The 57,671-nt window shown below is 45.4% G+C and carries 56 protein-coding genes, 1 pseudogene and 1 riboswitch (2 of these 58 running past the window's edge); of the genes and pseudogenes, 29 read left to right on the forward strand and 28 right to left on the reverse strand.

Annotated features, from left to right (window positions below; translation table 11 throughout):
• The 4 genes in view from argC to B9T10_RS08475 are tightly spaced (at most 12 nt apart) and all read left to right on the forward strand, a layout consistent with a single transcriptional unit that may run on beyond the window.
• Positions 1-263, forward strand: partial view of an N-acetyl-gamma-glutamyl-phosphate reductase gene (gene argC / locus B9T10_RS08460; protein WP_063503208.1) — the 3' end only. The gene continues 784 nt to the left of window position 1, outside the view; the window shows 263 of its 1,047 coding nt (coding positions 785-1,047); its start codon lies off the left edge, out of view; its stop codon occupies positions 261-263.
• Between the two features lie 12 nt (positions 264-275).
• Positions 276-1,502, forward strand: coding sequence for a bifunctional glutamate N-acetyltransferase/amino-acid acetyltransferase ArgJ (argJ, locus tag B9T10_RS08465; protein ID WP_425528742.1), 1,227 nt, complete (start codon positions 276-278; stop codon positions 1,500-1,502).
• 9 nt (positions 1,503-1,511) lie between these two features.
• Complete coding sequence (gene argB / locus B9T10_RS08470) at positions 1,512-2,408, forward strand: acetylglutamate kinase (protein WP_063455303.1); 897 nt, start codon at positions 1,512-1,514, stop codon at positions 2,406-2,408.
• Positions 2,402-3,574 carry an aspartate aminotransferase family protein gene (locus B9T10_RS08475; protein ID WP_094538265.1) on the forward strand — a complete coding sequence of 391 codons (1,173 nt, stop codon included), beginning with the start codon at positions 2,402-2,404 and terminating at the stop codon, positions 3,572-3,574. Before argB ends, B9T10_RS08475 begins: the two co-directional genes overlap by 7 nt.
• 175 nt (positions 3,575-3,749) lie before the next feature.
• On the opposite strand, the gene B9T10_RS08480 is transcribed toward B9T10_RS08475, so the two are convergent.
• The 7 genes and pseudogenes from B9T10_RS08480 to B9T10_RS08510 all read right to left on the reverse strand — a co-directional run bounded on the left by B9T10_RS08480 (position 3,750) and on the right by B9T10_RS08510 (position 11,241).
• Positions 3,750-4,466: a hypothetical protein gene (locus B9T10_RS08480; protein WP_008315516.1), complete on the reverse strand. Its 717-nt coding sequence runs from the start codon at positions 4,464-4,466 to the stop codon at positions 3,750-3,752.
• An 18-nt stretch (positions 4,467-4,484) separates the two neighbouring features.
• Complete coding sequence (locus B9T10_RS08485) at positions 4,485-5,027, reverse strand: adenylate kinase (RefSeq protein ID WP_008315515.1); 543 nt, start codon at positions 5,025-5,027, stop codon at positions 4,485-4,487.
• Positions 5,028-5,090: 63 nt separating this feature from the next.
• Positions 5,091-6,077 (reverse strand): annotated as a pseudogene (gene guaA / locus B9T10_RS08490) (glutamine-hydrolyzing GMP synthase); the annotation flags it as partial.
• A gap of 361 nt (positions 6,078-6,438) precedes the next feature.
• On the reverse strand, positions 6,439-7,941 hold the full coding sequence (locus tag B9T10_RS08495) for an AbgT family transporter (RefSeq protein WP_094538266.1): 1,503 nt from the start codon (positions 7,939-7,941) through the stop codon (positions 6,439-6,441).
• Positions 7,942-7,959: 18 nt separating this feature from the next.
• Complete coding sequence (locus B9T10_RS08500) at positions 7,960-9,132, reverse strand: amidohydrolase (protein ID WP_094492486.1); 1,173 nt, start codon at positions 9,130-9,132, stop codon at positions 7,960-7,962.
• Between the two features lie 153 nt (positions 9,133-9,285).
• Complete coding sequence (gene aspA, locus B9T10_RS08505; protein WP_094538267.1) at positions 9,286-10,743, reverse strand: aspartate ammonia-lyase; 1,458 nt, start codon at positions 10,741-10,743, stop codon at positions 9,286-9,288.
• 57 nt (positions 10,744-10,800) lie between these two features.
• Complete coding sequence (locus B9T10_RS08510) at positions 10,801-11,241, reverse strand: RrF2 family transcriptional regulator (protein ID WP_008315509.1); 441 nt, start codon at positions 11,239-11,241, stop codon at positions 10,801-10,803.
• Between the two features lie 127 nt (positions 11,242-11,368).
• Here B9T10_RS08510 and cysK point away from each other — a divergent pair, with 127 nt between their 5' ends.
• The 5 genes from cysK to B9T10_RS08535 all read left to right on the forward strand — a co-directional run bounded on the left by cysK (position 11,369) and on the right by B9T10_RS08535 (position 15,358).
• The gene (gene cysK / locus B9T10_RS08515) at positions 11,369-12,304 is read left to right on the forward strand and encodes a cysteine synthase A (RefSeq protein WP_008315507.1); all 936 of its coding nucleotides are present in this window, start codon (positions 11,369-11,371) and stop codon (positions 12,302-12,304) included.
• Between the two features lie 146 nt (positions 12,305-12,450).
• Complete coding sequence (locus B9T10_RS08520; protein WP_008315506.1) at positions 12,451-13,113, forward strand: ABC transporter permease subunit; 663 nt, start codon at positions 12,451-12,453, stop codon at positions 13,111-13,113.
• Positions 13,094-13,774 (forward strand): amino acid ABC transporter permease, encoded by a 681-nt coding sequence (locus tag B9T10_RS08525; protein WP_008315505.1) that lies wholly within the window; start codon positions 13,094-13,096, stop codon positions 13,772-13,774. The genes B9T10_RS08520 and B9T10_RS08525 overlap by 20 nt, the downstream gene beginning before the upstream one ends.
• 1 nt (position 13,775) lies before the next feature.
• Entirely contained in the window at positions 13,776-14,504 is a 729-nt protein-coding gene (locus tag B9T10_RS08530; RefSeq protein WP_094538268.1) for an amino acid ABC transporter ATP-binding protein, read from the forward strand.
• Between the two features lie 23 nt (positions 14,505-14,527).
• Entirely contained in the window at positions 14,528-15,358 is an 831-nt protein-coding gene (locus B9T10_RS08535; protein ID WP_094489074.1) for a transporter substrate-binding domain-containing protein, read from the forward strand.
• A gap of 65 nt (positions 15,359-15,423) precedes the next feature.
• On the opposite strand, the gene B9T10_RS08540 is transcribed toward B9T10_RS08535, so the two are convergent.
• Positions 15,424-15,951, reverse strand: a complete 528-nt coding sequence (locus B9T10_RS08540; protein ID WP_063455294.1) for a hypothetical protein — start codon at positions 15,949-15,951, stop codon at positions 15,424-15,426.
• A gap of 158 nt (positions 15,952-16,109) precedes the next feature.
• On the opposite strand from B9T10_RS08540, the gene B9T10_RS08545 reads away from it, so the two are divergent.
• From B9T10_RS08545 to thiC, 3 genes are all read left to right on the forward strand, one after another.
• Positions 16,110-17,306 carry a BaiN/RdsA family NAD(P)/FAD-dependent oxidoreductase gene (locus B9T10_RS08545; RefSeq protein ID WP_094538269.1) on the forward strand — a complete coding sequence of 399 codons (1,197 nt, stop codon included), beginning with the start codon at positions 16,110-16,112 and terminating at the stop codon, positions 17,304-17,306.
• A gap of 31 nt (positions 17,307-17,337) precedes the next feature.
• Complete coding sequence (gene panD, locus B9T10_RS08550) at positions 17,338-17,727, forward strand: aspartate 1-decarboxylase (RefSeq protein WP_094538270.1); 390 nt, start codon at positions 17,338-17,340, stop codon at positions 17,725-17,727.
• Between the two features lie 36 nt (positions 17,728-17,763).
• Positions 17,764-17,875, forward strand: a riboswitch (TPP riboswitch).
• Between the two features lie 123 nt (positions 17,876-17,998).
• Positions 17,999-19,774 (forward strand): phosphomethylpyrimidine synthase ThiC, encoded by a 1,776-nt coding sequence (gene thiC, locus B9T10_RS08555; RefSeq protein WP_094538271.1) that lies wholly within the window; start codon positions 17,999-18,001, stop codon positions 19,772-19,774.
• A gap of 47 nt (positions 19,775-19,821) precedes the next feature.
• Here thiC and B9T10_RS08560 read toward each other — a convergent pair whose 3' ends face one another.
• Together B9T10_RS08560 and B9T10_RS08565 are read right to left on the reverse strand one after the other, a co-directional pair.
• Positions 19,822-21,213: a hypothetical protein gene (locus B9T10_RS08560; RefSeq protein WP_094538272.1), complete on the reverse strand. Its 1,392-nt coding sequence runs from the start codon at positions 21,211-21,213 to the stop codon at positions 19,822-19,824.
• A 123-nt stretch (positions 21,214-21,336) separates the two neighbouring features.
• Positions 21,337-21,732, reverse strand: coding sequence for a hypothetical protein (locus B9T10_RS08565; protein ID WP_008315496.1), 396 nt, complete (start codon positions 21,730-21,732; stop codon positions 21,337-21,339).
• A 166-nt stretch (positions 21,733-21,898) separates the two neighbouring features.
• Between B9T10_RS08565 and hdeA the strand changes: the two genes are divergently transcribed.
• The 4 genes from hdeA (at position 21,899) to B9T10_RS08585 (ending at position 25,146) form a co-directional block, all read left to right on the forward strand.
• A complete protein-coding gene (gene hdeA, locus B9T10_RS08570; protein WP_008315495.1) occupies positions 21,899-22,264 on the forward strand; it encodes an acid-activated periplasmic chaperone HdeA in 366 nt (121 codons plus the stop codon).
• Positions 22,265-22,405: 141 nt separating this feature from the next.
• Entirely contained in the window at positions 22,406-23,476 is a 1,071-nt protein-coding gene (locus tag B9T10_RS08575; RefSeq protein WP_179220641.1) for a linear amide C-N hydrolase, read from the forward strand.
• Positions 23,469-24,239: a hypothetical protein gene (locus tag B9T10_RS08580; protein WP_008315493.1), complete on the forward strand. Its 771-nt coding sequence runs from the start codon at positions 23,469-23,471 to the stop codon at positions 24,237-24,239. Before B9T10_RS08575 ends, B9T10_RS08580 begins: the two co-directional genes overlap by 8 nt.
• A 43-nt stretch (positions 24,240-24,282) precedes the next feature.
• Positions 24,283-25,146 carry a lytic transglycosylase domain-containing protein gene (locus B9T10_RS08585; protein WP_008315492.1) on the forward strand — a complete coding sequence of 288 codons (864 nt, stop codon included), beginning with the start codon at positions 24,283-24,285 and terminating at the stop codon, positions 25,144-25,146.
• Here the strand turns inward: B9T10_RS08585 and B9T10_RS08590 are convergent.
• The gene (locus tag B9T10_RS08590; RefSeq protein ID WP_039949968.1) at positions 25,055-25,843 is read right to left on the reverse strand and encodes an AraC family transcriptional regulator; all 789 of its coding nucleotides are present in this window, start codon (positions 25,841-25,843) and stop codon (positions 25,055-25,057) included. The genes B9T10_RS08585 and B9T10_RS08590 overlap by 92 nt on opposite strands.
• A 119-nt stretch (positions 25,844-25,962) precedes the next feature.
• Here B9T10_RS08590 and B9T10_RS08595 point away from each other — a divergent pair, with 119 nt between their 5' ends.
• Positions 25,963-26,889 carry a DMT family transporter gene (locus B9T10_RS08595; RefSeq protein ID WP_094538273.1) on the forward strand — a complete coding sequence of 309 codons (927 nt, stop codon included), beginning with the start codon at positions 25,963-25,965 and terminating at the stop codon, positions 26,887-26,889.
• A 36-nt stretch (positions 26,890-26,925) separates the two neighbouring features.
• On the opposite strand, the gene B9T10_RS08600 is transcribed toward B9T10_RS08595, so the two are convergent.
• Entirely contained in the window at positions 26,926-28,020 is a 1,095-nt protein-coding gene (locus B9T10_RS08600) for a YkvI family membrane protein (protein WP_018122758.1), read from the reverse strand.
• Between the two features lie 429 nt (positions 28,021-28,449).
• Here B9T10_RS08600 and B9T10_RS08605 point away from each other — a divergent pair, with 429 nt between their 5' ends.
• From B9T10_RS08605 to B9T10_RS08615, 3 genes are all read left to right on the forward strand, one after another.
• Positions 28,450-29,769, forward strand: coding sequence for an MFS transporter (locus B9T10_RS08605; protein WP_063455288.1), 1,320 nt, complete (start codon positions 28,450-28,452; stop codon positions 29,767-29,769).
• Between the two features lie 175 nt (positions 29,770-29,944).
• Positions 29,945-30,859 (forward strand): LysR substrate-binding domain-containing protein, encoded by a 915-nt coding sequence (locus tag B9T10_RS08610; RefSeq protein ID WP_008315482.1) that lies wholly within the window; start codon positions 29,945-29,947, stop codon positions 30,857-30,859.
• A gap of 104 nt (positions 30,860-30,963) precedes the next feature.
• Positions 30,964-32,520 carry a thiamine pyrophosphate-binding protein gene (locus B9T10_RS08615; protein WP_094538274.1) on the forward strand — a complete coding sequence of 519 codons (1,557 nt, stop codon included), beginning with the start codon at positions 30,964-30,966 and terminating at the stop codon, positions 32,518-32,520.
• Positions 32,521-32,677: 157 nt separating this feature from the next.
• On the opposite strand, the gene amaA is transcribed toward B9T10_RS08615, so the two are convergent.
• The 3 genes from amaA to amaB form a co-directional block, all read right to left on the reverse strand.
• The gene (amaA, locus tag B9T10_RS08620) at positions 32,678-33,976 is read right to left on the reverse strand and encodes an L-pipecolate oxidase (RefSeq protein ID WP_094538275.1); all 1,299 of its coding nucleotides are present in this window, start codon (positions 33,974-33,976) and stop codon (positions 32,678-32,680) included.
• Complete coding sequence (locus B9T10_RS08625; RefSeq protein WP_094538276.1) at positions 33,973-35,007, reverse strand: Ldh family oxidoreductase; 1,035 nt, start codon at positions 35,005-35,007, stop codon at positions 33,973-33,975. Before B9T10_RS08625 ends, amaA begins: the two co-directional genes overlap by 4 nt.
• A 108-nt stretch (positions 35,008-35,115) precedes the next feature.
• The gene (gene amaB, locus B9T10_RS08630) at positions 35,116-36,609 is read right to left on the reverse strand and encodes an L-piperidine-6-carboxylate dehydrogenase (RefSeq protein WP_094538277.1); all 1,494 of its coding nucleotides are present in this window, start codon (positions 36,607-36,609) and stop codon (positions 35,116-35,118) included.
• Positions 36,610-36,950: 341 nt separating this feature from the next.
• Between amaB and B9T10_RS08640 the strand changes: the two genes are divergently transcribed.
• On the forward strand, positions 36,951-38,069 hold the full coding sequence (locus B9T10_RS08640) for a YkvI family membrane protein (protein WP_094538278.1): 1,119 nt from the start codon (positions 36,951-36,953) through the stop codon (positions 38,067-38,069).
• Between the two features lie 67 nt (positions 38,070-38,136).
• On the opposite strand, the gene B9T10_RS08645 is transcribed toward B9T10_RS08640, so the two are convergent.
• The 11 genes from B9T10_RS08645 to B9T10_RS08695 form a co-directional block, all read right to left on the reverse strand.
• Positions 38,137-40,233: an AAA family ATPase gene (locus B9T10_RS08645; protein WP_008315475.1), complete on the reverse strand. Its 2,097-nt coding sequence runs from the start codon at positions 40,231-40,233 to the stop codon at positions 38,137-38,139.
• A gap of 15 nt (positions 40,234-40,248) precedes the next feature.
• On the reverse strand, positions 40,249-40,917 hold the full coding sequence (ccmB, locus tag B9T10_RS08650) for a heme exporter protein CcmB (protein ID WP_094538279.1): 669 nt from the start codon (positions 40,915-40,917) through the stop codon (positions 40,249-40,251).
• A gap of 9 nt (positions 40,918-40,926) precedes the next feature.
• Positions 40,927-41,562, reverse strand: coding sequence for a cytochrome c biogenesis heme-transporting ATPase CcmA (gene ccmA, locus B9T10_RS08655; RefSeq protein WP_018122749.1), 636 nt, complete (start codon positions 41,560-41,562; stop codon positions 40,927-40,929).
• The gene (ccmI, locus tag B9T10_RS08660) at positions 41,562-43,289 is read right to left on the reverse strand and encodes a c-type cytochrome biogenesis protein CcmI (RefSeq protein WP_094538280.1); all 1,728 of its coding nucleotides are present in this window, start codon (positions 43,287-43,289) and stop codon (positions 41,562-41,564) included. Before ccmI ends, ccmA begins: the two co-directional genes overlap by 1 nt.
• Positions 43,286-43,744 carry a cytochrome c-type biogenesis protein gene (locus B9T10_RS08665; RefSeq protein WP_008315468.1) on the reverse strand — a complete coding sequence of 153 codons (459 nt, stop codon included), beginning with the start codon at positions 43,742-43,744 and terminating at the stop codon, positions 43,286-43,288. The genes ccmI and B9T10_RS08665 overlap by 4 nt, the downstream gene beginning before the upstream one ends.
• Positions 43,744-44,295 carry a DsbE family thiol:disulfide interchange protein gene (locus B9T10_RS08670; protein WP_008315467.1) on the reverse strand — a complete coding sequence of 184 codons (552 nt, stop codon included), beginning with the start codon at positions 44,293-44,295 and terminating at the stop codon, positions 43,744-43,746. Before B9T10_RS08670 ends, B9T10_RS08665 begins: the two co-directional genes overlap by 1 nt.
• Positions 44,296-44,304: 9 nt before the next feature.
• Entirely contained in the window at positions 44,305-46,287 is a 1,983-nt protein-coding gene (locus B9T10_RS08675; protein ID WP_094538281.1) for a heme lyase CcmF/NrfE family subunit, read from the reverse strand.
• Positions 46,288-46,289: 2 nt separating this feature from the next.
• A complete protein-coding gene (ccmE, locus tag B9T10_RS08680) occupies positions 46,290-46,760 on the reverse strand; it encodes a cytochrome c maturation protein CcmE (RefSeq protein WP_008315465.1) in 471 nt (156 codons plus the stop codon).
• Positions 46,757-46,930 carry a heme exporter protein CcmD gene (gene ccmD, locus B9T10_RS08685; RefSeq protein WP_008315464.1) on the reverse strand — a complete coding sequence of 58 codons (174 nt, stop codon included), beginning with the start codon at positions 46,928-46,930 and terminating at the stop codon, positions 46,757-46,759. The genes ccmE and ccmD overlap by 4 nt, the downstream gene beginning before the upstream one ends.
• A 14-nt stretch (positions 46,931-46,944) precedes the next feature.
• Positions 46,945-47,685 carry a heme ABC transporter permease CcmC gene (gene ccmC, locus B9T10_RS08690; RefSeq protein ID WP_008315463.1) on the reverse strand — a complete coding sequence of 247 codons (741 nt, stop codon included), beginning with the start codon at positions 47,683-47,685 and terminating at the stop codon, positions 46,945-46,947.
• A gap of 102 nt (positions 47,686-47,787) precedes the next feature.
• Positions 47,788-48,306 carry a dihydrofolate reductase gene (locus B9T10_RS08695; protein WP_094491775.1) on the reverse strand — a complete coding sequence of 173 codons (519 nt, stop codon included), beginning with the start codon at positions 48,304-48,306 and terminating at the stop codon, positions 47,788-47,790.
• A 197-nt stretch (positions 48,307-48,503) separates the two neighbouring features.
• On the opposite strand from B9T10_RS08695, the gene aas reads away from it, so the two are divergent.
• The 5 genes from aas to B9T10_RS08720 are packed head-to-tail and all read left to right on the forward strand — an operon-like array spanning position 48,504 to position 53,375.
• Entirely contained in the window at positions 48,504-50,633 is a 2,130-nt protein-coding gene (aas, locus tag B9T10_RS08700; RefSeq protein ID WP_094538282.1) for a bifunctional acyl-ACP--phospholipid O-acyltransferase/long-chain-fatty-acid--ACP ligase, read from the forward strand.
• Positions 50,630-51,814 (forward strand): lysophospholipid transporter LplT, encoded by a 1,185-nt coding sequence (gene lplT / locus B9T10_RS08705; protein WP_094538283.1) that lies wholly within the window; start codon positions 50,630-50,632, stop codon positions 51,812-51,814. Before aas ends, lplT begins: the two co-directional genes overlap by 4 nt.
• Positions 51,811-52,425 (forward strand): DUF922 domain-containing protein, encoded by a 615-nt coding sequence (locus B9T10_RS08710; RefSeq protein WP_094538284.1) that lies wholly within the window; start codon positions 51,811-51,813, stop codon positions 52,423-52,425. Before lplT ends, B9T10_RS08710 begins: the two co-directional genes overlap by 4 nt.
• A 48-nt stretch (positions 52,426-52,473) precedes the next feature.
• Positions 52,474-52,848, forward strand: a complete 375-nt coding sequence (locus tag B9T10_RS08715; RefSeq protein WP_246781929.1) for a type IV pilus modification PilV family protein — start codon at positions 52,474-52,476, stop codon at positions 52,846-52,848.
• A complete protein-coding gene (locus B9T10_RS08720) occupies positions 52,848-53,375 on the forward strand; it encodes a hypothetical protein (RefSeq protein WP_094538285.1) in 528 nt (175 codons plus the stop codon). Before B9T10_RS08715 ends, B9T10_RS08720 begins: the two co-directional genes overlap by 1 nt.
• 39 nt (positions 53,376-53,414) lie before the next feature.
• On the opposite strand, the gene B9T10_RS08725 is transcribed toward B9T10_RS08720, so the two are convergent.
• Entirely contained in the window at positions 53,415-53,717 is a 303-nt protein-coding gene (locus B9T10_RS08725; RefSeq protein WP_008315455.1) for a YhbY family RNA-binding protein, read from the reverse strand.
• A 261-nt stretch (positions 53,718-53,978) separates the two neighbouring features.
• Here B9T10_RS08725 and B9T10_RS08735 point away from each other — a divergent pair, with 261 nt between their 5' ends.
• From B9T10_RS08735 to ftsH, 3 genes are all read left to right on the forward strand, one after another.
• A complete protein-coding gene (locus B9T10_RS08735) occupies positions 53,979-54,689 on the forward strand; it encodes a 16S rRNA pseudouridine(516) synthase (RefSeq protein ID WP_246782186.1) in 711 nt (236 codons plus the stop codon).
• A gap of 11 nt (positions 54,690-54,700) precedes the next feature.
• Positions 54,701-55,336: a 23S rRNA (uridine(2552)-2'-O)-methyltransferase RlmE gene (gene rlmE, locus B9T10_RS08740; protein ID WP_008315452.1), complete on the forward strand. Its 636-nt coding sequence runs from the start codon at positions 54,701-54,703 to the stop codon at positions 55,334-55,336.
• Positions 55,337-55,501: 165 nt separating this feature from the next.
• Complete coding sequence (ftsH, locus tag B9T10_RS08745) at positions 55,502-57,349, forward strand: ATP-dependent zinc metalloprotease FtsH (protein ID WP_246781931.1); 1,848 nt, start codon at positions 55,502-55,504, stop codon at positions 57,347-57,349.
• 41 nt (positions 57,350-57,390) lie between these two features.
• Here ftsH and B9T10_RS08750 read toward each other — a convergent pair whose 3' ends face one another.
• On the reverse strand, positions 57,391-57,671 hold the 3' portion of the coding sequence (locus B9T10_RS08750; RefSeq protein WP_008315449.1) for an Lrp/AsnC family transcriptional regulator. The gene runs 187 nt beyond the window's last position; 281 of the gene's 468 nt are visible here — the last part of the coding sequence; its start codon lies off the right edge, out of view; the stop codon is at positions 57,391-57,393.

Here is a 57,671-nt window from a genome sequence, read left to right on the forward strand (position 1 = left end):
AGGTGTATCAGCAGTACATTGCCATGTATAAAGATGAGCCGTTTGTGCGCGTTGTGAATCAGTTGCCACAAATTTCTCACGTGAAAAATAGTAACTTATGCGAAGTCGGTTTACGCGTCGATGAAGCACGCCAAAAAGTGATTGTGGTGTCCGCGATTGATAACCTCATCAAAGGGGCGAGCGGGCAAGCGGTGCAATGCATGAATTTGATGTTTGGCATTAAAGAAACCACCGGCATTCATCAATTATCGATGTACATCTAACATAACAATGGAATAACAATTATGAAAATCATTCAAGAGGGGGGCGTCACATCTGCACTCGGCTATGTGGCTGCAGGTGTGAAGGCAGGCATTAAGGCAAGCGGTAAGCTTGATATGGCTGTGATCTATTCACAGGCGCCCGCAGTGGCTGCTGGCGCATTTACGCGCAACGCAGTGCGTGCAGCGCCGGTACAAGTGTCTGAAGCGCATTTGAAAGATTGTAAAGTGCGCGCGGTTGTCATCAATAGCGGCAATGCCAATGCCTGTACAGGAGAAGCCGGCATTCATAATGCACGCACCATGTGTGAAGTGGTGGCCAATGGTTTAGATTTAGCCACCGATGAAGTGGCAGTTGCCTCAACGGGCATCATTGGCGTTCCATTGCCGATGGATAAAATCATTGCAGGAGCGACAGCAGCGCTTGATCAACTCTCGCGTGATGGCGACAATGCCACGCAAGCCATCATGACGACAGATTTGACGAAAAAACACATTGCTGTGGAAGTGATGATCAACGGGCACATTGTCACCATTGGCGGCATTGCTAAAGGTTCGGGCATGATTCATCCGAATATGGGCACGATGCTTGGCTTCATCACAACCGATGTGGCGATTGATCCATTTTTATTGCAAAAAACTTTTTTAGAAAGTGTCGATGAGAGCTATAACATGGTCTCTGTCGATGGGGATACGAGCACAAATGATTCGGCCATCATTTTAGCCAATGGCTTAGCAGGCAATGCGCCGCTTGTGTCTGAGCAAGATGCGGATTTTGAAACTTTCCGTGCGGCCTTGCGTTTTGTGAATCAAACCCTTGCCATGAAGATCGCTGAAGATGGAGAAGGCGCCACAAAACTCATTGAAACGCGTGTTTACAATGCCAAAACGTTAAATGATGCGCGTAAAGTGGCTAAATCAGTGATTGGCTCAAGCTTAGTGAAAACAGCCATTTTTGGTGGCGATGCCAACTGGGGGCGCATTTTGTGTGCGGTGGGTTATTCAGCGGCAGATTTATTGGTGGATCAAATCGAAATTTTTGTCAAAGGCGGCGATGCGAGTGTGCAAATCGTGGCACACGGTGCAGGCATTGCGTTTGATGAATCCCTTTTGGCAACGATCTTTAGCGAAAAGAAAGTTGAGATCGAAATTCATCTACACAACGGAGATCAACATGCCGTGGCTTGGGGCTGCGACCTTTCCTACGACTACATAAAAATTAACGCAGATTATAGAACTTAAGGGTGGATCATGGTTAGCAATACAGAAAAGGCAGCCGTTTTGGTGGAGGCACTGCCTTTTATTCGTCGTTATCACGGCAAAACAGTGGTCATCAAATATGGTGGCAGCGCAATGGTGGATGAAAAGATCCGCCAAGAATTCATCAAAGATGTGGTGTTGATGAAATATGTGGGCATCCACCCGGTGATTGTCCATGGCGGCGGGCCTGAGATCAATCAGATGCTTGAGCGCGTCAATAAGTCCACAACCTTCATCGAAGGGCTGCGCATCAGCGATAAAGAGACCGTAGAACTTGCAGAGATGGTGTTGTCCGCAAAGATCAATAAAGGCATTGCGGCAGACATTCAGCGCCAAGGCGGCAAAGCCATTGGTTTAAGTGGGAAAGATGGTCGCTTGATCACGGCGCGTAAAAAATTTGCCCACAAAGCGGGTGAACAAATTGACATTGGATTTGTGGGGGAAATTGAATCCATCAATCCGGATGTGATCACCACAATGGCGCGTGAAAACTATATTCCTGTCATTTCATCGATTGGCATGGATGAAGAGGGCAACACCTATAACATCAATGCTGATTATGTGGCAGGGGCAATTGCCGCGGAGCTCAATGCCTTTCGTCTCTTTTTCTTGACGGATGTGGATGGCATCATGATGGATCACACCGATCCCTCCACATTGTTGCAAGAAGTGACTTACGATGAAGTGGAAAAACTCATTGATGATGGCATCATTTCAGGTGGAATGTTGCCAAAGGTGCGCACATGTTTAGATGCCATTGATCGCGGCGTGAAAAACGTCATCATCTTAAATGGCAAAACATTGCATGCCATATTGTTAGAGGTGTTCACCGCAGAAGGGGCGGGCACTTTGATTAAAGAAGCTAAAAAGGAAGCGACAGAATGTTAATGAATGCATACCAACGCTTTCCTGTGACATTTGTGCGCGGGAAAGGTCCATTTTTATACAGTGATCAAAATGTGGAATACATCGATTGTGTTTCAGGGATTGCGGTTAATTGTTTAGGACATGCGCATCCTGTGATGGTTGCTGCGGCAAAAGAGCAAAGTGAGAAGCTCTTTCACATCTCAAATTTGTATCACAATGATGCACAAACGGCATTGGCGCAAAAATTGATTCGCAATAGTTTTCATCAGCAAGTGTTTTTCTGTAATTCAGGCACAGAAGCGAATGAATTGGCGGTGAAGATTGCCCGTAAATATGGCCATAAAACTGCACCGACAAAAAGCAAAATCCTTTACATGAAGGATTCTTTTCATGGCCGCAGTACAGGCGCTTTAGCCATTACTGGGCAAGAGAAATATCAAGAGCCATTTCGTCCGTTGATGGGCGATGTGGTTGAGTGTGAATTCAACAATGTTGAGATGGCCAAAGCCTTGGTCAATGATGACTTTTGCGGCATTTTCATTGAGCCCGTGCAAGGGGAAAGTGGCATTCGTGCAGCCACACCAGAGTTTTTACAAACATTGCGTGATTTAGCGGATCAACACGATGCTTTATTGGTGTTTGATGAGATTCAATGCGGCATGGGCAGAATGGGGACGCTTTTTGCGTATCAGCAGCTTGATGTGGTGCCAGATGTGGTAACACTAGCGAAAGCCCTTGGCGGCGGCGTGCCGATTGCGGCCTGTTTAACGAAAGACAAAGCAAATGATGTGATTGTGCCGGGGGATCATGGCTCCACGTATGGCGGTAATCCCTTTGTATGTGCAATTGCCAATGCCGTTTTGACAGAATTGGTGGATCATGGTGTTGTGGCAGCGGTCAAAGAGCGCGGTTCATATACACAAAAGAAACTCAATTTATTGCGTGTGCGTTATCCATTCATTCAAGAGATTCGTGGCACCGGCTTATTGCTGGGCATTAAGTTTGATGAATCGGTGGTGAAATCTTCAGATGTGGTGAAAGCTGCGTTTGAGAACCGCTTATTGCTCGTTGGGGCAGGCGACAATGTTGTGCGCTTCTTCCCACCTTTAAACGTCACGCTTGATCACATTGATGTGATGGTCAGCCGTTTAGAGCAAGTGCTCGAAACTTTGGTGCCACAAGCTTAATTGTACGAGGCATGATAAAAACCCGCGATAGTAATCTATCGCGGGTTTTGTCATATCCTCTATGTAGTTATTTTGCTTAAGATCCTGAAAGAGCTTTTATTTAGGATCTCTTTGTTCAGGAGCTACATATAAATTACCACTTCTGTGGCACTTGTCAAACTTTTTTTGATCGGTATCAATTTTTGCCTTGAATCGGTGCAATAATCTTATCCGCAAAAAAGCGTGGTGAGATATACTGAATAATTGAACGCTTTTCCTGATCTAAAGAGACATCAACACCTTTCTCTGGGTAGAGAAAGTGCTGAGTGCCTGTATTTTTCCCTTCAAAAGTCTCCTCGATGATCAAAGCCGGTTCCCCAAAGCGACCTTTAACATCCTCTGGCGTTAAGACCACATGGGTGGGAATGAAGGCTAAGCTAAAGAGTGTATCGGTTTTGAACAAATTTGCCAATTCTGGCGGAACTTTGTAGCTATTATGTCGGCTCATCGGTGCCTTCTCAGCTTCGGCTTTTTCTTTAACTTCATCCATATGGATGGGATCAGCATTGAGTGTAAATGCCATTCTGCCCACAAATGGACCGACTTGTGTCTCTCTGAAGTAGCCTTCCACTTGATCCCCTTGATCCGTTTCATAGAGCGTTAAGGTGATGCGATTGCCAAAACGGTCGATGGCATCTTGCAATGTCGATGCATTCAAGGTGAGGTCAAAGACTTGTAAATCCTGCTGTTCTGACAAAGAGGTGGACCAAAAAGGTTCATGGCTCGGGTTCGCAATGCGGGGGGTGAACATTGGCAAACCAAAGTAGGCAAAAGCAGCCACAAAAATAATACAAGCAAAGGTAAATAATGTTTCTTTCTTCATAATCATAAAAATGGCAGCTTGCGCTGCCACTTGTTTCTTTAGAGGTGATTAGCTCAACGCTTTAAAAATGCGCTGACTGATTTCGTTCACTTCGCCAACGCCTTCAACCGTTACAAGTTTACCTTGTTTGGTGTAGTAGTTGATGAGTGGTGCAGTTTCTGACTCATAGACTTTGCGGCGTTTTTCGATGGTTTCTTCAGTATCATCTGAACGACCACGAGACATCAAACGCTCTTTGATGATGTCAAATGGCACATCAAAGAAGATCACTTTATCAATCGGCTCACCGATTTGTGCAAGCAATTCGTCTAACGCTTCTGCTTGATTTAAGTTGCGTGGAAAACCATCTAACAAGAAACCACCTTCGATGGATTCGATGTTGTTTTTGATCATGCCTAATACGATGTCATCGGATACCAATTGACCTGCATCCATGATTTTTTTCGCTTCAACGCCAAGCGCGGTGCCTGCACTGACTTCTGCACGCAACATATCTCCAGTGGAAAGATGAGTGATGCCATATTTTTCGACTAAATTGGTGGCTTGAGTACCTTTACCTGATCCTGGCGCGCCTAATAATACGATACGCATGTTATTCTCCTAATTTCATATTGATATGTAGTTCATACATATTATTCATATTACACTATTTTTTTATTCCCACTCAATTGTTGCTGGTGGTTTATTAGACACATCGTAGACAACGCGTGTCACTTTTGGGATCTCTAAAATGATTTTTGTAGAAATCTCTTCAATGAATTCATACGGTAAGCGAGCTGCGCGTGCCGTCATGAAGTCAATCGTTTCAATGGCGCGTAGGGCAATGGTGTACTCATACGTGCGTTTGTGATCTTTAATGCCCACAGATTTCACAGGTAAAAACACTGCAAATGCTTGGGAGGTTTTGTCATACAAACCATGTGCGCGTAAGCCTTGAACAAAGATATCATCGGCCACACGTAAAATGTCTGCATACTCTTTTTTGATTTCGCCCAAAATACGCACCCCAAGGCCAGGACCTGGGAATGGATGGCGATAGAGCATTTCAGCCGGCAAACCTAAAGACACACCGAGTTCACGCACTTCATTTTTAAAGAGGTATTTAAGCGGCTCGATGAGCTCAAATTTCATGTCTTCTGGCAAGCCGCCTACATTGTGATGGGATTTGATGACATTGCTTGCGCCGTGATGATCGCCCGATTCTAAAATGTCAGGATAGATGGTGCCTTGCGCGAGCCATTTGGCATGAGAGAGTTTTTGAGCCTCTTCTTCAAAGATTTTGATGAAAAGTTCACCGATGATTTTGCGCTTACGTTCAGGATCATTTTCACCAGCTAATGCCGCTAAATAACGATCTTCTGCATTCACACGAATCACATTCACGCCCATGTTCTCATGGAACACTTGCATCACTTGATCGCCTTCGTTTAAGCGCATTAAACCTGTGTCCACAAAAATACAGGTCAATTGTTTGCCAATCGCTTTGTGTAAGAGTGCTGCCACCACAGAAGAGTCCACGCCGCCAGAAAGGGCAAGGATCACTTCATCTGTGCCCACGATCTCTTTTAAACGTGCAGTTTCAAGCTCTGCAAAGGCTTCAACTGTCCAATTAGGCGTCAATGCACATGTGGTTTTTAAAAAGTCCGCGATCTCTGTTTTTAAGTGGATGCTGTTTAAATCATCTTCTGCCACCGCGAATGTTTTTTCATTCGGTAAATGGCTGGCATCACTTAAATTGATGATGGCAGGGGCTTGATCAATGGCGGCTTGATCCGCTTTGATGGCTGGCATCAATTCACAGTAAAAATTGAGGGATCTGACCATTTGGGCGATGGTTTGCGCATGTTGGCGATTTTGATACACCACCAAAACGGCATCGATTTGATTGCTCATAATGCTTTTATCCAAGGGTAAATGAAGGCGCCCATTGTATCAAAATGCTTACAAACTTACTCACAAAGTTATCCACAGCTCAAGGCTGTGGATCACTCAAGCAATGGGCTTAAGCAGGGCCAAGCGGTAAACCTAAGCTGTAATAGATCAAAAATAAAATGCCCCAAGTGATGAGTAAAATGGTGGCATACGGCATCATGATGGATAAAAAGGTGCCGAACTTGAATTTCGGGTTGTATTGCGCAATCACGGCCAATACCATTGGCAAATAGGGATTGGTTGGGGAGATGACATTGGTGGTGGAGTCGCCAATTCTGTAGGCCATTTGAATGGCGGCAGGCTCAATGCCAAGGAGCACAAAGAGCGGGATGAACACAGGTGCCATCAACGACCATTGAGCAGAGCCACTGAAAATAATGAGGTTAATGAAACCTGCGAGCACCATCAAAAGCGCGAGCATAAAGACATTCGGCACTGCAATGGCTGAGAGGATATTTGCGCCGCCAATGGCTAAATATAGGGAGAGATTCGTCCAATTGAACCAGGCGATGAATTGCGCCACAAAGAACACCAAAATGATGTAGCCGCCCACGTTTTTTAAAGATTGCGTCATTAAAGTGGGCACATCATCTAACCGCGTGATCTTTTTTGCAAGGATGCCATAGACAATCGAGCAGCTGATGAAAAATGCCATAATGATGGGAATCATGCCACTTAAAAAAGGCGAGGGCACCAATCCACCATTACCATTACGAAAGGGTGAATCAGAGGGCCAAATGGCCATGATTAAGCCCACAATGAACAGCAGCGCATAAATACCAGTGAATTTGACGGCACGTTTTTCAATGGGCGTCACTTGATAGTGATCAGTGGCTTGTTGAAGATGGGCAACATCAATGTCATCTTTGGCAGAAAAACGCGGCTCGATGATTTTTTCAGTGATCCAAGTGCCTGTGATCATTAAAAATGGCACAGAAAGTAGCATGAAATACCAGTTCGCAGCTGGCGTGATCTCTTCGGTGGAAACAGTGATGAGCACTTCATTGGTCACACTCGACAGGAGCACATCTGTACCTGCAATGAAAATATTGGCGGTAAAGCCTGCGGCGACCGCCACAAAGCCTGCACAAATCCCCACAATCGGATTGCGTTTTGTGGCCGCAAAAATGATGCCGGCTAAAGGTGGTACTAAGACAAAGGCCGCATCCGAGGCAAGATTGCCCACGATGCCCACAAAAAAGACCATCATGGTAATGAATCGCCTCGGTGCATTGAGGAGCAATGTTTTAATGGTGGCATCCGCTAAGCCCACTTCCTGCATGATGCCAACGGCAATCATCATGGAGAGCACCAAGCCTAAGGGTTTGAAGTTGATAAAGTTATTGACCGTCGATTGCAGCACATACACTAAGCCTTCATGGCTTAAAATGGTGCGAATGGGCACCACTTGATCATTGACGGGGTTAATTAAAGTGGGGTTAAAAAGGCTCATCACCCATGATGTGATGGCAATGAGGGCACATAAGCCCACAAACAGATACAAAGGGTGCGGGATTTTATTGCCAAGGGTTTCAAGGCGATCAAACCAGCTGTTGGTGGAAAGTTGAGTCATAAAGGCTCCTTTAACAATCTATTGGGAGTGTGCAAAAATGAGCGCCACAAAATAGGCAGCGCCAAAGGGAATGATGTCATCATTAAAATCGTAATGGGCATTGTGAAGATCAACGCTGTGGGGTTTTTCTATACCATTGCCAATAAAGCCATAGCAGCCCGGGCGATGATCTAAAAAATGGGCAAAATCCTCTGCCGTCATCATTGGCGTGATCTCTGTGAGGACATTTTCTGCCCCTACAATGCTTGCAGCAGCTTCAATGGCGCGCTCTGTCTCTGCATCACTGTTATAAGTAACAGGGTGATGAATGGGGCCCAATTCAAGGGTGGCAGTCATGCCAAAGGCTTCTGCCATGTGTGTGACCAATGTGGTGAGTTTTTCAATTAAAGATTCGCGCACCGCTTTTGAATGGGTGCGAAAGGTGCCAGAGAGCTTTGCTTCATCACTGATGACATTATTGGTTTGCCCGGCATGAATCTGCGTGATGGAAACCACAAGCGGTTCTAAAGGATCAAACATGCGGCTCACTAAACCTTGAATGCCTTGGTAAATGTGTGTGGCCACCAATAGAGGGTCTTGCGCTTTATGAGGCAAGCCTGCATGGCCACTTTTACCGCGAACCGTGATGAACAAGCGATCAGAGCTGGCCATGATGTTGTGGGTTTTAAAGGCAAATGTGCCAACGGGTAAACCCGGCCAATTGTGCAAAGCGTAGACTTCATCCACAGGATAGTGATCAAACACGCGTTCTTTAACCACCATGGTTTCTGCGCCGCCATGGCCTTCTTCGCCCGGTTGAAAAAAGAGCACCACACGCCCGCTAAAATCATTGAATGTGGCTAAATAACGCGCCGCCATTAATAACATTGTGGTGTGACCATCATGCCCGCAGCCATGCATGCAATGGTCGATGGTGGAGGCATGGGCAAAGGTATTGCGTTCAGTCGTTGGTAAGGCATCCATATCCGCCCTTAAGCCAATCGATGGCCCTGGACGATTGCCGTTGATCACAGCCACGACGCCTGTTTTGGCAAAGCTTGTGTTGATCTCTGTGATGCCATAACGCATGAGCTCCGAGACAATGAGGCGCTGGGTCTTGAACTCTTCAAAGCCAATTTCAGGGTGCATGTGAATCGTTCGTCGGATTTTGATGGCATCAGGTTGCCATGCCTTTAATTGTTCCAAAATCATGGGGGTCCTCCTTAGGTATTTTATGGGATATTATTCTTGAAATTAGCAGATTTTATTGAGATAACCTACTGAAAAAAGGTGTTTTAATGAAAAATGCACAAAAAAAATCCCAAAGCCGAAGCTCTGGGATTGAGATTGATTCAGTGGGTGATCTTAGAATTTAGGCGCAACGTGATGCGGATGCAATAAATTCTCTTCAGATAACAATTCATCGAGCTCAGCTTCAGTCATTAAACCGCGCTCAAGCACCACTTCTTTGATGCTTTTACCGGTTTGGGCACAGATTTTACCCACAATGTCACCTTCAGCATGGCCAATGACGGGATTCAAATAGGTGATGATGCCGATGGAGTTGAGCACAAAGTCACGGCAGCGATCGGTATTGACGGTGATGCCATCGATGCAACGATCACGCAAGTTGTGGCAGCCATTGTGCAGTAAACTCATGGATTCATACATGGCTTGCACGATCACAGGTTCCATCACATTGAGCTGTAATTGTGCGGCATCAGCGGCGAGGGAAACGGTGACATCATTGCCCATCACTTTAAAGCACAACTGATTGATCACTTCTGGCAATACAGGATTGACTTTTGCGGGCATGATGGAACTGCCAGCTTGCAATTCAGGGAGATTAATCTCTTTGAGTGCCGTGCGGGGGCCTGATGTCAGCAAGCGTAAATCATTACAGATTTTGCCTAAACGGATGGCGCAGCGCTTGAGTCCTGCATGCAAGGTGACTAAGTCTGAGCAATCGTATGTGGCGGAAAATAGATCTTCTGCGCTGCGGCAAGGTTTACCCATCAATTCAGATAAGTGTTTGACCACTGTTTCTGGATAATGTGCCGGCGTATTGATGCCTGAACCAATGGCGGTTGCCCCTAGGTTAAAGGTCAATAAATCATCGGCGGCGATGGATAGGGCTTTGATTTCTGCGTTGAGCATCGCCGCAAAGGCATTGAACTCTTGGCCAACGCTCATCGGTACAGCATCTTGCAATTGTGTGCGACCCATTTTTAATACGTCTTGATATTCTGCAGCTTTAATCGCCAAGCCATCTCTTAAATAGGCAAGGGCAGTGAGTAAGCTCTGCATTTTTTCATAAAAGCCAAGGCGCAGGGCAGAAGGATAAGCATCATTGGTGGATTGTGAGAGATTGACATCATTGTTTGGGTTGATGATGTCATAGCGACCTTTCGCTTCCCCTAACACTTCAAGGGCAAGATTGGCGATCACTTCATTCGCATTCATGTTTGATGAGGTGCCCGCACCCCCTTGAAACACATCAATGGGGAACTGATCTAAACAGCGCCCTTCGTTTAAGATTAAATCACATGCAGTGACAATCGCATCGGCTTTGTGTGGCTCAATGACGCGCAATGTTTTGTTCGCAAGCGTCACCGCTTTTTTCGTGAGCGCTAAGCCACGCACGATTTCTGGCATGTCACTGAGGGTTTGATTGGAGATGTTAAAGTTCTCCATCGCCCGTTGTGTATGCACGCCGTAGTAGCACTCATCTGATATTTCTTTGCTGCCTAATAGATCGACTTCTGTACGCATGTCTTCCCCTTTATGATGGATGATTTGTGTGGATAAAATTTCAGCGCTCATTATTGTAAGCCCTTTAATTTTATTGTCATCTGGAAAAAATGCGAAGTTGCAAAACCACTACAAATAATACATATAATCAGCATTGCTTTTTTGGGCATTTTGCGCGAGCATCTCTAAAGTAATGCCTTGTAATGTGCTCACAATGGCTTGATCAAGGGGCGCATAAATGAGTTCTTCAAGCGTATTTTCAATGGTGGGGGCGATCTCTTCAACGGTGGCATCATTTTTGGCAAATAATGCAGGTTCAACGCAGCTTAAAACGTCGTACAATGTTAAGGCGCTTGGCACATCAGTTAAAAAGTAACCACCTTGTGAGCCCTTAATGGCAGAGACAACGTTGCCTTGCTTGAGTTGAGAGAAGACGCGCTCTAGATAGATTTTTGAGATGTTAAGCTCCGTTGCAATCTCTAACACCGTCATGGTGGCTTTTGAGTCATATAATGTGGCCATTTTGATGACGGAGGCTAACGCATAACGTGATTTTGCAGACAGTTTCATAAGATCCCCTAAAGATTATTCGATTGACAATCGAGCTGATGATTTGGTAAATTAGTATACATACAAAGCATATATTAAAAGTATGTTTGATCAGATGCAAGTAAAATTTTATAGCGAGGCAATAGTGATGGCAAAAATTTATGACAGTGTAACGGAGTTGATTGGTCATACCCCTTTATTGAAATTGAATCGTTTTTCTAAGGCGCAAGGGCTCGCGACGCCCATTTTAGCAAAATTAGAATATTTAAATCCGGCCGGCAGCATTAAAGATCGCGTGGCGCGCGCGATGATCGAAACGGCAGAAGCTGCGGGCATTTTAAAAGAAGGTTCTGTCATCATTGAGCCCACCAGCGGCAATACGGGCATTGGTTTAGCTTCTGTGGCCTCTGCAAAAGGGTATCGCATCATTTTAACGATGCCAGAAACCATGAGCATTGAGCGCCGTAATCTATTGCAAGCTTATGGTGCAGAGTTGATCCTCACTGAGGGCAGCAAAGGGATGAAAGGGGCGATTGCGAAAGCCGATGAATTGGCACAAACCATTGAAAATGGCGTGATTCTTGGGCAATTTGTCAATCCTGCGAACCCTCAAGCGCATGTGGATACCACAGGCCCAGAGATTTGGGAAGACACTGAAGGTAAAGTGGACATTGTGGTGGCAGGCGTTGGTACAGGTGGCACCATCTCTGGGATTGGTCGTTATTTGAAAGCGAAAAATCCAGCCATTGAGATCATCGCGATGGAACCAGAATCTTCTCCAATGTTGTCAAAAGGCAGCGCAGGCCCACATAAAATCCAAGGCATTGGCGCGGGATTTGTGCCAGAAACATTGGACACAAAAATTTATGATGAAGTGGTCACGGTCTCTGACAGCGATGCCTTTGTGATGGCGCCTTTAGTGGCCGCCAATGAAGGTTTATTGATTGGCATTTCAGCCAGTGCTGCCGTCAAAGCCGCCGTTGAGATTGCCAAACGCCCAGGCAATGAGCATAAAAACATTGTGGTGATTTTGCCAGACAGCGGAGAGAAATATCTCTCAACGCCGCTTTTTGAACGCAAATAAGCGTTTGGCTCATCTCATCCTCCTAAGCCCGATCATCTTCGGGCTTTTTTTATGGCAATCATTCACGGAGGGTGATTGACAAGGAGACAAATTTTCTGTTACTTTATTAGATCTTAACTAAACATATATATAAAGTATGTAATAAAATGATGACGGATGCCTTGCAACATGTTTTACCCTTAGTGCTCAGTGCTTTATGGGTGACTTTGAAAATCTCAGCCTTGGGCATTGTGATTGCCTTGGCATTGGGCTTAGTGGTGAGCCTTGTGATCTTTTTACGTGTGCCAATCTTGCATGCGCTTGGCAATGGTTATGTGGCCTTTTTCCGCAATACGCCGCTGTTGCTGCATCTATTTTTTCTCTATTTTGGTTTGCCGCGCGCCTTTGGCATCTTATTGAGCTTTGAAACCACCGCATTATTGGGTTTATCCCTATTAGGTGGCGCTTATATGGCAGAAGCTTTTAAAAGTGGTTTATCCGCCATTGCTCCGATTCAGTTAGATGCTGCAAAAGCCTTGGGATTGAATCGCTGGCAGTTGGTGCGCTATGTATTGGTGCCGCAAGCTTTATCCTATTCTGTGCCAGCGCTTGGCGCGAATGCCATCTTTTTGTTTAAAGAAACCTCTGTATTCACCGCAATTGCAGGGACAGACATCACCACCGTGCTCATCAATCAAATCAGCAGCGTTGGGCATACAGATCTTAATTTAACGTTGCTTGTGTTGTCTTATATGGGGGTGATCATTCCGATGGCCATGCTCCTTCATATCATTGAAAAGAGGGTGCGCCATGCAGAATTTGGGGCTTGATGTTTTAGATTGGATCACCTTTAAGCGCTTAGCGGTGGGGCTTTATTACACGCTAGAAGTGGCTGTGATCGCGATTGTTTTAAGCGTGGTTTTGGGCATTGTGTTTGGCTGGCTCAGGACTTTAAACAATCGCCCATTGAATTGGGTATTTAAAGGCTATTTAGAGATTGTGCGCATTCTACCCACGTTGGTGATTTTGTATGTGCTCTATTACATTTTACCCAGCGTATTGCATGTGGACATCAACGGCCGTGTGGTGGGCATCATTGCCTTCACCTTCTGGGGCGCCGCTGAGATGAGTGACATCATTCGCAGTAGCCTCATCTCCATTCCAAAACATCAGCGTGATTCAGGTTTGGCATTGGGCTTAAATCAGCGCGAACTCTTTTGGTATGTATTGCTGCCCCAAGCATGGGTGCGCGCATTACCGGCTGCATTGAATTTAGCGGCGCGAATCATCATGACCACATCATTGTTGGTGCTCATTGGCGTGCAAGACATCACGAAAGTGGGTAAAGAGATCATTGAATACGCCACCATGATGAATAATCCCATGGCGCCTTTTTGGATTTATGGTGTCATTTTGCTCACTTTTTTCTTGATCTGCTATCCGTTGTCACGTTTAGCTGCTCGTTTAGCCCGCACAACGCATGAAGGATGATATGACTCAGCTCTCGATACATAATTTGCATAAAACCTTTGGGGATCGCGCCATTTTAAAAGGCGTGGATTTAACCGTGACGCAAGGCGAAGTGGTGGTAATTTTAGGGCCATCGGGCTGCGGCAAATCTACATTATTACGTTGCATTAATGGATTAGAGGCGATTGATTCAGGTGAGATCATCTTTAAAGATCAGCAGCTCGATGCAAAGACTGATTGGACAAAAGTGCGCCAAGCCATTGGCATGGTGTTTCAAAGTTATGATCTGTTTCCGAACATGACAGTTTTAGAGAACATTCTCCTTGGGCCTTTGAAGGTGCAAAAACGCAATCGCGCAGAAGTGATGGCAGAAGTGGATCAATTGCTGACCAAAGTGGGGCTCCTTGATCGCAAAGATGCCTATCCGCGTCAATTATCTGGCGGACAAAAGCAGCGCATTGCCATTGTACGTGCTTTAGCGATGCGCCCAGAATTGATGCTGTTTGATGAAGTGACCGCCTCCCTTGATCCTGAAATGGTGAGGGAAGTGTTGGAAGTGATGCAAAATTTAGCCACCGATGGCATGACGATGTTGATCGTCACCCATGAGCTCAATTTTGCCCGTAAAGTTGCCGATCGCATTGTGTTTATGGATCAAGGCAACATTGTAGAAACGGCTGCGCCTGAGGATTTTTTCTCATCACCGAAAAGTGAGCGCGCCCGTCAATTTTTAAACGTCTTTGATTTTTAAATATCATTTATGAGGAGAACACCATGAAACATCGTCACCATAAAGCTGCATTGTTATTGGCAGGTGCGGCCTTTTTATCCAATTATGCTGCGGCAGAAGACAACAGTTTACAAGCCGTCAAAGATCGCGGCGAGCTTCGCGTGGCGGTATTCAGTGATAAACCGCCTTTTGGTTATGTGGATCGCGAAGGGCACTCTCAAGGTTATGACATTGAGCTTGCTAAAGCATTGGGCAAGGCGCTCTTTGGCACCGATGGTAAAGTGACATTTGTGCTCACAGAGGCACAAAATCGCATCAATGTGTTAGATGCTAATAAAGTGGATGTGACGCTTGCGAACTTCACTGTCACACCTGAGCGCAGCGCGCAAGTGGATTTTGGTCATCCTTATATGAAAACAGCCATTGGCATTGTCTCACCTAAAAATGCGCCAGTGACGGATGTTGCGGCATTAGATGGCAATGTACTCATCGTGAATAAGGGCACCACATCAGAAAGTTATTTCACGCAGCATCACCCAAAAGTGACATTGCAAAAGTATGATCACAATTCAGAGGCCTTTGCTGCCCTTAAAGATGGCCGTGCAAAAGCATTGGCGCATGATAATACGATGCTGTATGCCTGGGCGAAAAACAACCCTGAATTTGATGTCTCCATCCAAGTGATTGGCAATGAAGATGTGATTGCACCTGCTGTGAAAAAGGGCAATACAGCGTTGTTAAATTGGATCAATGATGAGATTAAAACCCTACAGAGCCAAGAATTTTTCCATCAAGCATATGACAAAACCATGAAGCCTTTTTATGGCGACAACATCAACCCTGACAACATCGTCATTGATGCGAGCAATCAATAATTTTGTTGCTTGAACCATTCGATACAAATCCCTAGTTTGCCCAATTGTCGTGATTGGGCTTTTTTTTACATGCGATATTTATGGGTGCGCATATGGTTACGGACGGGAAAGGAGAGGGAGCGAAATTGTTCTTGGTACCAAATGGTCATTTCGCGGCAAAAGCTTTTGATTTTCTCATCTTGCCATAATTTTTTTAAATCTGCCTTGGATAAACGGTGCTTAGCACTCTCTTGATACTTTGAAACGTACACGCGGCCGGTGTAGGGATCGAGCTTTGGCCATGGCTGCTTAGGATTTTTATAATAACCAAAAGGCACAGATGGGTAAGAATTCGCTTCATCACGGGTAAAGAGCCATAACCCCATGCAGAGGAATGATTGCTGTGTATCGATGGTTCTGAGCATTCGGCTCTCGCCAAGTAGCGAGATAAATTCTTGGTTTTGTGGTTTTTCAGTGGGTGATTGTCTTGGGTCATTGTCATCGTATTTGCCGGAGAGCCACAAGGCAATGCTTAAGCGTTCACTGTATTCATCATGGCCAATCAGGCCGAGATCGTAATGAATTTCTGCCAGTGTGATGAGCGTATTTTCCATCGTTGTCCCTAATTGATTAATGATTAAAATTTGATATAGGTCAAGGTTTCGCAATCCTAACCCAATTGATCAAAATAAACAATTTAAATCATGAAGAAATTAGAGTTTTTCTTCAGGCATTTCTTATAATGGACGCTGCAATCGGTTATGTGGGTTAAATGATTTTGAAACAATATGATGTGGTGATCATCGGTGCAGGCGCCTCTGGCCTGATGACAGCGTTTATGGCGGCGCAGCGTGGGCGCTCTGTGTTGGTGCTTGAAAAAGCCAATAAAGTGGGCAAAAAAATTCTGATGTCTGGCGGTGGAAAATGTAACTTCACCAATTTGTATGTGACGCCAGAGAACTATCTTTCCCACAATCCGCATTTTGCCGTTTCGGCATTGGCGCGCTATACGCAGTGGGATTTTTTGGGCCTGATCAATGATCATGGCATTGCCTATGAAGAGCGCAAACATGGGCAGTTATTCACGTTAGAGGGCGCTAAACAGATTTTAGCGATGCTCCTAAGAGAGTGCGAAAAAACGTGTCATGTCACCATTGAAACCCATGCCGAGGTGATAAACGTCACGCATCAAAACGGTGGCTTTGTGGTGCAATCAAGCATTGGCAATGTGCAGGCAGAATCTTTGGTGGTGGCTTCAGGCGGTTTATCCATCCCAACGCTCGGCGGCTCTGGCATTGGCTATGAGATTGCCAAGCAATTTGGGCATACGGTATTGCCGCGCCGTGCAGGCTTGGTGCCGTTTACTTTTTCTGATGGCTTTAAAGCCATCACAAGCCGTTTAAGTGGTACAGCTGTGGATGTGGTGCTCAGCAATCAGCGGGCAAGCTTTGCAGAGGCATTACTGTTTACGCATCGTGGATTGAGTGGGCCTGCGGCCTTGCAACTTTCAAACTATTGGCAAGATGGTGAGCCCTTCACGATTGATCTATTGCCAAGCATTGATGCGGTTGATTGGCTATTGTCCATTAAACGCATGCACCCTAAATCTGTCTTGAGAACGCAATTGACGGAATATTTACCAAAAAGTGTGGTGTTTGAGTTGCAAGAGCTCATTTGGGCAACAGCGCGTGATGAGCCTTTAGGGCAATGGAGTGATGAGCGCTTAAGAAGACTTGGGCAGCAATTGCAAGCTTTTGAGGTGAGACCTGCAGGCACAGAAGGCTATCGCACGGCAGAAGTGACGTTAGGTGGCGTGGATACGACAGAAGTCTCTTCAAAAACCATGGAGAGCAATCATCAAAAAGGGCTCTATTTTATTGGCGAAGTGCTCGATGTTACCGGGCACTTAGGCGGCTTTAATTTCCAATGGGCATGGGCTTCAGCGCATGCGGCCGCAGGATATGTTTGATGTTTTTAATGATGTAAGGAAAGAGTGAAACATGTTGTTATCAATGATGAAATCAAAAATTCACCGCGCCACCGTCACAGAAGCGAATCTTAATTATGTGGGCAGCATTACCATCGATGGTCAATTGCTCGATGCGGCGAATATTTTAGAAGGTGAGAAAGTTCAGGTGGTCAATGTCAATAATGGCGCCCGTTTAGAAACCTATACCATTCGCGGGGAAGCGGGATCTGGCGTCATCTGTTTAAATGGCCCGGCGGCGCGTTATGCACAAGTTGATGATGTGGTGATCATCATTGCTTATGCCCTTGTGACGCCTGAGGAAGCGAAAACATTGCAGCAACAAGTGGTGTTTGTGGATCATGACAATGGCATTGATGATGTTGCCCATCAAGAAATCCACGGGCAAACACATCCGGTATAAGTTGCAATTGTCCACAATAAACGCTATAAATGAGGCAGATTTCACTGGGGGTGTCCACGCTGTGGGCTGAGATTAAGGCAAATGTGCTTTTAAACCCTTTGGACCTGATCTGGCTCATACCAGCGTAGGGAAGTATATCCGAACGACTCGATGAGCCTTGTTTCCACTGGGAAGCGGGGCTTTTTTATTGTCTAAAAATCATCGTTCATATTTCATTACGTTGCCAGACTCTCGTCATTTTTGTTTTGACAATTAGATTATGGAGAGTTTCATGACAACAACCACCAAAATTGAGATTAAATCGAGTTTTCCACGCAGTCAAAAAGTGTATGTGGAAGGCTCTCGCCCAGACATTCGTGTGCCAATGCGCGAAATCACCCTCGATCCAACCTTAGATACGAAAGGGCAAATCATCGAGGAAAATGCACCCTTTCGTGTGTATGACACCAGTGGCCCTTATACAGATGCAAACTACACGGTGGATTTAACGCAAGGTTTACCGGCACTGCGTCGCAATTGGATTTTAGAGCGCGGTGATGTTGAAGCGTACGATGGCCGCGAGATCAAAGCGGTGGACAATGGTTATAAAGACATTAATGATCCTCGTAACTTTGAAGGCTCCTTTCCAGGTTTAAAACGCAAACCTTTACGCGCAAAAGCGGGTAAAAATGTGACGCAAATGCATTATGCACGCCAAGGCATCATCACCCCTGAAATGGAGTTCATTGCCATTCGTGAAGGCATGACGCCAGAGTTTGTGCGTGATGAAGTGGCAGCAGGGCGCGGCATCATTCCAAACAACATCAACCATCCTGAATCTGAGCCGATGATCATCGGTAAAAACTTCCATGTGAAGATCAATGCCAACATCGGGAACTCTGCGGTGACCTCTTCCATTGAAGAAGAAGTGGAAAAAATGACGTGGGCAACGCGCTGGGGTGCAGATAACGTGATGGATTTATCCACAGGCAAAGACATCCACAAAACCCGTGAATGGATCATTCGTAACTCGGCTGTGCCGATTGGTACAGTGCCAATTTATCAAGCCCTTGAAAAAGTTAACGGCATTGCTGAAGATTTAAACTGGGAAGTGTTCCGTGATACATTGATCGAGCAGGCAGAGCAAGGCGTGGATTATTTTACGATTCATGCGGGCGTTTTATTGCGCTACATTCCAATGACGGCAAAACGCGTCACAGGCATTGTTTCCCGCGGGGGTTCGATCATGGCGCAGTGGTGCTTAGCGCATCATAAAGAGAACTTCATTTATGAGCACTTTGAAGAGATTTGCGAGATCATGAAGCAATATGACATCGCCTTTTCATTAGGGGATGGCTTGCGCCCAGGTTCGATTGCCGATGCGAACGATGAAGCACAATTTGCAGAGTTGATGACATTAGGCGAGCTCACCAAAATTGCATGGAAACACGATGTGCAAACCATGATTGAAGGCCCGGGACATGTGCCCATGCACAAAATCAAAGAGAACATGGAGATGCAAGAGAAGTATTGTGATGATGCGCCATTTTATACCCTTGGCCCACTGACCACAGACATTGCACCGGGTTATGATCACATTACCTCAGCCATTGGCGCGGCGATGATTGGTTGGTATGGCACTGCAATGCTGTGCTACGTCACGCCAAAAGAGCATTTAGGTTTGCCAAATCGTGAAGATGTGCGCGTGGGCGTGATCACTTATAAATTGGCAGCGCACGCGGCTGACTTAGCCAAAGGTCACCCAAATGCACAAGACCGTGACAATGCACTCTCTAAAGCGCGCTTTGAGTTCCGTTGGGAAGATCAGTTTAATTTAGGCTTAGATCCTGAAAGAGCCCGTGAATATCATGATGAAACATTGCCAGCAGCCGGTGCGAAAGTGGCACATTTTTGCTCAATGTGCGGCCCTAAATTCTGTAGCATGAAAATCTCTCAAGACATTCGCTTAAAAGATCAAGATGGCACTTTTGCCAAAGAGGCGATTGAAGAGGGCATGAAAGAGAAATCAAAAGAGTTTTTAGACAATGACAGCCAAATCTACAGCTAAAGATTGATCATAAAAAAGCGCCCGAAATGGGCGCTTTTTTGTTGCCATTAACGCTGCCTTGCATCGCTTGCAAGGCGCTCGATCACCGCGTTGATTTTTGGGCGAATGTCGCGTTCCGCCGCTTCACATAAGGCTTCTTGGCTCATGAATTGGCCATTGGTGTAACCTTTAATATGCGCTGGCACATTACCGCTGTATTGTACGCGGGTTTGCTGATTGCGCAGCGTCGTGCCCACTGTTTGTTGATCATTGACGAGCCCGCGGCTTTCAATGGTGGCACGAATGGTAAAGGCTTGGGCGCGGCTTGTTGTGGTGCGGTTGTAGCGCCACTCTTTGCCAGCTTGATCCACATAGCTTTCGATTTGATTGTCTTGGTTATTTTGCTGATCTTGATAATCCATCGTGTAATTGATGGTGATCATCCAATCGGGATTTGCGCCATACGTAAAACCTTCACCTTTGACGGTGTTTTGAATCATTTGCCCCAATTGATCCGAGACGCGATTGCCATAAAAACCACATTGTGCATTGCCAGAATAAGCATTGATGCGGTAATTGTAACGCACAGTGCCTAAATTACGATATTGATTGGCTAAGCCTTTGCTGCCTTGATAGTCGCCATAAGGTTGATAGATGTCGGCAGCTTCTTGATAGGCTTTGGCCATTTGGCGGTAACCAGCTTTTTTGCCATAGCTCGATTGCTCGATGGATTTAGCTCGCATGATGGCTTGATCTGCACGGGATTTGCGCCATTTTTGGTCATTGGTGCGAAAGCGTTGGGATGCATCCTTATAATTGCCATGGGATTGATAAGCATTGATGGCTTCTTTAAAGGCTTCGCTTGCCGCTTGATGATTTTGCTCGCGCTCAAGCATCACACCGCGTTCATACGCGCTTTTTGCCACGGATTGATCATAAGACAATTGATATTTTTCAGCGAGTTGTTGCATGTTTTTATAGTTTGCAAGTGCCGCGCCACGCCCATACACTTGGGCACGTTTTTGATCCGCCGCTTGATCATTCCCGGTGATGGATTGGCCCCAATCATAATAGAGTTTAGCCAATTGGTTTTTAAGATCATTTGTCTGGTAGCGCTCAGTAAAGCTTGCAAATTCTGTGCGATAAAAGCCTTGATCAAGGAGCGTGCGTGCTTTGAGCAACAGCTCTAAACGGCGCGTTTGCTGCTCAAAGGAGATTTGCGGCATCGCCTCAATCTGCTCGATGGATTGATTAACAAGTGTCATCCAGCGCTGTTTTGTGCTTGCAGAAGGATAAGATTGGCGCTGATTGAGATCTTTTGTGATGGCCTCAATTGAACCAATGTAATTGTGCTGCTTAAAGAGGGCTTCGGCATCGTTAGAGGCACAGCCTACCACAATTAAAGCCGCTAAAATTGGCGTGCATAACGCTTTAAAGACGCGTTGTGTCGAAGTGTTCATTCATCACCTCAAATTGCATGAAATATCGGGCGCACATTTTATGTTATTTTTTGGGTATGAGAAATCTTTTTATGCAAAATCCACACAAAAAAAAGAGCAACTGAGTTGCTCTAATTCAATGATTTATGGGCACTTTGTGTTGATGAATTCCATTGTATGCTCACCGCGACGGCATTTGTAAGCATGCTCAACGCCCATCACCGCCCAACCTTGTTCGCTTTTATTGACAAAGTAGGTGTTTTGCGTGGCTTCAATGGCATCGTCTGGCAGATTGCTTTCTGTTAGGGTGATGATGGCTTCGGTGGGGTTTTCCACGGCATTGATGCTTTGAGTCAGATTTAGGCTAGAAAGCTCAGCTTTCTCATGAATCGGATCGAGATTGAATACTGCCAACAGTGGTGTCGGTGCATAGCTCACTGCAACGGGCGCAAGGTTTTTGTCTTGATAAGCAATGTCCTCTGCAATGGCGTGGGCAAAGAGGCTCGATAAGCAAAGGGTGATCAACAACTGTTTTTTCATGGCAACTCCTTATGGCTCAGTCAATACAATATTGAAATGAATATGCTATAGTGAATACATATAATATTACTGTTTTATTTAATAAAATACATAATATTATATTTTTAACTGTTTTCTTGTAAGTATAGATTGACATCGAACAATCCGATAATAATAAGGAGCTCGCATGAAAAAATTAGTTTTATTGACCGCTGTACTTTCTGTTGTGGGTTTAGGCATGGCCAATGCTGAAACCGCTAAAGTAAAACCGAATAAACCGTTGTTTGAATGGACGTGTGCTGACTTTTTAGAAGTGAAAACCGATTATCGCCCTGTGGCGGTTGCTGTTGTGGACATGCTCAATAAACAGGGCAAAATTGAAGATGCCATTTTAGATTTAGAAGGCGTTGAAAACATCTCTTCACAAGTGCGCACAGTGTGCGAGAGCGATCCGGATGTGCCTTTTGCTTTGACCTTAAAAGAGATTGCAGATTCCCAAGCAATCATGGCAGAGCGTCAAGCAAAAGAAGCAGCGCAAGCCCCCGCAAAATAATTGATCATTCTTAAATGCATGATGCCACACCTTCATCAGTCATTGATGAAGGTGTTTTTGTCTGTGCATCAAGAGGATGTTTTAAGGTGCTATACTCAAAGCATTGGCATTGACTTTATCAAAGGTGATTGTATGAAAAAAATTTCCCATCGTTTAGTGGCCACCGCACTTTTAGCGGCGAGTTTAACTGCCTCTTTTTCCCATGCTTGTACGCGTGCGGTCTTTTTAGGTGACAATGATCGCATCATCACCGGTCGATCCATGGATTGGAAAGTGGATGTGGGCACCAATTTATGGATTTTACCCAAAGGCATTCATCAACACGGGGGCGCAGGCCCGAACTCGATTGAGTGGACATCGAAATATGGCAGTGTGATTGCCTCAGGTTTTGACATTGCCACCACAGATGGCGTCAATGAAAAAGGTTTGGTGGCCAATATGTTGTGGCTTGTGGAATCTGAATACCCAACGCCCACAGACGATAAAAAATTGCTCTCCATTTCCGCTTGGGCACAATATGTGCTCGATAACTTCGCCACGGTTGAAGAAGCCGTCAATGCATTGGCAAAAGAAGAATTCATTGTGGTGACGGACAATGTGCCCGGTGAAGATCGTAAAGCCACTTTGCATCTCTCCATTTCAGATGCTACGGGCGACAGCGCCATCATTGAATACATTGAGGGCAAACAAGTGATTCATCACAATCGTGATTATCAAGTGATGACCAATTCTCCAACCTTTGAGAAACAATTGGCGCTCAACACTTATTGGCAGCAAATTGGTGGCACAGTGATGTTGCCGGGCACCAATCGTGCGGCGGATCGCTTTGCACGCGCATCGTTTTACATCAATGCCATTCCCAAAGATCAAGACATGCGCACATCGGTTGCGAGCGTCTTTAGCGTGATCCGTAACGTGTCTGTGCCTTATGGCTTGAATACAGAAAATGAGCCAAATATCTCATCGACCCGTTGGCGCTCTGTGGTGGATCAAAAATCATTGGTGTATTTCTTTGAATCAGCCTTAACGCCGAACACATTTTGGGTGGATTTAAAGCAAGTGGATTTCAGTGAAGCAACGGGGAAAGTTAAAAAGTTGGATTTGGGGAAAAATCAAATGAATATCTTCTCAGGCGATGCCACGGGCGAGTTTAAAGATGCTAAACTTTTCAAATTTTTAGGCATCAATGAAGGACTCAAGCAGCATGATTAAACAGTGGTTATGCATTGCATTATGCAGTGTGAGCATTGCGGCGGCGGACATCAACATTCCGCCCGCTGCACTCAATGAGATCGCAGGTAAAATCTATCGCAACGAAACAGGTGGCAAGCGCGAAAATTTAGTGGTTTGGAACAATGGAGAGAATTTTCCATCCCTTGGCATTGGGCATTTCATTTGGTACAAATACAATGAGCCTGAGCGCTTTGAAGAGAGTTTTCCGGCGCTTGTGACGTTTTATAAAACTAAAAACATCGAGCTGCCGTGGCTGTTGCGCATGTATCGTTACGCGCCGTGGAAAACGCAAGCCGAGTTTTTAAGTGCCAAACACAATGATCCTGCTTTTAAAGATTTAGAAAACTTTTTGTACAACACGCAAGCGGTACAAATTGAGTTCATTGCAGAGCGTCTTAATGCATCATTGCCCAAAATTTTAGCGGCAACTTCGCAAAAAAAACGGGTCAAAGAGAATTTTAATCGCTTATTGAATACGCCAAGCGGCTTATATGCGCTCATTGATTACATCAATTTTAAAGGTGAAGGCATCAATCAAAATGAGCGTTATCAAGGGCAAGGCTGGGGATTGTTGCAAGTGTTGGAAACGATGGACCCTAACGTTGCCAAAAAAGATTTGATGCAGAGCTTTAGAACGGCGGCGAAAACGGTCATGAGTAACCGCGTGAAAAATGCCCCCAAAGAGCGCAATGAGGAAAGATGGTTGGCTGGTTGGCACAATCGAATTGATACATATCAATGATTCTACTGTATAATTTCTGAATTATTCAGTACTACATTTTTGCATGGATCATTACACCTCTACTTTTTGTACGCAAATTGCGCCCATTTGGCGCATGATTCAGCAGCATTCGCGCATTGTGATGACAATGGTGATGCTGCCTTTGATTATTTTAGGCTACGGTTTGCCGTATCTATTGACCATTAACCTGCCAAAAAGTGCGCGGGTTGATGTCATTCAGGAACGTCCGCGCGCTTTAATGCAAGTGGACATGAGCCGCTTTTTTGGTTTAACGGGCGCGCTTCGCATGCTGCATGGGCATGATTTAGAGATTGCCCATAACACTTTAGATAACATCCAATATCGCCACTCATTGCGCCGCACGAAGCGCCAAATCATGACGCGATATTTGGTCAATAATTATGGCATTGATGAGAAAAATGCCCGCATTTTGGTGCGCAGTGCGCAAAAAGCTGCATGGGCAAATCAGCTTGATTTAGAGTTTTTGCTCGCCATCATCTTTGTAGAATCCACTTATAATCCCGCCGCGAAAAGCAATAAAGGCGCCATTGGGCTCATGCAAGTGACGCCAAAGTGGCATTTAGATAAAATCAGCCAATATGGGGATGTGGATGTGTTGTATGACATTCCAACAAACATTGAGATCGGCACGGCGATTTTGGTGGAATACTTAAAACGGGAAGGCAACATTCGCGCGGCACTCCATCGTTATAATGGCAGCAAAGATGATGCCACTTTTAAATATTCAAATCGTGTGTTTGATAAATATGTCGCCCTTAAAAAACGCACTTATTTAGAGAATGTGCGCCTTTTTCTCAATTTTGACATTGTGAAGTCGATGGACGCGTGTGCAATTGGCGATAGCGATCTGGTGTTGTGCCAGAGAGTGCCTGAAACATTGCGATGAAACTCGACGCTGAACGATAGCCCACTTTAAAGGCGATCTCTTCAATGGTTTCGCCTTGTTCAAGCAAGGCGGTGCCATGAATAAAACGCAACCGCTGACACCATTCATTAAAACTCATGCCAAGCTCCTTTTGAAAGTGGCGCGCGAGCGTGCGCTCGGTGCTAAAGACTTTGTGCGCCCACTCTTTTAAGGTCAAACGATTGTCAGGCGCTTGCTCTAAAGTCGTTAAAATGGGCTTTAAGAGGCGATGCTCTGAGGTGGGTAAATAAGTGTGCCCAATCATTGCGCCTTGCAATTCATCAATCAAAACTTGGGCTTTGCGCTGATCTTGCGGCGTGATGGGCATCTGTATTTTGGCATCAAAATAGTGATCGACAATGCCAAGCGCAATGTCGCTGAATTTTAATAGGGAAGGGTGATCGGTTAAAAAAGCCGAGGCATGCATGGAAAGATTGATGGCGCGAAAGCGCGTGGGTTGATGGCTGTGGCATGCATGCGTACAGGCCGGCGGAATCCAAATGGCAAAGCCAGGCGGTGCAATGAAGCGCTCACCCTCAACTTCTAAGGTGATGACGCCACATTTAACAAAAATGATCTGTCCCCAATTGTGTTCATGGGGGAGATATTCGCTCGCTTCATTGATCTCTTCATCCGCAAGGGCAATGAGTTGATCGGTGTGAAATTCGGTGGGGCGCATGCAAAGTTGTTTCATATTTTGATGGATTGTCAGAAAAGTGGATCAAGATGTCTGATTACCATTATATACTTTATATCAGACAATCTATACTCTCAGACCCCGAATGAATGGAGGAAACTATGAATTGGGCTGCAATGCTGTATCCATTAGTTGCGGTAATGATCTGGGCGATGAATGCGGTCGTCAATAAATTGTCTGCGGGTGTGATTGAACCTGCGGCCATCTCTTTTTATCGTTGGGTGTTGGCTTTTTTAATTCTGACACCTTTTTGTATTGTGGGCACATGGCGCAACTGGCAACAGTTAAAGCCATTGCTGTGGAAGTTTGCTGTGCTGGGTTTTCTTGGCATGGCGGTGTATCAGTGCTTAGCGTATTACGCGGCGTACACCATTTCCGCCACGATGATTGGAATATTCCTTTCCTTGACACCACTACTCACCATCATTTTGAGTTTACTTATCCTACGTACGCCATTGACTGTCGGATTGTTGGTGGGTAGTGGGTTGTCTTTTTTTGGAATTACATGGTTAATCAGTGGGGGCAACCCTGCAATTTTACTGGACATCGGCATCGGTAAAGGTGAGTTGATGATGCTGATTGCCGCCTCTGCGTATGCACTTTATGGCGTATTGACCATGAAGTGGAAGATTCAGGCGCAAGTTTCAACATGGCAATCCCTCTATTGGCAGGTGATTTTTGGCGTGTTGATTTTAGTGCCGCTGTTTGTGATGACGGACAATGTTGCCATCACGCGTGAGAATGTGAATTTGATTTTATTTGCAGGCATTCCGGCATCGATTATTGCACCATTTTTATGGTTACAAGGTGTGGCGCGTTTAGGTGCGAGCAAAACATCGCTCTTTATGAACTTATCACCACTCTTTACGGCAATCATTTCGATCCTGTTTTTGCATGAAAGCCTTGAGCCTTATCACATCATTGGCGGGGCGATCTGTTTGATCGGTGTGATCATTGCCCAGCGCGTCAATAAAGTGGTGAGCTTAGAAGCACTGCGTAAGCGCGCAAATAAAAAAGCTTTTGAGTAACTCAAAAGCTTTCTAAAACATCAGTCACTGAGAACCTTATGCAATCGGCGCATCCGCAACATTGCAATGAGGATACTCAGTGGCTTTTTCTTTTTTGATTTTAAAGGGCGCGATCACTAAGATGGCGATCAACAATAAACCTAAGTAACCGATCAATGGGTAGAAGTATGCGACTAAACCTGTAAAGCCTGCAAAGCTTGCCACAAAGCCCACTAAACCTGTCGCCCCTGCAAACATGTAAGAGCGCTTCGTTTGCATGGTGGTAAAGCGCGCCACAAATGCATAGTACATGGCAACGCCTGTGTTGTAGATCATGCCGAATAACACAATCGTCATCATGATGCCCAACGTTGGGGATAAATCTTGGATGATTTTTAATAATGGCAAGCCCACATCTTTGACATCATGGATGTTTAAGAAGATGGCGTAATGAGCCACCACAATCAATGCACCGATCAACAAGCCGCCGATTAAACCGCCCCATGTGGCAATTTTTTCGTTCTTTTCACTGCCGCCCATCACAAGTGCCATGCCTGCACCCACCGCGACGTTAAAGGAAACGTAGTTAATGGCAGCGATGAACCAGTTTGGCAATGAACTTTTCACGGAGGTTGCCACAGGCTCTAACTCTTCAATGGTGGCGTGATGTGTAAATAAGCTATACACGCAGATGATGGCAAGCGCGATGATTAAAAATGGTGTGATCGCACCAATCAATGCAATCACGCGGTTGATTGGCAATAGAACCGTTGAAACCACCATGATGGTCATCAATAAGCTGCCTAACCAAGCGGGCACGTCATATTGTTGATTGAGCATGCTGCCTGCGCCAGCGACCATCACAACGCCCACACCAAAGAGTGTGAAGATGATGATGTAATCCACCGCTGTCCCTAAGAATTTGCCGCTTAATTTGTAGATGGCTTCATCGTGCGAGGCTGTTTGTAAGCGGCTGCCCATTTTCATGAGCATCATGCCCAAATAGGCAAATAAACCTGTAGAGACGGCTGCACCAAATGTGCCCCATGTGCCAAAGCTTGTAAAATATTGCAAGATCTCTTGGCCAGATGCGAAGCCTGCACCAACGATCACGCCCACAAAGGCGAACGCCATTTGTATAATCTTAAACATGAAACTCTCCTCCAGTCGAATGATACAACCATTTATTATTTTGGTAGTTGTTTTGTAGATATTTAAAGCACATTTTTTTGTTCATCACAAATTTGCTGAGCTTTTCAAGCATCAATGCACCATAAATAACCAGTATGCAACATACAATACAATGGATTTTTGAATTAATCTAGGGCTGAAACGATAATTTTGTAATCTTTTTGTAGATCAATATTGATAAATAGATCAATGTGTTTAGCGCTGTTTATGCAGTGAATAACGCTAAAACATTTTGATTTTGATGGAAAAATTCACAGTGCCAGATAAAAAAGTACAAAAGGCAAAATATTCTCAAGCAAGCCTTGAATTTTGTAAAAATTTATAGGAATAATGAGGATCGATTTGAGATCGAGTTAATAATTAATGAATTACGATTAGGAAAAATACAGTATGTCAGCAAGCAGTGAAACGACCATGGGCGCCCCCTCAGCGCGTCCGTTAAATAAAGAAGATTATAAAACATTGAGCTTAGCATCTCTTGGCGGAACTCTGGAATTCTATGATTTCGTCATCTATGCGCTCTATATTGAAACCGTGGTCAAAAAGCTGTTCCTGCCGGCAGATCTGCTGGGCACCGTTTGGGGAGATGTGTATGCATGGGGCGGTTTTGCCGCCGGTTACATCGCGCGTCCGATTGGCGGGATCATCATGGCGCATTTTGGGGACATTTTGGGTCGTAAAAAAATGTTTACCTTAAGCGTTGCAATGATGGCATTGCCAACGTTTGTCATCGGTGTGATGCCAACGTATGAAAACATTGGTTTATTGGCACCTGTGATTTTGATTTTAATGCGCATGTTCCAAGGTGCGGCAATCGGTGGTGAAATGCCAGGTGCTTGGGTTTTCATTGCAGAACACACGCCGAAAAACCGTTATGGCTTGGGCATTGGCGTATTGACAAGTGGCATCACGGGCGGGATTTTACTTGGCTTTTTAATGTCCATTTTGATTGATGTTGTCTACACGCGTGAAGAGATTTTAGATTACGCATGGCGCATTCCGTTCATCGTGGGCGGTTTATTTGGTGTGTTGTCTGTCTATTTACGTCGCTATTTATCTGAAACGCCGATTTTCCAAGAGATGGCGGAGCGCAAAGAGTTATCGAAAGAGATTCCTGTGGTCACCGTGATGAAAAAGCACAAATGGGCGTGCATCATTGTGGCATTGCTCACCTGGTCATTGTCCACAACGGTGATGGTGGGGATTTTGATGACACCTGTGAAAATTTTGGGTGGCATGTATCAATTGCCACCGATTGATGCGCGCATTACAGGTTGCATCATGGCCTTGATGCTGACATTTGGTTGTATTTTGTTTGGTTATCTAGAAGATGTGGTGAAAACCCGTGCAGTTTCCATCATCGCATGGGGTGGATTGGCGATTTCATCGTTTTGGTTTTACAATCTATTATCAGAACAACCCACCATTGAAATGATCTACATTGGTGCAGGCATTATGGGCTTATTCACAGGGGCAATTGCCATTACGCCCATCATTGCAACGCGTGCATTCCCTGCAAAAATCCGTTATTCAGGTTTATCCTTCTCTTATAACTTAGCCTATGCGGCCTTCAGTGCCATTACCCCAGCTTTGACGATTTGGTTATTGGGTCAAACGGCATTAGGTGCGGCTTGGTACATTGGTTTTGTAGCGATCGTGGGCATTTTGGTATCGTTCTTCCCATTGGCATATAAAGGTTATCAAGAGTAATTGCTCAACCTAACAATGATGAAAGCGGCTTTGGCCGCTTTTTTTATGCTCAAAAACAGTGGGTTGAGAGTTGCATGTAACTTTTTTTGATGTGAGCCCCAAAACTTTGGTAAGTTAATTTAATCGATCAAACACACAAATAACACCGATCGAGTACCGAAGGAATGGAGGAAACATGAGTCGTTTATATTTACCGACAACGCATACCATGCGTTGTTTTCAGGTGTCGGCTAAGCATTTGAGTTTTACGCTAGCGGCAGAGGAGCTGAATCTGACGCAAAGCGCCATCAGTAAGCAAGTGGCGTTGTTAGAGAGTAGTTTACAGGTGCAATTATTTGTTCGTCATCGCCAAAAGCTTGAGTTGTCACCGGCGGGCAGCACCTATTTATCCCATGTGAATTCAATTTTAAGAAAAATTGAGGAGACCTCAAAAGAGATGCTCTCTTATGGCGTCTTTGAAGAGGTGATCCGCATTGCATCGCATCCATCATTGTGTGCTGCGTGGCTTGTCAAAGCGTTAAAGGGATTTACAGCCCATTATGGTGATGTGCAGCTCTCATTTTATGAGCAAGTGATTCCGTATGATCCCTCGGATGTGGATGCCGATGTGGCATTTGTCTATGGCTATGGCGGCTGGCATGGCATGGAAGCGGTGGAGCTTTTTGATGAAGAGATGGTGCCTGTGTGTCATCCGGATGTACTGGCAAACAATGCAGGGCAAGAGGAGATTGACATCTATTTTAAAACGCGCCTCATTGAGTGTCGCTCCCGTTTAAATACGTGGGATCAATTCTTTGAGCGCTTTAATCAAATTTATCCGAATGGTTATCGATCACTGTTATTTGAACGTTGGTCATCATGCATCAGCGCAGCAAAAACAGGGTGCGGCATTGCTTTGGTGCCCAAAATTCTGGTGCAACCTGATTTAGATGCAGGTTCATTGGTTGCAGCTTCAAGCCACCGTTTGACGGGGTTAGGATCATATTACATGGCTTATTTAAAGAGCCATTCAGCGGAGCCAAAAGTCAAAATGGTGCGCGATTGGGTGCTCAATTATTTGGGTAAGCCCAGCGAATTGGCTAAAATTTAAAGACTTTTTTAAGAAAAAAACTCATCACCTCATTGCTAAATTTCGTTTTTCTTTATGGGGAGGGCTCGTCATACTAAAGCTCTATCCCATAAGGAAAAAGCCCTATGCATGAAACGAGAATGCCGCGCACAGGTGGTGAAATATTGGTGGATCAGCTGCTGATTCAAGGCATCAAGCAGGGCTTTTATGTGCCAAGTCAGAATGATGATGCGCTGTTGATGCCATTACAGGCTGCCATTGAGCTCATCACTGCTTGGCAAACGGATGCAGCCTTAATGATGGCAGAAGCCTATGGGAAACTCGCCAGTCATCCTGGCATTGCCTTTGTGATGAGCCATGATGGGATGTTAGATGTCATCAATGGGCTTCACATCGCGATGCAAGCGGCCACGCCTATGATTGTGTTTGTCAAAACGCGCACCCATGAGCAGGGCTTAACTGTATTGAACGATGTCTATCCTGCCGTTAAATGGGCTGCCATCATCGATGAAGCTAGGTTAATGCCTGCCATCATTGGGCGTGCATTTCATCAAGCATCTTCCGGGCGCTGTGGGCCTGTGGTGGTGATGTTGCCCGAGAATGTACTCACTGAATGCGCCTGCATTGCCGATGGCATTCCGATTGCTCCCGTGACGATTGCGCCTTCTATGAATGATTTGGCGCAATTTGAACAGATGCTCAATTTTGCTCGCAATCCCATTTTAATTTTATGTGGCAGCCAATGGCATGAAAAAGCAGTGGCGCGTATTGAGCAATTTGCCGCGCGCTATGCTTTATCCACTGCAGTGGAAGGGCATCACTCGGTGCTGTTTGACACCACGCATGAAACATTCATTGGTGAAGTGGGGCTTGATCATCCAGCCTTAATGGCACGCATTGATCATGCCGATTTGGTGATCATATGTGGTGGCACCCTGCATGATGCGTGGCTCAATGCACCGGTGCCTTTACAAACATTGATTCATATTCATCCGGACATCAATGCGCTCAATGCTGTGTATCATGCAGATTTAGCCATCAATGCAACGCCAGAAGCCTTCACACAGGCATTGCTGGGCATCCGTTTATACAACAATTGGCTCGACATTTTACAAAAAGATCGTGCCGATTATGCTGCGTGGCAGTGCAATCGAACAGAAGATCGTGATGATGTTTCCATGGATCGCTGGATGCAAGCATTCAATACAGTATTGCCAGATGATGCCATCATCACTCATGGTCAAGGTGCGTATGTGGCTGCATTGCACCGTTTTTATCATTTTAAACATCCGGGCACACATGTTGCCACAGCCTTAAAAACAACAGGTTATGGCATCGCGGCGGCAATGGCAGCCAAAGCATTGCATCCGACGCGCACTGTTGTGTGCTTGATGGATGATCATGAATGTTCTGTGTCATCAGAAGCATTATTGAGTGCTCAAAATCATGCTCTTGGCATTGTGATCATTGTATGTGGGCAGATGCCTGTGAATGCGGCATATGCTTGCCATACGATGGATGAATTTTTCGCCGCTTCGGCAGCTGCCATTGAACGGGCAGCGCGTGGCACACCTGTGATCCTCCATTGTCTATTCACAGATGATGCCAGAATGCCGCTGCATACACTCACAGATGGATGCAACTTAATACAAAAGGAGGTGATGAGCTCATTATCCCAATGATAAGCGTTCCCCTTCGCTTATGATTGTCTCTGTTTTAGACGTTGTGATGACGTGTTGCCGAGGTGAATGCCTCGGCTTTTTTTGTTCATCTTTATAAAAATTACAAAAAAAAGGCCCAATCGAAATTGGGCAAAAGGGGTCGATGGATTAGATGAATTTAGCGAATGACTTTTAAGCATTGACCTAAGTGATACAAGGTAAAGCCTGATTCAATGAAGAGGGATTTTGCCTGTGCATAGTTGCACTTTGATTGATCCACAGCTGAATAAAACGGCACAGGAATGGGCGCAGCCTCCGTATCTGTTAAATGCTCTGCAAAGAGTTTACCCATCAATGTGCCCGTGGTGATGCCGCGTCCATTGTAGCCAATCGCTGCAATCAGCCCTTTGGCCGGTTCAAAGATTTTTGGCGTATGGTTATCCGTAAAGCCAATGCGCCCACACCAGCTGTATTCCCAGGTCATATGTTTGCCAAGTTGTGGAAAATAGTGCTGCTGAATGCGATCTGCCCAAGTTTTCAGATACCAAGCCGGTTTATTGATGGCTTTGCCCATGCTGCCTAAAATGAGGCGGCCATCTTTATCCAGGCGAATGCTGCTGAGCACTAAACGCGTATCCCAAGAACCTTGTTTGTAAGGCAAAACTGTTTTGCCTGCATCGCCCGTTAAAGGCTCGGACGCCACTTGATAGTAATAACCGCTGTAAATAGATTGTCGATACGTGGCCAAATCCCCTTCGGCATAAGCATTTGTGGCAATGATCACTTTTTCAGCCTTGATGGTGTGATTGAGCGCAGTGACGCTCCATTGCCCGGGTGTTGTGCAATTGACGGCAGAGACAGGAGAGTGTTCATAAATCTTCACACCAAGGGATGCGGCGGCTTTTGCTAAACCTGTGGCATACGCATAAGGATTGACCGTGCCCGCACGATGATCTAACAATGCTGCCGGAATTTTTTGGCTGCCAGAATATTCCGCGATGCGTTCACCTTTGAGTAATTCCACATTCACGCCGCGACGGGTGAGTTGCTCATAACGATCTTCAATCTCTGCAATGCCTTGATTGCTGTGTGCCATATGCAAGGTGCCAACTTCTTGTTGCTGGGCATCGATGCCATATTTGTGGATGAGGGAGAACACAAGTTTTGGCGCATCACCGAGCGCAGAAATGAGGCTTTCACCCATCTCTTTGCCAAGAATTTGCACCATAAAATCAGGTTTATTCCATGTGCCTGCATTCACTAAGCCGACATTGCGACCGCTGCCGCCATACGCCACATGATGGGCATCGAGCACCACGACTTTTTTGCCTTTTTCCGCCAAATGAATGGCGGCAGATAAACCGGTAAAGCCTGCACCCACAATGCACACGTCTGCGGTGTCATCTTGATTGAGGGCTGGGAAATTGACTTGATCTGACACCAATGTGTGCCAAAGATTTTCATGTTTGAGGGTCATATCGCCTCCTTAAAAGATTCAGTGCGAGGATGGATGAGGGCTTTGAGTTCTTCAATGAGATCATCATCGAGGGTGAGCTCGCCTGTTTGTAAGTTTTCATCGCGGGCAGTGAATCGTCGTTCGGAGGGCAATCGCACGCCGTGGTGGGTAAATTGGTTGAGGTAATCTTCAGCGCGCGCACTTGCTTCACTGTATTCATCCCCAAGTAAAATGGTTGGATCAATCGCAATGATGAGCTCGCCGCCATAAGGCAATGCGGCGCCATTTGCTGATTGCTCTGAGCCTTGGCTCGTTAAATCATTAATTAAAGGACCCGCCATCAACTCAATCATGGTGGCAAGCGCTGTGCCTTTGTGTTCGCCAAAGGTGCGCATGGCGCCTTTAAGGGCAGCATGAGGATCATTGGTGGGATTGCCATCTGCATCAATCGCGCAGTGATCTGGCAATGGTTGATTGTGTTTAGCTAAGAGCTGAATTTCGCCGCGCGCTGTGGCGCTGGTGGCAAAGTCAAAAATATATGGGCGATTTTTATCCGCACGCGGCCAAGCAAAGGCAAAAGGATTGGTGCCAAGGAGCGGCGTTTTACCTCCACAAGGGGCAACCCATGCATGGCTTGTGGTCATGCATAAGCCCACAAGATTGGCTTTGGCCAACATCTCAAGTTCAACCCATAAGGCAGAAAAATGAATGGAATGATTGATGGCAAGGAGCGCAATGCCAAATTCTTGAGCGCGCTCAATTAACAAGGGCATGCCCACATGATGGCCATATTGCGCGGCTGCCATTTGGCAATCGATGCGAATGATCGCCCCTTTATTGTGAGTCACAATGGGCACAGCTTCTGTGTTTAACATGCCTTTATCTAAATTATCCATCAGCGCGATCAAACGCCAAACCCCATGAGAATGGCATTCAGCAATTTGTGCCGCCATCAGATTATCTGTGATGGCATCGCGGTGCGCGCGTGAGAATCCTCGACTGTCTAAGATCTCATGCACCAATGTTTGCAATTGATCAATAGAGATTTTCATGCTCTCCTCCTTGGTGATTAGTATGCTTTGGCTTTGTTGAAGCTCTTTTTAATAAGCCCAGAGGGCACAAGAGATGGCAAAGCCATCTCTCGGTGTTACAATTTGAGATTAATCGAATTTCACGCCTTGTGCGAGCGGTAATTCACGTGAATAGTTGATGGTGTTCGTTTGACGGCGCATGTAACCTTTCCAAGAATCAGAGCCAGACTCACGACCGCCACCCGTTTCTTTTTCACCACCAAATGCACCGCCAATTTCAGCGCCACTGGTGCCAATATTGACGTTGGCAATGCCGCAATCGCTGCCGGCTGCGCTTTGGAAGAATTCAGCTTCGCGCACATCGTTTGTGAAGATGCAAGAAGACAAGCCTTGTGGCACATCGTTGTTCATCGCCATGGCATCGCTGAAGTGCTCATACTCCATCACATAAAGAATTGGGGCAAATGTTTCTGTTGCCACCACTTCATTTTGTGTGGGCATTTCCACAATGGCAGGTTTGACGTAGTAAGCATTGGGCATTTGATCGGCTAAGACGCGCTCGCCACCATGCACAACGCCACCTGTGGCTTTTGCATCGCTCAATGCTTTTTGCATGGCGTTGAAGGAATCTTCATCCATGAGTGGACCCACAAGATTTTGTGTGTCTAATGGCGAACCCACAGGAATGGTGCTGTATGATGCTTTGAGGCGTTCGAGCACTTGAGCTTTGACAGATTTATGGATGATGAGGCGGCGAAGCGTGGTGCAGCGCTGTCCTGCGGTGCCTACAGCACTGAAGACAATGGCACGAACCGCCAAATCAAGATCCGCTGATTCTGTCAAAATCATGGCATTGTTGCCCCCTAATTCTAAAATGGAGCGGCCAAAACGTGCGGCGACTTTTGGTCCAACTTCTCGACCCATGCGCGTGCTGCCTGTGGCGCTGACTAAAGCAACTTTGTGATTTTCCACCATGGCATTGCCTGCATCACGGGCACCGACCACTAAACGGGCGATGTTTTTCGGCGCTTTGCCAAAGCGTTCTAAAGCTTTTTCAAACACTGCTTGGCAGGCTAAAGCCGTCAATGGTGTTTTTTCTGAAGGTTTCCACACCACCGCATTACCACAAATGAGGGCAAGCGCAGTATTCCAAGACCAAACCGCCATCGGGAAGTTAAATGCAGTGATCACACCCACAACGCCGAGCGGATGCCATGTTTCACGCATGTGGTGACCTGGGCGTTCTGAAGCAATCGTCAAACCATAAAGCTGACGCGATAAACCCACGGCAAAGTCACAGATGTCGATCATCTCTTGCACTTCGCCTAGCGCTTCAGACTGAATTTTACCGGCTTCTAATGTAATGACAGTGGCCAACGCTTCTTTGTGTTCGCGAAGTAATTCACCTAACACGCGCACCAACTCACCGCGGATGGGGGCAGGCACTGTGCGCCATTGTAAAAATGCATTGTGTGCCTCATCAATGATGGCATTTGTTTGTGTGGCATCAATGAAGGCAAGTTTTGCCAATGTTGAGCCATCAATCGGGCTACGAATGGCGTGATCGCCGCCATTTAATAATTCGTTAGACAGACCTAATTGGTTGAGTACAGAAATATTCATGGTAATCATCCTTTTCAATTCAATGGTTATGACGTGAGTGATTCATTATTGTGATTTGCCAAATCAAGGCATGAATCGATGCTACATGGAAGCCCATCGGGCTGACAAACGAACTAAATGCACAGCTTCATTCCTTTAAGGAATAGTTTTAGTGCACGAAGAAAATGGAAAAAAATTCATTACCTTCTGAATTCATATCTTTTGACACTTGTTGGTCATAAAAGCGACTATCAAGGCAACCCCATTGATACCGTTTTGTATAAAAACTGTATTCATAACAAAGAGATGCTTGATGGCATCCTGCAAAAAGTATCTGGGACACATCACTTAGGAGGATTGAAATGAAGAAGGTTTTAGAGGTTTTAATCGTGGCATTTGCATATGCCAGTGTCGTTGTCGGAGCAGGAAATGCCTCAGGCATGGAGCCATTTTTTTACTACACATCTTTTGGCGTTGAAGGCACCGCTGGCGTCATTTTAGCCACAGTGCTTTATGGCATTGTGGGCTATTTTGTCACAGGCTTAGGGCAGCGCTTACAGTCAAAAAACTATAAGGAAGCCGCTTATTTAGTGGGCGGTAAAGCCGTGGGCGGTTTTGTGGATGCATTGATCATTATCATGATGCTTGGCACGGGCATCATCATGCTCTCAGGCAGCGGCTCACTCTTTCAGCAGCAGTACAATATGCCCTTATGGCAAGGTTCTCTCATCATGACATTATTGGTAGTGGGCACATTGATGTTGCGTTTACGTAAAATCATTTTGGTGATTGGCATGATCACGCCGATATTGATCGGCTTATTGTCTATTGTGATTTATCAGGGTTTATCAAATCAAACAGAAAGCTTTACAGAACTCAATGATTATGTGATTTCTGTGGGTGACACATTGCCAGACACTTTGCCAAATTGGTGGGTGGCTGCCATCAACCATGTCACGATGATGACGGTTGCAGGCGTTGGCATGTCATTGGTGATTGGCGGGGAAGAGAAAGATCCAAAAGTGGCGCGTTGGGGCGGTGCATTGGGTGGTTTAATCATTGGTGGCGTGTTGGCAATGGGGCACTTTGCACTCTTTGCACAGATCAAAACGATTGCGCCTACGGTGGATACGTTGGCACAAATGCCATCATTACAGATCATGAATACATATGTGCCACATTTAAGTGGTTTACTCACCTTGGTTGCCCTTGCCATGATTTATAGCACAGCGGTGAGCATGTTTTATGTGTTCATCTCTCGCTATGTGCCGATGGAAACGCCAAAATCACGTTGGATTGTATTGGGCGTATTGACGATGGGCTATGGCATCAGCTTTGTGGGCTTCATTCAGTTAATGGGTTACTTCTATCCGATCGCAGGTTATGTGGGCATTGTATTGATCGCGTTGATTTTCTACGGGCCATTTAAAATTAAGAAATTGGAAGGCACAGGTTTGTTGGCAAAAGTTTCTTATAATTAACTCATGAATGATTTGAAATGAGCCTAAAAAAATCCCCCGCATTGCGGGGGATTTTTCATTGTATGATCTATTTATTTTGCACAAACCCAATGGTGGTGCCTTTTGATTCTTTGAGTGTATTCTCTTTAACCAATTGAGTGACGATCTCTTCTGGCGTTGTGATCACGCCCAATTTTGCTTGACGGGCAGAGATGGCAAAATCCCCCGGCGTCAAACGCGTCATTTTCTTAAACTCAGCCTCTAAATTCATGTCCACAGATTGAAAACCTAAATAACGGCATTGCTCATTAAAGAGAAGCCAAGCTTGATCCGCTTTTAGGTAATCAAATTTCACTTTAAAGTCAAAACGGCGGAGCATCGCTTGATCAAGATGATCCATTAAGTTTGTGGTGGCAATGAAAATGCCGGAGAACTCTTCCATTTGAGTGAGCATCTCATTGACCATCGTGATCTCGTAATTTTGCTGAGCAGAGCGGCGATCTCTTAAAAAGCTGTCCACTTCATCCATCAATAAAATGGCGCCTGTGGTGGTGGCTTCATAAAAGGCTTCGGCGATTTGTTTTTCCGTCTCGCCCACATATTTATCCATCAAATCAGACACTTTTTTGATGAGTAATGGCTTATTTAAATAGTCCGCTAAATAGTGTGCAAATGCAGATTTACCAGTGCCAGAAGCACCATATAAACAAATGCGCGCTTCGTTGAAGACTTTTAAGCGTTCTGCAAGGAGGGCTAAATTTGAATCCGTATTGGTAAAGGCAGGATTATAAATGTCACTGAGCCCACCAATTTTTGCCACGCGAATTTCAGGGTTGCCTTGGGCTTTTAAGGTGCCATTGATGATTGTGGTGGCCGCTTCATCAAAGTTTTCTGCCACGTCATCATAAATGGTGTTGAGCACTTTTGCGGTGCGATCAATGATGGCAGGCACCAACGCCTTAGACAGGGCAAGCGTATTTAATGTATTCGGGCTGAGTTTGCCTTTTAATGCAGATTCAAGCATCGCTTTACGTTCAGACTTTGGCGGAGAAGCTAAATGGAAAGTAAAGTCAAAGCGGCGAATGATGGCAGGATCAATGTCGTACGTATCATTACAGATCCAAATGGTGGGGATTTGATTGGTTTCTAAAATGTGGTTGAACCACGCTTTAGAGAAATTTGGTAATCCATCTGCACCTGCATCAAAAAAGACATCTTCAATTTCATCAAAAATGATCAGCGATTTTTGATTACAAAAGAAGTTTTGTGCTGCTAAATAGGCATATAAGCGTTGCTCACCTTTTTCCACGCCTTCGCCATGAATGGATTCAGACACCACTTCATAAGCCGCCACTTTAAAGTGTTCCACCAACGTGCGCGCAAGCTCTGTTTTACCTGTGCCAGGCTCACCATAAATGAGGATGTTGACGCCTTTTTGGTTGTGATCAAGCGCGTGCTGTAAATAAGGCACTAAAATATTGAGCTCAGTGTTTAAGTAGCCAAAATTGTCTAAAGATAAAGCCGCAGGCTTACTTTTCGACACCACATCTTTCAGGATGTTATAAGGTGTCGTTTCATGGGAGAACATCGCTTCAATGAAATTGCGGGACAACAAATCAATTTTGCCACGGAAAAAGAGCGAAGGGCCATGATGCACACGCATTAAACCTGTGCGGGCAAGGGCGCCATTTGAGGAGAGCGCCGCTTGAATCTCTTGCGGCGTTTTTTGCAATAAAAATGCCAAAATGCGATTGAGTTGATCAGAGCTGATTGCGCCAAGTTGATCTAACGCATTATTAAGCAAAGGCTCATTATACGTGATGAGCGTGAACTCTAAGAGCGCACATTCCACATCTGACAAATGAATGAGGGCTTTGAGATTGTCTAAGTTGTGGGTCAGATCAAGATTGTATGGCGTGGCAAACGTTGCCGGATCATTCAATAATTTTTGTTGTTGATCACGCAATGTTTTGAGGATGTCCGCACGATTCAACGGCGGTTTACAGTTGAGCCATTTATCTAAGCCGATGGCGGTGGCGAGTTGATCATCACTGAAAAAATCTTTATGGATGAATTCGCGATGACCGCCTAAATCTAAAATGGTGGTCAAAATCCAAGCATGCACAATTGGCGACAATTGTTGTGGATAGTCCAAAGCGGGCGTGGTAGTTTTTTTGGTTGTCATGTAACACTCGAAATTTTAATGAAGACTGATGCGTAACGCAAAAGCTGTAATCAATGGTGCAGCAGCAAGGGCGATCAAATCAAGGGCGGCGAATACGGCATAAAAACCAATCACAGAATGGCCTTCGATGATGCGTAATGTGGCTTGCACACCAAAAATTAAAACAGGTAAAAAGAGCGGCAAGGCGATGATGCTAAGGAGTAAACCTGCGCGCTTCAGTTGTAGGGTGAGTGCGGTGCAAATGGCACCGATGCAGCTCAAGACAGGTGTGCCGATGAGCAGTAAAAATGTGGTTTCAAGGGCATCTGGCACCGAGAAATAGAGCATTAAGCCCAAAATAGGGGAAACAATGATGAGGGGCAACGCCGTTAAACACCAATGGGCAACGATTTTAGCGAGCACCACAACCACAAGTGGCGAGCCTGAAATCATCAATTGTTCAAGGGAGCCATCATCATAATCACTTTTAAAAAGGCGATCCATAATGAGCATGTTTGAGAGCAGCGCGCCAATCCATAAAATGGCGGGCGAAACTTCATGGAGCACTTTTTGATTATCTAATCCTAAACCGAGCGGAAAGAGACTCACCACAATCAAAAAGAAGATCATGGGGGTGAGCAATTCCGAGCGTTGGCGCATGCCTAATTGAAGGTCACGCTTGATGACCGCAGTAAAAACACTCATGAGGCTGATCTATTTCCTATAACTCTCTATCATTTCGTGCTTATTATACACACCTTCTGAAGGCGTTTGATGAGAAGTGAAGAGGATCGCGCCATTTTGTTGGTGATGTTCTGTAATGGCGGCTTCTAAAATCGCCACAGAGCGCTTATCTAAAGCGGTGAAGGGTTCATCTAAAATCCAAATGGCTTTTGGCTCAAGCCACAAGCGAGAGAGGGCAACGCGGCGTCTTTGTCCTGCGGATAAGTAACGCATCGCGCGGTTTTGTGTGGGGATCAATAATGTTTCAAACACCGATAAAATCTCCGCCTCAGAACGATGAATGCCCTGAATTTTGAGCATGGCATCGATGTTTTCATAGGCGGTGAGATCATCTTTTAAGCCAAGGGCGTGCCCGACATACAAAATGTGACGATGATATGTGTGGGCAAGCTCTTTGCGATTGAGTCCATTGAAGCTGATGTCACCTTGATAGATGCTGTTTAAACCTGCGATCACGCGTAAAAATGTGGTTTTACCTGCGCCATTTTCCCCTTCAATATAGACGCTGTCGCCATTTTTGAGGGTCAAGGTGACGGGGGAAAACACTTTTCGATAATTGCGCGTTGCGCTCACTTGATCAATCTGTAAGGTGAAATCAGCAAACATTATGGGGCCACCGGTGAGGTTTTAGAGGTTTCACGGATTTGATCGAGCATTAAAACAACGCTTGAATGCTCAGGTGAAATCGGCATTTTTACGCTTTCGATGTCACCGGCTTGACCCACGGCTTCAGAGCCTTGGCTTAAACGCGCGCCCACGGTTAAATTCGGGGTGGCAAATAAGCTTGGATTGCCAGCCATTAAGCGATCTTGATCCGTGATCTCAAGGGTTAAAGGGAAAGTTAAGCTGTTTGCTGAATCAATGGCTTTTGCGGCAAGCGGCATGCGTGAACCTTCTTGGGAAATGAAGAGGGTTAAACGTGCGCTGTCAGGCAATGAGCTTAAATCCACATCAGGTGCATTGATTTGCACTAAATAACGGGCAGCCGTTTTTGCTTTTGCAGCATCGATGGTTTTTTGCATCACATCATTGATGGCATCCGCTTCACTGCTTGGCATGAAGGCAACTGCGCTTTCATAGGCACCTTTTGGCAATTCAACCACATCTGTGAGATACAGAATCTCATCACCATCGATGGGCTTTAATGTACCAAACACCGCTAAATGCTCAAAATTACGAATGGGCGTTGTCACTGTATCAAAGCGGTTAAAGTCATTGAGCACCATCATATCAGGCACTGTTTGATTCGGTGCAATTAAGCTCTCTTTAAAGGCAATCGGTGTATTGTCCTCAAAGTCCATCATATACAGCGTCATGATGAGTGGGGAAGTGATGGTTTGCCAATCAATCGGGGCATCGAGCACAGTTTTGACATCAAAGTTACGCACTTGTGCTGTTTCCATCATGCCTTGCTCGATTGACGCAATGAATGTGTCCAAAGTTTTGAGCGCTTGCTCACCTTGCGGATTGCCTTTTGCGCTTTTGGCCAATAAGTCACGCATCTCTTTCCATTGGGCGATGGACTCTTTAAATTGTCCGCGCTCATAGAGGGCTTCTGCGTACAAAATGCGTAAATATGTATCGTTAGGATACATGGTGAAAAAGTGATCTAAGCGTTCAACAAGGCGTTTAGGGATTTTCTTTTTCGCACTTTGAAGGTCAGCTTCTAACACAGAAACATTGGCGATGTAATCGGTGGGCGAGAGCTCTAATACACGGTTATAAGCATCTAAAGTGCCCGGCGTCCATTGAGCGCTGTATGCAAGTTTACCGAGCAATTTTAACAGCTTTGGATTGTCATGGGTCTGTTTTGCACTCATGTAAAAGAGCGTTGGGAACACATAACGCAAATCTTCAAACAATTCAGGTTTAGGCGGCTGAGGTTCCACTTCCACGATGCTTTTGAAGGTTTCTAATTCGCTGTCCGGAATGCGATCTAACCACGCTTGTAGTTCAGGCGTGAGTTCACCACGTTTTTGATCATATTCTTGCACATCTTGTGTATATGAATGCGCCCAAAAGCCGCCAATGGCTGCCACAGGGAAGATCAATGCCACCACAGAAATCACAGTGCGCGCACCAGTTGACAATTGACTTTGATGTTTTTTCGTGAGTTTTAATAAATCACGGGCAGCTTCCGCTTGCTTTTGCTCATATTGCGTTTGCGTGATCACGCCATTGTCTAAACTCTTTTTCAAGCGTGCTTCGGTGGCCAGATAATTTTTGGTATAAATATCTTGCAGCGTCGGCTCTGCGGCTGTTTTGTGTTGAAACAGCGGATAAAAGATGATGAGCATCGTCAAGACAAAGAGGATGATGGAAAAGAAAATCATTGGTGTGAATCCTTTTTATTTAACAGCTCAGAAAGTTGCTGGGCTTCTGAAGGTGATAAGGGCTGAACAACTTCCTCAGTCGGCTTTTTACGGCGCGCAAAGACGATGATGAGCACAAGTAATAAGATCACCGCAGGGCCAAACCATAAAAACCAAGTGATGGGTTTGACAGGGGGCGTATAGAGCACAAAATCACCATAACGATCCACCATAAAGGTGAGGATTTCACTGTCGCTGCGGCCATCGTTGATCATCAAATAGACACGATCTTTTAAATCTTTTGCAAGCGGTGCATCTGAATCCGCTAAGTTCTGATTTTGGCATTTCGGGCAGCGTAAATCTGTGATTAAGTGGTTAAAGCGGGTTTCTTGCACTTTGTCTGAAAAGTCATACACATTCACATTTGCCAAGGCAAAGCTGCTCATGAGGAATAGCATTGTTAACAATCGTCTCATTAGGATGGATCTCCTGTTTGCATGATCTCTTCATAGATGGCTTTAAGCTGCGTGTCCCAAATCTCCGGTAAAATCGCACCCACGTGACGATAATGAATCACGTTGTTTTGATCGATGAAGTAAGTTTCAGGTGCACCATAAACGCCAAGCTCGATGCCGACCGCACCGCTCATGTCTAAAAAGTTAAAGAGATAAGGATTACCTAGCTCTTCAAGCCATTCGTATGCTTTTTCAGGATCATCTTTGTAATTGACGCCATAAATTTTGACGCCTTGATCTTTTAACACATTCAAGGTGGCATGTTCATCACGGCATGTGGGGCACCACGTTGCCCAAACATTGAGTAGGGCAGGGCCTTTGATGTCCTCATTGGTGATGATTTCCGCAATGTGCCCAGGTTCAACCAATTTACTGGCACTGAATTCAGGCACTTGTTTGCCTTCACGCGTGGAGGGCAATTTGCTCGGATCATTGCCAAGGGTGATGAAGAAGAAGGCAAAAATCACAACCAATACGCTCACGGTGATGGCGATGATGACAGGCTTTTTCATACAATTCTCCTATTTTTCCGCACGTTCAGGACGGCGCAATGCCAACATGGCAAGCAACGCTGCAATCGAGATGATCACGCCGCCTAACCAAATCCAACGAATGAAAGGTTTGACATACAAGCGAATTGCCCAGCTTTGACCGGGGCGCTCTTCTGCCAATGCAATGTAGAGATCATCAAAGAGGGAAGCGCGCAACGCAACTTCACTGATGGGCATGCCACTTGCGGCATAGATGCGTTTTTCAGGATGCATCATGCGTAAGAATTTGCCCTGATAGCTTACAGAGAATGTCCCTTTGGTGGCAAAGTAGTTCGGCCCTTTGATGTTTTCTAAATTCTCAAGCTTAAATTCATAGCCTTGCACCACTTCCGTTTGCCCAACTTTGAGTAAACGATCCGCTTCAACGCTGTAGTAACTGGTCATCGTGATGCCCACGATGGTGACCACCACACCTAAGTGACCTAAGTTCATGGCAACGCGTGACATTGACTGCGTAAAGAAGCCTTTGATGAAGCTGACGTTGCGTGGTTTATGCATCGCAATTTCTGCCAAAATGCCGAAAAAGACCCAGTAACATAAAATGAGGCCCAATGTCACCATCGGGTTGATGAGCGGCATGCGATCGGCATGACCTTCGGGCAATAAACCATTGACATATAAAACGTAGGCGGCGTTCGATAAAGGACCCATGATCACCGCAGCAATCGCCATGATGATGAGCGGTTTACGAATGCGGCTCAATTGATCTTTCTTGTAGCGCACAAGTGGCGTGATGCCAAGGATCACCAATAAAATCATCGCCAATGGATTGACGGTCTTATTGAAGAAGTTTGGCCCCACAGAAATCTTACCGATTTGTAACATGTCCACAATGAGCGGATAGAGTGTGCCAAGCACCACAATAAAACAGACCACAGATAAGAAGATGTTATTGAGTAAAATGCCGGTTTCACGCGAAAAGAGCGCCACGCCATTGTGCTGACGAATGCGGCTTGAGCGCATGAGTAACAACGCAATTCCGAAGATCACAACACAGGCTAAAATGATGAGGATGATGGCACCGCGGCGAGGGTCGGCAGCAAATGAATGCACCGAAGTCAAAACACCTGAGCGCACTAAGAATGTGCCCAAAACGCTCAATGAGAAGCAAAGGATGGCCATCAGCACAGACCAAACGGAGAAGACTTGACGTTTTTCTGTGGTGATCAATGAGTGCAATAAAGCGGTGGATAAAATCCAAGGGATGAGGGAGGCATTTTCCACAGGATCCCAGAACCACCAGCCGCCCCAGCCCAATTCATAGTAAGCCCACCAACTGCCAACGGTGATGCCGAGGGTTAAAAAGCCCCAAGCCGCCAATACCCAAGGGCGCAACCAACGCACAGTGGTGCGATCAATGTAACCATTGATCAAAATGGCGCACACAAAGGCATACGGAATGGCAAAGCCCACATAACCCATATAGAGTAAAGGCGGGTGGATGATGAGCCCAACGTCTTGCAACAATGGATTTAAGTCACGGCCATCAAACACAATGCTGTTGATCGCGCGTTCAAATGGGTTCGATGTGAAGATCACAAAGGCGATGAAAGAGGCGATGATGGCGCCTAAAATTGCCAGCGTGGTTGCCGTCAATTCGATGGGCAATTTACGCATAAAGAAGATCGCCACGAACATCCATAAAGAGAGCGTGAAGACCCACAATAACATCGAGCCTTCATGGCTGCCCCAAATCGCCGTTAGGCGGAAAATGGCGGGCAGCTGTGTGTTTGAGTTGCTGAACACATACGCATAACTGAAGTCATTGGTATAAAAAGCATAACCTAAGCTCACAAACGAGGTGAGCAGCAGCACAAAGAGCCACAAGGTTAGAGGTTTGGCCGTTTGCATCAGTTTTGTGTTGTGTGTCACAAGTCCAATCAACGGTAGAAAGAGCAATAAAAGCGCTGTCGCGAGCGCAACGTAAAGTGTTAATTCACCAATGGGTAGCATGCTTATTCCTTCGGAGCGCCGGGGTGTCTAGAGTTTTCATCAATCACGATGCCAGATTTTTCAAGTGAAGCTTTCACTTCAGGTGGCATATAAGTTTCATCGTGTTTTGCAAGGATTTCTGTGGCGGTGAAGTGATGATTGTCATCTAATACACCTGTTGCAATCACGCCTTGGCCTTCGCGGAATAAGTCTGGCAACATTTTGTCATAGGTGACATGCACGCGATCTTGACCATCCATGATGTCAAATGCCACGTCGATCACTTCATCACTTTTCACCAATGACCCCGGTGCCACAAGTCCGCCAATGCGAATTGAGCGATCTACAGGTGCTTTGCCTTCTTTAACTTCCACAGGCGAATAATAATAGTTGAGTTCACTTCTTGATGCATAAATGAGTAAACCAATGGCGGCTAAGGTAATCACCACTAAACCCACCACAATGATGGCACGTTGTTTTTGCTTTGGCGTCATGAGTCAATCCCCTCTTGTTTCATAGTGTTGCGTAATTTTTTATTCTCGCTCAGTAGCGGAATCACAAGGCTGAGCAGACAGATCAAAAAGAATCCGTAGCTTAACCAGACGTAGAGACCATGCTTCCCCATTTGCAGAAATTCTGCAAAGCTCCCAAATGCAAATGTCATAGATACTCCGTGGGTTATTGATTTAAATAGTGCTTCATGAGTTTCTCTTTATAGATGAGGTTCACGCTCTTTTTGAGCACATACCCTGAAGTAAAGAGGCCATAAGCTAAGATCATTAAAATCAGTGGTAAAAACATCTCCATCTGAATCGACGGTCCGCCAGAGGCAAAGACTGTACTCTTTTGATGAAGCGAGTTAAAGAAAAAGACAGAAACTTTCACCAAAATGGCCACCGCAATGCCGATCACGGCGAGGATGGAGGTAAAAATGTCTGCTGTTTGGCGATCTTCGATCGCATGGTCAAAGGCAATGTAGCCAATGTAGAAAAAGAGTAAGAGCAACTCAGAGGTTAAGCGAATGTCCCAGACCCACCAAGTGCCCCAGGTCGGCGCGCCCCAAATGGCACCGGTGACCAAGGCGATGAGCGTACAGGTTGCGCCCACAACGGCAATGCTTCTGACCACTAACGTTAACAGTTTAACGCGCCAAATCAAAAAGCATAAACTCATCACCGCCATGGTGATGTATAGCGCAGTAGAGAGCATCGCGGCAGGCACATGAATGTAGATGATGCGAAAACTGTTGCCTTGTTGATAATCAGCTGGGGCAAAGCCTAAGCCCAATGTTAAACCCACAATGCCCAAGATTAAACTGAGCCATAAGCAATAAGGCGCAATGGCATTGGCCAATGGCACATAGTATTTATAGCTGGCATATTTCTTATACCAACTGACTTTTTTGGTGGTCACAGCCATAATTCACTCGATTTAAAAACATAATGCACAATTATAGCGAAGTTGCTAAATTTTGCAGTAGCTAAAAACGGATTCCCCGTCAATTTACAGAAGGTTTACAAATTAGTTTTGTGAGGGAAAATCCCAGATTTCAAAGGTAAATGGGTGGGCATGTTTTTCATCCATAGGATGATGTTCGCGGCTCACGAGTGTTGCTGTTTCAAATGGTAAATTAAGGATTTCAGGCAGTTGTGTATCCCCCACAATGTCTGCATCTACACGCGTGACGTATAAGCGATTCATCATCGGGATGGCTGAGCGATAAAGCTGGGCACCGCCAATGATCATGATCTCAGGCGAATCATTAAAAGTTTCTATCGCTGTCATTAAATTTGTAAAGTAATGGACATTTTCTGGCAAATTTTCAGGGGCGCTTTGTGAGCTGATCACGATGTTTGCGCGCTTAGGCAGCGGGCGACCTAGAGATTCATAGGTTTTTCGTCCCATGATGATGGGTTTACCCACAGTGTTTTGTTTGAAAAATCCTAAGTCATCGGGCAAGTGCCAGGGCAAACTGTTGTTGATGCCGATGGTGCCATTGTTGGCAATGGCCACGATCAAAGAGAGGGTTGAAGACGACATATGATCCTCATAAATAATGGGTGAGGCGCGATTATACTGAAGTTATGCTGAAAATATAATGCCGATGCTGGGCAATTAGATTACAGTGCTTGCATGGAAAGGTGGCCGTAAAGGCAAAAAATCTTCAAATAAACATTGATTAATATTTAAAATCTTTTAAACTAAACACTGTTTTATTATTCTGCATGGTCAAATTTATGAGAACAATTTTAAGAGTCATTTTTAAGCTTTTCTTTAACATTCAAACAAAGCTCGACCCACAAGCGTGCCAAACCCATGGCGTTGTGGTGTGTAACCATCAGTCCTTTTTAGATGGCGTACTTCTTGGGGTTTTTTTACCACAGCGCCCGTTGTTTGTGATCAACACGGACATTGCCAATCGTTGGTATTTTAAACCCTTTTTAAAATTCATTGACCATGTAACCGTTGATCCCTTGCACCCGATGTCTGTTAAATTGCTGACAAAAGTGGTGGCCAGTGGCCGCACCATCGTGATCTTCCCTGAAGGGCGCATTACATTAACAGGGAGCCTCATGAAAATTTATGAAGGGGCAGCCTTTGTGGCGAGTAAAGCAAAAGTGCCTTTGATTCCTGTGATGCTTGAAGGCGCAGAATATTCATATTTCAGCCGCTTAAAAGGCTTGGTGAAGCAGCGTCTATTTACGCCAATCACCATCACAATGGGCGCGCCGATTAATGTGCCAACGCCAGAGCATTTGTATGGCAAAGCGCGCCGCCAATATTTGGCAAAATACACGCATGAATTGATGATGGACATGCGCATTGAGATTTTTGCGCCCACCTCTTTATTTGACATGGTGGTGCAATCGGCGCGTCGCTTTGGCATGGATGCCATCTGTTTAGAAGACATTCAGCGTAAACCTGAATCTTATGGGCAGTTCATCACCAAGATTTTAGGCATCAGCCGCATTGTTGAGCGTTTGACAGAAAAAAATGAACATGTGGGCGTATTACTGCCAAATGCCAGCGGCTCAATTGCGACGATTATGGCGCTGAATTTAACGGGGCGCGTCTGTGCATTATTAAATTACACCGCGGGCGTGGATGGGATGAATGCTGCGATCACAGCTGCGAATGTGAAAACCGTGTTAACCTCACGCATCTTTTTAGAGAAAGGCAATTTAACCCATTTAGTGGCGGCGTTTCCTGAGATCCATTGGGTGTATGCAGAAGATTTACGTAAAGCAATTACAACCGAGGATAAACTTTGGGTGGTGAAAGCAAAACTCATGCCCAAGCGTTATTTGCCGGAACCTGACCCGGATGCAGAAGCTGTGATTTTATTCACATCAGGCTCTGAAGGTAAACCTAAAGGCGTTGTGCATACCAACCGTTCATTATTGACGAATGTGGAGCAGCTCTTTACGGTGGCAGACTTTACAACTAAAGATATCTTTTTCTCAGCATTGCCCATCTTCCATGCTTTTGGTTTAACGGCAGGCACGCTCCTTGGTTTGCGTTCGGGTTGCCGCATCTTTTTGTATCCCTCGCCGCTGCATTATCGCGTCATTCCTGAAATGGTGTATGACACAGGCGCAACCGTACTGTTTGGCACCTCCACATTTTTACAAAATTATGCACGCTTTGCCAATCCGTATGATTTTCGCACGCTGCGTTATGTGGTGGCTGGGGCAGAGCGCTTGTCTGAATCGGTGCGTGATGTGTGGTCAGAAAAATTTGGCATCCGCATTTTAGAAGGCTACGGCGCAACTGAATGCTCACCTGTGATCTCGATCAATGTGCCGATGAGCTATAAAGAGAATACGATTGGTAAAATCTTGCCGGGCATGCGCGCTCGATTAGAAACCATCGATGGCATCGCAGAAGGCGGGCAATTGATCGTTCAAGGTGGCAATGTGATGAAAGGTTATCTCTTTTACAATGCGCCGAATCAATTGGTGCCAACGGAATATCAAGGTGAAAAGGGGTGGTACAACACAGGCGATATTGTGGCGATGGATGATGAAGGGTATTTAACCATCAAGGGGCGCGTCAAACGCTTTGCGAAGATTGCGGGTGAAATGGTGACATTAGAAACCACAGAGCGATTGTTTAAATTGGCATATCCTGAGCATGATCATGCAGCTGTGGTGCGTAAAGATGCGAGCAAAGGTGAGGCAATTGTCTTATTCACCACCGCAAGTGATATGGATCGAAAAACAGTGAGCACATTGGCAAAAGAGCTTGGTTTATCTGAATTATCAGTGGCGCGTGATGTGCGCTCTGTGAAAGAAATTCCGCTGTTAGGTTCAGGGAAGGTTGATTATGCAGGCTTAACCGAACAAGTGATGGAAGAGGGCGCATGACAATGGTGTCGGATCGTTTGTTCAATCGGGGCGTATTGAGTGTGGTCAATGCGCAGTTTTTCTCAGCATTGGCGGACAATGCACTCTTTTTTGCCCTCCTAGAATTGCTCGACCATTTAGGCGCATTAAAAGAGAGCACGTATCTATTGCAAGCATGCTTTTTAGCGGCATATATTTTGCTTGCGCCCTTTGTGGGATTATTTGCGGACAATCAGTCAAAATCTCGGGTGTTAATGCTGGGCAATGGCGCAAAACTATTGGGTGTCGCACTGTTATTTGTTGGGGCATCACCATTTGTGGCATATGCCATTGTGGGCATTGGCGCGGCGATCTATTCACCGGCGAAATTTGGCATTTTAAGTGAATTGGTGACAACGCGTTTATTGGTTAAAGTCAATGGATTGGTGGAAGGTTCCACCATCTTAGCCATATTATTGGGCGCGTATGTGGGCGGCTTATTGGCAGAATGGAACATGACGATGGCCTTTTTATTTGCAGGCTTAATGTATGGCGTTGCCTTAATCTTTAATGTGTTCATTCCGAAAATTAAACGCGCACGTCATGACAGCTTTACGCCTAGCGCATTGCTCAAAAGCTTTGGTGAAATTTTATGGCGCTTACTGAGAGATCCTGGCGCGCGTTTTGCCATTTTGGGCACCAGCCTCTTTTGGGGCGCTGCCACCACGTTACGTTTATTGCTCAATGATTGGGTGCGCGAAGTGTTAGGCGGTGGCACAGAAATGGTGGCCGCTTTAAGTGCGATTGTCAGCATCGGGATTGTGGTGGGCGCACTCCTTGCATCATTGTTCATCACGATCGAACGCTTAAGATATTGTTTATGGGCAGGTTTGATGATGGGCATTTTATGTGTGTTATTTGCGTATCAGACTGACACCATCATGGTGTATGGCTTATTGATCTGCATTGGTGCGATGGGAGGATTGTTTGTGATTCCGATGAATGCATTATTGCAAACCCGCGGTCAATCCTTTGAGAGCACAGGTACAGCGATTGCTGTACAGAACTTTGCTGAAAACAGCGTGATGATCATTATGATGGTGATCTTTGGCGTGCTGGCAGCGCAACAGGTGCCCGTGTTGGCACTCATGGTGAGCTTTGGTCTCTTTTTTATGCTCGGCGTTGTGGGGCTGTTCATTCATTTAAGGTGTCATTGCACATGAAAAGACGCTTGAGTTTAGGTTTCATGCTGAGCATGTGTGCGCCCCTTAATGCGTTGGAGGTTGAATTGTCCATCCATCATTATCCTGTGGTGATTGAGTCGGGGCAATCGTTAGATGATGCGATGCTTCAAGCAGCGCGGTCAGTGCCTAATCTAGCAGCGTCAGATCTTGGGCATGATCACCACGCTGTGAGCAGTTATGCCGCATCGGTGGCCCTTCAATCCCTAGATCATCATTATGATGCACAGCATCAGCGTTGCGTCTTAACGGATTTAACACTGACCCTCGATGGAGAGATGGTGTTGCCCATGTTAAAGAAGGGCTCAATTGATGAAAAGGCGTTTGCAAAAGAGTATGCTGCCCTCAAAGCCCATGAGCTGCATCATCAGTCATTGTGGGCACAATCATTGCGTGATTATGAGGCTAAGTTTCGTGGGTTGAGCCTTGAAGATGATGAGGGATGTGGCGCATTATTTCATGAGATAAATCAAGAAATGAGCAAAACCTTACGGCAAATTGAGGCGGTGAATCTTGCCTATGATTGCGACAGCTATGGTGTGGCATTTGATCTTTCATTCTGTGAGCGTCACAGTGATGACGAAGGTGATTAATTTTTGTTATCATAGCCGCCGTATGCCGAATTATACTCAGAGGGTAAGATGACAATAAAAAGACAACAAGGCTCATTTCTGTTGGAGTTTTTAATCTCGCTGGCCATTTTTTCCATCGCATTGGTGGGGCTTGTGAAATTACAAAACAGAGCAGTCAAGGATCTTGGTGAAGTTCGCACAGAGATGGCAGTGCCCATTTTGATTGCCGATTTTACAGATCGCCTCAATTTACAGCCAAAAGACAATAATGTGTTAGATCCTGCGTCGGTTGCGGCACTGAAAAAGACGGCCAATGCATTATTAAAAGATGTGACAGTGAATGGCCCAACCATCACGATTATTGATTTAGATGATCCCGCCATTAAAACACCTTACACAGTGGTGCTTGATGATAGCCGTCGTGAACCGGAGCCTAATAAATAATGCGTATACTTCAAAAACAACAAGGATTCATCTTATACATTACGTTGATCATGTTGATCATTTTTGCCGTCATTGGTTTAGGTTTGTATCAGCAAAACACCAGTGTCACTCGAAGTGTTCAGTATGTGAGCTTTAAGCAAGAAACGGAAGATCTTGCCATGCGTGCTTTGAATCAGATTGAAGAGACTCAAATCAGCGTAGAGAATGCATGGAAAGCGTGCACAACAAAAACAGGTGTTTTGTGTGATGCCATTGCAGAAAATGCACTCAATAAAGCTGTGACAGAGATGCGAGAAGGTAAAGCGCCTTCAAAGATTGATAATGGTGGAGAGTGGAAAAACCTCGCGATGAAAGGGACGTTTTCTGGCAATGGACAAGTGTATTATGTGATCCAAAATTTGGGCTTAAATCCAGATGAAAAGCGTTATCGCATGTATCGCACCACAATCATTGCGCAAGTGCTCGATACCTTTACTGTGATCAGTTCAGTGATGGCAGCGCCGGCTCAGCCACAGAAAAAACCATAATGTGGATAAAAATTAACCCCTATGTGAGGGGTTAATTGTTTATTTAAAGAAAATTTTTGGCTCTTCGTGATTGCGCTTAAACAAGGTGATCACGTTGCCGATGTGTTGAATCATCGTTGCGCCTAAGGCTTCTGTGATTTGTGCAGCAATGGCTTTTTTCGCATCGCGATCATCGCCAGCGATACGAATTTTGATCAATTCATGGTATTCTATCGCACGTTCTGCTTCTGCTAAGAATGATTCTGTCACGCCTTTCTCGCCCATGATTAAAACTGGCTTCATGGAGTGAGCAAGACCTTTTAAAGAGTGAATGTGTTCTTTGGTTAATTTCATTTGAGTCATGAGTAACGATCCTAGTCAAAAAAAAGTGGAGGCAAGCTTATCGCAACCTCACAAAATCCAACAGCTTTTCTTAAGCTTAAGAATGCTTGCCGTGACATTTTTGGTTGCGGGCATAATCTTGGTGGTCATTTTACCATTCTTTTCTTTATCAAAACGAGATGAATTCATTCTATTGATCTTTTATGGATTGGTCAGTGGCGGTTTCTTAATGGCCAGGGCGCGTTCTTTGACATTAAAACAAAATAAAACCCCGAAACATTAATGAGATTGTTTCAACTGTTGTTAGATGGCGGCTACGCTAAAAAGCGCATTCATCAATTGTTTAAAGGGGGCAAAGTCCTCATCAATAGTCAATCTGTTTTTGATGATGCCATTGAAGTGGATGGGCAATTGCATGAAGTTTTAGTGGATGGCGCGCCTTTTTCCCTTAAACAGCATCACTATTATTTAATGAATAAACCTAAAGGCGTGGTGTGTGCCGTCAAAGATGCTGCGCATCCGACGGTGTGTGATCGATTGCCAAAAGGCGTTGTGCCCATTGGCCGCCTTGATCGCAATACAGAAGGCTTATTAATTTTAACGGACAATGGACAACTGTGTTACCGCTTGCCATTGCCACAATATCATGTGACCAAAAAATATCGCGTGGTGGTCAATGGTGCGTTGACTGAACAAATGGTGACACAATTTATGCAGGGCATTGAGTTTATCGGCGGGATTTGTTGTGCGCCTGCTAAACTTGATATTATAAGCAGCAGTGAAACGATGAGCGAAGCTTTTGTAACCTTAACAGAAGGCAAATTTCATCAAGTGAAAAAGATGTTTCTAGCGGTTGATCGTTATGTGCTAGAGCTTCAACGCATTGAGTATGGTCCACTTTGTTTGGGCCATGATTTACAACCGGGACAATTTCGGGCATTGACGCCAAGTGAGGTCAAAATGCTCTGGGATTGTGCCCAATTGCAATATTAAAGTGAATAATTATGGGTAAAAAACGTACACCAAGCAGTTCAAGATGGCTCAAAGAGCATCATGATGATGAATATGTATTACGTGCACGCAAGGAAAACTGGCGTTCACGCGCGATCTATAAACTTTCAGAAATGGATGAGAAAGATCGTTTATTTAAACCGGGCATGACGATTGTGGACTTAGGGGCAGCGCCCGGCAGTTGGTCGCAATACGCGATGCATAAAGTGGGGCACAATGGTAAGGTGTTCGCCTTAGACATTTTGCCAATGAATCCTGTGGCAGGCGTGGACATCATTACCGGTGACTTTCGTGAAGAGAGCGTCTTACATGAATTAGAAGCCTTATTAGATGGCCGTAAAATTGATGTGGTGATCTCGGACATGGCGCCAAACACAAGCGGCATGAAAGGTGTGGATCAGCCGCGCATGATGTATTTATTAGATTTAGCGTTTGATTTCTCTTATCACCATTTAAAACCGGGCGGCGATTTCTTAATGAAAATCTTCCAAGGGGAAGGCTTTGAGGAGTATTTAAAGCAATTGCGCGAGAATTTCGACAAAGTCCTCACACGTAAGCCAAAAGCCTCACGTGCTCGCAGTTCAGAGATCTATCTATTAGCGCGCGGCTTTAAAGGTCGCAAAGAGTAACGCAACCATTGAATTTAATATATTTAGCCCCATTCATGTGTCAATGGTGACTAAATTCAAGATATTCGGTATAGTTGCAGTTTGAAATTTATTCTCATAAACCACAATTTTTTAACTTAGCAAGAGGTTAATCTTTTGAAATATAACGGAAGAGATATCATTGTTTTGATCGTCGCAATACTTGGTGTATTGTTGGTGTTTCAAAACTTTGGCAGCACCCCAGGGCAAGGCATGGCGTATTCAGAGTTCTTGAATGCCATCGATGACGGGCGTGTGAAAGAAGTGACAATTGCAGGACCGGAAATCAATGGTACCTACAGCAGCGGTCAGCGTTTTACCACATATAATCCTGAAACCAATAATGGTATGTTGATCGATTTGTTGCGTGCAAAAGATGTAACGATCGTGGGTAAAGAGATGCGTTCACGCGGAATTTTGCTCTCCATTATCTTGAATTTATTGCCTGTATTGATTTTATTTGGCCTCATCATGTTCATGATGCGTCAATCAGGGGGCGGTGGTAAAAACCCGATGAGCTTTGGTAAATCTAAAGCGAAGATGCTCAACGCCGATGAAGTGAAAACCCGTTTTTCAGACGTTGCGGGCGCCGATGAAGCGAAGCAAGAAGTGGGCGAAGTGGTGGAATTCTTACGTGATCCCACTAAATTCCAGCGTTTAGGCGGTAAAATGCCCAAAGGTATTTTGATGGTTGGCCCACCTGGAACCGGTAAAACCTTACTGGCTAAAGCCATTGCCGGTGAAGCAGGCGTGCCATTTTTCACGATTTCAGGCTCTGACTTTATGGAGATGTTCGTGGGCGTGGGTGCGGCACGTGTGCGCGATATGTTCGAACAAGCGAAAAAACATGCGCCTTGCATCATCTTCATCGATGAAATTGATGCGGTCGGTCGTCATCGTGGTTCAGGTTTAGGCGGTGGACATGATGAACGTGAACAAACCTTGAACCAAATGCTTGTGGAAATGGATGGCTTTGGCGATAACTCAGGCATCATCATCATTGCAGCGACAAACCGTGTGGATGTCTTAGATCCTGCATTGTTGCGCCCAGGTCGTTTTGACCGTCAAGTGGTTGTGCCATTGCCTGACATTAAAGGCCGTGAAGCGATTTTAAAAGTGCATTTGCGTAAAGTGCCGTTAGCTGCAGATGTGGATGTGTTGAGTTTAGCAAAAGGAACACCAGGCTTTTCAGGTGCGGATTTAGCAAACTTAGTCAATGAAGCAGCACTCTTTGCAGCGCGTCAAAATAAAAATGATGTGGGCATGGATGATATGGAATCTGCTAAAGATAAAATCTTCATGGGGGCAGAACGTCGCTCATTGATGATGACGGCAGATGAAATGCGTTTAACAGCGTATCATGAAGCTGGGCATGCGATTGTGGCGTATCGCTTAAAATCTGATCCTGTGTATAAAGTGACCATCATTCCGCGTGGCCGTGCATTGGGTGTGACTTGGACATTGCCAGAAAATGACAGCGTCAGCAATTCACGTCAATGGCTCAACAACAAAATGGCGATGATTTTTGGTGGCCGCATTGCCGAAGAGCTTATTTTTGGTTATGACAAAGTGACCACCGGCGCAATGAGTGACATTCAGCATTCCACCAACATGGCGCGCAACATGGTGACAAAATGGGGTTTATCTGACAAGTTAGGTTTCCTATTTTATGCACCCGATGGTGATGGTGGCATGATGGGTCGCCCATCTCAAGGTCAGGATACAATGTCAAATGAGACAGCGTTATTGATCGATGAAGAGGTGCGCCGCATTGTGAACGAAAACTATGCCCGTGCGAAAAAAGTGTTAGAAGATGACATCGAGCGCTTACACCGTATGGCGAATGTGTTGTTAGATGTGGAAACCATCGATGCACAGCAAGTGGATGACATCATGCATGATCGCGAACTTAGTAACTCTTCGTTAAACAGTAAGCCAAAAGATGATGGTGGTTCAGCAGCTGAGCCGACACCACCGACGTTAGACTTTGTTTAATGGATGATGAAAAAGCGCCGAAAGGCGCTTTTTTTATGCCGCTAAATTGGCAAACTGTGGGTGAGTTTGACGGTATCCATTGGTACATCAGTTTTGACACTCAAAATTGCTTTGATGGTGGTGAGTTTATTGGCATGAAAATGGCGATAGCTGTCCAAATCTTTCGTCACAATGCGAAGCCATGCATCACATTCGCCCGCCATTAAATGACACTCGATGATCTCTGGCATGTCTTGAATGGCATCAATGAAGCTATCGATGGTTTTCGCATCTTGTGCTTTAAACCACACGCGGGAAAAAAGGGTTAAGCCTGCATCGACTT

The organism is Wohlfahrtiimonas chitiniclastica (genome assembly GCF_002252325.1).
Classification (GTDB): Bacteria; Pseudomonadota; Gammaproteobacteria; order Cardiobacteriales; family Wohlfahrtiimonadaceae; genus Wohlfahrtiimonas; species Wohlfahrtiimonas chitiniclastica.

Bases quoted from the DNA above. Each gene is read 5' to 3' on its own strand.
- argB (WP_063455303.1), top strand. From the start codon at position 1,512: ATGGTTAGCAATACAGAAAAGGCAGCCGTTTTGGTGGAGGCACTGCCT.
- B9T10_RS08475 (WP_094538265.1), top strand. From the start codon at position 2,402: ATGTTAATGAATGCATACCAACGCTTTCCTGTGACATTTGTGCGCGGG.
- B9T10_RS08485 (WP_008315515.1), bottom strand. From the start codon at position 5,027: ATGCGTATCGTATTATTAGGCGCGCCAGGATCAGGTAAAGGTACTCAA.
- B9T10_RS08495 (WP_094538266.1), bottom strand. From the start codon at position 7,941: ATGACTCAACTTTCCACCAACAGCTGGTTTGATCGCCTTGAAACCCTT.
- B9T10_RS08500 (WP_094492486.1), bottom strand. From the start codon at position 9,132: ATGATTTTGGAACAATTAAAGGCATGGCAACCTGATGCCATCAAAATC.
- aspA (WP_094538267.1), bottom strand. From the start codon at position 10,743: ATGAGCGCTGAAATTTTATCCACACAAATCATCCATCATAAAGGGGAA.
- B9T10_RS08510 (WP_008315509.1), bottom strand. From the start codon at position 11,241: ATGAAACTGTCTGCAAAATCACGTTATGCGTTAGCCTCCGTCATCAAA.
- cysK (WP_008315507.1), top strand. From the start codon at position 11,369: ATGGCAAAAATTTATGACAGTGTAACGGAGTTGATTGGTCATACCCCT.
- B9T10_RS08520 (WP_008315506.1), top strand. From the start codon at position 12,451: ATGATGACGGATGCCTTGCAACATGTTTTACCCTTAGTGCTCAGTGCT.
- B9T10_RS08525 (WP_008315505.1), top strand. From the start codon at position 13,094: ATGCAGAATTTGGGGCTTGATGTTTTAGATTGGATCACCTTTAAGCGC.
- B9T10_RS08530 (WP_094538268.1), top strand. From the start codon at position 13,776: ATGACTCAGCTCTCGATACATAATTTGCATAAAACCTTTGGGGATCGC.
- B9T10_RS08535 (WP_094489074.1), top strand. From the start codon at position 14,528: ATGAAACATCGTCACCATAAAGCTGCATTGTTATTGGCAGGTGCGGCC.
- B9T10_RS08540 (WP_063455294.1), bottom strand. From the start codon at position 15,951: ATGGAAAATACGCTCATCACACTGGCAGAAATTCATTACGATCTCGGC.
- B9T10_RS08545 (WP_094538269.1), top strand. From the start codon at position 16,110: ATGATTTTGAAACAATATGATGTGGTGATCATCGGTGCAGGCGCCTCT.
- panD (WP_094538270.1), top strand. From the start codon at position 17,338: ATGTTGTTATCAATGATGAAATCAAAAATTCACCGCGCCACCGTCACA.
- thiC (WP_094538271.1), top strand. From the start codon at position 17,999: ATGACAACAACCACCAAAATTGAGATTAAATCGAGTTTTCCACGCAGT.
- B9T10_RS08560 (WP_094538272.1), bottom strand. From the start codon at position 21,213: ATGAACACTTCGACACAACGCGTCTTTAAAGCGTTATGCACGCCAATT.
- B9T10_RS08565 (WP_008315496.1), bottom strand. From the start codon at position 21,732: ATGAAAAAACAGTTGTTGATCACCCTTTGCTTATCGAGCCTCTTTGCC.
- hdeA (WP_008315495.1), top strand. From the start codon at position 21,899: ATGAAAAAATTAGTTTTATTGACCGCTGTACTTTCTGTTGTGGGTTTA.
- B9T10_RS08580 (WP_008315493.1), top strand. From the start codon at position 23,469: ATGATTAAACAGTGGTTATGCATTGCATTATGCAGTGTGAGCATTGCG.
- B9T10_RS08585 (WP_008315492.1), top strand. From the start codon at position 24,283: ATGGATCATTACACCTCTACTTTTTGTACGCAAATTGCGCCCATTTGG.
- B9T10_RS08590 (WP_039949968.1), bottom strand. From the start codon at position 25,843: ATGCGCCCCACCGAATTTCACACCGATCAACTCATTGCCCTTGCGGAT.
- B9T10_RS08595 (WP_094538273.1), top strand. From the start codon at position 25,963: ATGAATTGGGCTGCAATGCTGTATCCATTAGTTGCGGTAATGATCTGG.
- B9T10_RS08600 (WP_018122758.1), bottom strand. From the start codon at position 28,020: ATGTTTAAGATTATACAAATGGCGTTCGCCTTTGTGGGCGTGATCGTT.
- B9T10_RS08605 (WP_063455288.1), top strand. From the start codon at position 28,450: ATGTCAGCAAGCAGTGAAACGACCATGGGCGCCCCCTCAGCGCGTCCG.
- B9T10_RS08610 (WP_008315482.1), top strand. From the start codon at position 29,945: ATGAGTCGTTTATATTTACCGACAACGCATACCATGCGTTGTTTTCAG.
- B9T10_RS08615 (WP_094538274.1), top strand. From the start codon at position 30,964: ATGCATGAAACGAGAATGCCGCGCACAGGTGGTGAAATATTGGTGGAT.
- amaA (WP_094538275.1), bottom strand. From the start codon at position 33,976: ATGACCCTCAAACATGAAAATCTTTGGCACACATTGGTGTCAGATCAA.
- B9T10_RS08625 (WP_094538276.1), bottom strand. From the start codon at position 35,007: ATGAAAATCTCTATTGATCAATTGCAAACATTGGTGCATGAGATCTTA.
- amaB (WP_094538277.1), bottom strand. From the start codon at position 36,609: ATGAATATTTCTGTACTCAACCAATTAGGTCTGTCTAACGAATTATTA.
- B9T10_RS08640 (WP_094538278.1), top strand. From the start codon at position 36,951: ATGAAGAAGGTTTTAGAGGTTTTAATCGTGGCATTTGCATATGCCAGT.
- B9T10_RS08645 (WP_008315475.1), bottom strand. From the start codon at position 40,233: ATGACAACCAAAAAAACTACCACGCCCGCTTTGGACTATCCACAACAA.
- ccmB (WP_094538279.1), bottom strand. From the start codon at position 40,917: ATGAGTGTTTTTACTGCGGTCATCAAGCGTGACCTTCAATTAGGCATG.
- ccmA (WP_018122749.1), bottom strand. From the start codon at position 41,562: ATGTTTGCTGATTTCACCTTACAGATTGATCAAGTGAGCGCAACGCGC.
- ccmI (WP_094538280.1), bottom strand. From the start codon at position 43,289: ATGATTTTCTTTTCCATCATCCTCTTTGTCTTGACGATGCTCATCATC.
- B9T10_RS08665 (WP_008315468.1), bottom strand. From the start codon at position 43,744: ATGAGACGATTGTTAACAATGCTATTCCTCATGAGCAGCTTTGCCTTG.
- B9T10_RS08670 (WP_008315467.1), bottom strand. From the start codon at position 44,295: ATGAAAAAGCCTGTCATCATCGCCATCACCGTGAGCGTATTGGTTGTG.
- B9T10_RS08675 (WP_094538281.1), bottom strand. From the start codon at position 46,287: ATGCTACCCATTGGTGAATTAACACTTTACGTTGCGCTCGCGACAGCG.
- ccmE (WP_008315465.1), bottom strand. From the start codon at position 46,760: ATGACGCCAAAGCAAAAACAACGTGCCATCATTGTGGTGGGTTTAGTG.
- ccmD (WP_008315464.1), bottom strand. From the start codon at position 46,930: ATGACATTTGCATTTGGGAGCTTTGCAGAATTTCTGCAAATGGGGAAG.
- ccmC (WP_008315463.1), bottom strand. From the start codon at position 47,685: ATGGCTGTGACCACCAAAAAAGTCAGTTGGTATAAGAAATATGCCAGC.
- B9T10_RS08695 (WP_094491775.1), bottom strand. From the start codon at position 48,306: ATGTCGTCTTCAACCCTCTCTTTGATCGTGGCCATTGCCAACAATGGC.
- aas (WP_094538282.1), top strand. From the start codon at position 48,504: ATGAGAACAATTTTAAGAGTCATTTTTAAGCTTTTCTTTAACATTCAA.
- lplT (WP_094538283.1), top strand. From the start codon at position 50,630: ATGACAATGGTGTCGGATCGTTTGTTCAATCGGGGCGTATTGAGTGTG.
- B9T10_RS08710 (WP_094538284.1), top strand. From the start codon at position 51,811: ATGAAAAGACGCTTGAGTTTAGGTTTCATGCTGAGCATGTGTGCGCCC.
- B9T10_RS08715 (WP_246781929.1), top strand. From the start codon at position 52,474: ATGACAATAAAAAGACAACAAGGCTCATTTCTGTTGGAGTTTTTAATC.
- B9T10_RS08720 (WP_094538285.1), top strand. From the start codon at position 52,848: ATGCGTATACTTCAAAAACAACAAGGATTCATCTTATACATTACGTTG.
- B9T10_RS08725 (WP_008315455.1), bottom strand. From the start codon at position 53,717: ATGACTCAAATGAAATTAACCAAAGAACACATTCACTCTTTAAAAGGT.
- B9T10_RS08735 (WP_246782186.1), top strand. From the start codon at position 53,979: ATGAGATTGTTTCAACTGTTGTTAGATGGCGGCTACGCTAAAAAGCGC.
- rlmE (WP_008315452.1), top strand. From the start codon at position 54,701: ATGGGTAAAAAACGTACACCAAGCAGTTCAAGATGGCTCAAAGAGCAT.